57 protein-coding genes (2 of these 57 cut by a window edge) are annotated in these 54,524 nt (G+C 70.1%); 27 read left to right on the plus strand and 30 right to left on the minus strand.

What is annotated here, in order from left to right:
- The 6 genes from ACTIE5_RS28525 to ACTIE5_RS28550 form a co-directional block, all read left to right on the plus strand.
- On the plus strand, positions 1-2,574 hold the 3' portion of the coding sequence (locus ACTIE5_RS28525) for a bifunctional [glutamine synthetase] adenylyltransferase/[glutamine synthetase]-adenylyl-L-tyrosine phosphorylase (RefSeq protein WP_439553134.1). 453 nt of this gene lie to the left of the window's left edge; 2,574 of the gene's 3,027 nt are visible here — the last part of the coding sequence; the start codon falls outside the window, past its left edge; it ends in the stop codon at positions 2,572-2,574.
- Between the two features lie 13 nt (positions 2,575-2,587).
- Positions 2,588-3,079, plus strand: a complete 492-nt coding sequence (gene bcp / locus ACTIE5_RS28530) for a thioredoxin-dependent thiol peroxidase (protein ID WP_439553135.1) — start codon at positions 2,588-2,590, stop codon at positions 3,077-3,079.
- Positions 3,079-4,185, plus strand: coding sequence for a methyltransferase domain-containing protein (locus tag ACTIE5_RS28535; RefSeq protein ID WP_439553136.1), 1,107 nt, complete (start codon positions 3,079-3,081; stop codon positions 4,183-4,185). Before bcp ends, ACTIE5_RS28535 begins: the two co-directional genes overlap by 1 nt.
- Before the next feature lie 132 nt (positions 4,186-4,317).
- Positions 4,318-5,532: an MFS transporter gene (locus ACTIE5_RS28540; RefSeq protein WP_439553137.1), complete on the plus strand. Its 1,215-nt coding sequence runs from the start codon at positions 4,318-4,320 to the stop codon at positions 5,530-5,532.
- A 347-nt stretch (positions 5,533-5,879) separates the two neighbouring features.
- On the plus strand, positions 5,880-6,326 hold the full coding sequence (locus ACTIE5_RS28545) for a hypothetical protein (protein ID WP_439553138.1): 447 nt from the start codon (positions 5,880-5,882) through the stop codon (positions 6,324-6,326).
- Positions 6,327-6,331: 5 nt separating this feature from the next.
- Positions 6,332-6,970: an aspartate/glutamate racemase family protein gene (locus ACTIE5_RS28550; protein WP_439553139.1), complete on the plus strand. Its 639-nt coding sequence runs from the start codon at positions 6,332-6,334 to the stop codon at positions 6,968-6,970.
- A 6-nt stretch (positions 6,971-6,976) separates the two neighbouring features.
- Here the strand turns inward: ACTIE5_RS28550 and ACTIE5_RS28555 are convergent, their stop codons facing one another.
- The 5 genes from ACTIE5_RS28555 to ACTIE5_RS28575 form a co-directional block, all read right to left on the minus strand.
- Positions 6,977-8,320, minus strand: coding sequence for a M48 family metalloprotease (locus ACTIE5_RS28555; RefSeq protein WP_439553140.1), 1,344 nt, complete (start codon positions 8,318-8,320; stop codon positions 6,977-6,979).
- Between the two features lie 167 nt (positions 8,321-8,487).
- Positions 8,488-9,045, minus strand: a complete 558-nt coding sequence (locus tag ACTIE5_RS28560; protein ID WP_439553141.1) for a LemA family protein — start codon at positions 9,043-9,045, stop codon at positions 8,488-8,490.
- A gap of 86 nt (positions 9,046-9,131) precedes the next feature.
- On the minus strand, positions 9,132-9,869 hold the full coding sequence (locus tag ACTIE5_RS28565; RefSeq protein ID WP_439553142.1) for a DsbA family oxidoreductase: 738 nt from the start codon (positions 9,867-9,869) through the stop codon (positions 9,132-9,134).
- 12 nt (positions 9,870-9,881) lie between these two features.
- Positions 9,882-11,045 carry an aminotransferase gene (locus ACTIE5_RS28570; RefSeq protein ID WP_439553143.1) on the minus strand — a complete coding sequence of 388 codons (1,164 nt, stop codon included), beginning with the start codon at positions 11,043-11,045 and terminating at the stop codon, positions 9,882-9,884.
- Positions 11,042-11,752, minus strand: coding sequence for a DNA-3-methyladenine glycosylase family protein (locus tag ACTIE5_RS28575; RefSeq protein WP_439553144.1), 711 nt, complete (start codon positions 11,750-11,752; stop codon positions 11,042-11,044). Before ACTIE5_RS28575 ends, ACTIE5_RS28570 begins: the two co-directional genes overlap by 4 nt.
- A 244-nt stretch (positions 11,753-11,996) precedes the next feature.
- On the opposite strand from ACTIE5_RS28575, the gene ACTIE5_RS28580 reads away from it, so the two are divergent.
- Positions 11,997-12,725, plus strand: coding sequence for a response regulator (locus tag ACTIE5_RS28580; protein WP_439553145.1), 729 nt, complete (start codon positions 11,997-11,999; stop codon positions 12,723-12,725).
- 115 nt (positions 12,726-12,840) lie between these two features.
- Positions 12,841-14,175: an ATP-binding protein gene (locus tag ACTIE5_RS28585; protein ID WP_439553146.1), complete on the plus strand. Its 1,335-nt coding sequence runs from the start codon at positions 12,841-12,843 to the stop codon at positions 14,173-14,175.
- Between the two features lie 3 nt (positions 14,176-14,178).
- Here the strand turns inward: ACTIE5_RS28585 and ACTIE5_RS28590 are convergent, their stop codons facing one another.
- The gene (locus ACTIE5_RS28590) at positions 14,179-14,382 is read right to left on the minus strand and encodes a hypothetical protein (protein WP_092962058.1); all 204 of its coding nucleotides are present in this window, start codon (positions 14,380-14,382) and stop codon (positions 14,179-14,181) included.
- Between the two features lie 378 nt (positions 14,383-14,760).
- On the opposite strand from ACTIE5_RS28590, the gene ACTIE5_RS28595 reads away from it, so the two are divergent.
- Positions 14,761-15,552 (plus strand): hypothetical protein, encoded by a 792-nt coding sequence (locus ACTIE5_RS28595; RefSeq protein ID WP_439553147.1) that lies wholly within the window; start codon positions 14,761-14,763, stop codon positions 15,550-15,552.
- Between the two features lie 45 nt (positions 15,553-15,597).
- On the opposite strand, the gene ACTIE5_RS28600 is transcribed toward ACTIE5_RS28595, so the two are convergent.
- From ACTIE5_RS28600 to ACTIE5_RS28625, 6 genes are all read right to left on the minus strand, one after another.
- Complete coding sequence (locus tag ACTIE5_RS28600) at positions 15,598-17,418, minus strand: DUF6492 family protein (protein ID WP_439553148.1); 1,821 nt, start codon at positions 17,416-17,418, stop codon at positions 15,598-15,600.
- A 61-nt stretch (positions 17,419-17,479) separates the two neighbouring features.
- Entirely contained in the window at positions 17,480-18,526 is a 1,047-nt protein-coding gene (locus ACTIE5_RS28605; protein ID WP_439553149.1) for an ABC transporter ATP-binding protein, read from the minus strand.
- Positions 18,523-19,506: an ABC transporter ATP-binding protein gene (locus ACTIE5_RS28610; RefSeq protein ID WP_439553150.1), complete on the minus strand. Its 984-nt coding sequence runs from the start codon at positions 19,504-19,506 to the stop codon at positions 18,523-18,525. Before ACTIE5_RS28610 ends, ACTIE5_RS28605 begins: the two co-directional genes overlap by 4 nt.
- Positions 19,503-20,426, minus strand: a complete 924-nt coding sequence (locus ACTIE5_RS28615) for an ABC transporter permease (protein ID WP_439553151.1) — start codon at positions 20,424-20,426, stop codon at positions 19,503-19,505. The genes ACTIE5_RS28610 and ACTIE5_RS28615 overlap by 4 nt, the downstream gene beginning before the upstream one ends.
- Position 20,427: 1 nt before the next feature.
- Positions 20,428-21,399 (minus strand): ABC transporter permease, encoded by a 972-nt coding sequence (locus ACTIE5_RS28620; protein WP_439553152.1) that lies wholly within the window; start codon positions 21,397-21,399, stop codon positions 20,428-20,430.
- A gap of 12 nt (positions 21,400-21,411) precedes the next feature.
- Positions 21,412-23,007: an ABC transporter substrate-binding protein gene (locus tag ACTIE5_RS28625; RefSeq protein WP_439553153.1), complete on the minus strand. Its 1,596-nt coding sequence runs from the start codon at positions 23,005-23,007 to the stop codon at positions 21,412-21,414.
- 96 nt (positions 23,008-23,103) lie between these two features.
- Between ACTIE5_RS28625 and ACTIE5_RS28630 the strand changes: the two genes are divergently transcribed.
- Positions 23,104-24,684, plus strand: coding sequence for an ABC transporter substrate-binding protein (locus tag ACTIE5_RS28630; RefSeq protein ID WP_439553154.1), 1,581 nt, complete (start codon positions 23,104-23,106; stop codon positions 24,682-24,684).
- 34 nt (positions 24,685-24,718) lie between these two features.
- On the opposite strand, the gene ACTIE5_RS28635 is transcribed toward ACTIE5_RS28630, so the two are convergent.
- The 5 genes from ACTIE5_RS28635 to thiS form a co-directional block, all read right to left on the minus strand.
- Positions 24,719-25,183 carry an Lrp/AsnC family transcriptional regulator gene (locus ACTIE5_RS28635; RefSeq protein WP_439553155.1) on the minus strand — a complete coding sequence of 155 codons (465 nt, stop codon included), beginning with the start codon at positions 25,181-25,183 and terminating at the stop codon, positions 24,719-24,721.
- Positions 25,184-25,269: 86 nt separating this feature from the next.
- Positions 25,270-26,400 (minus strand): type III PLP-dependent enzyme, encoded by a 1,131-nt coding sequence (locus ACTIE5_RS28640; RefSeq protein ID WP_439553156.1) that lies wholly within the window; start codon positions 26,398-26,400, stop codon positions 25,270-25,272.
- Positions 26,401-27,054: 654 nt separating this feature from the next.
- The gene (locus tag ACTIE5_RS28645; protein WP_439553157.1) at positions 27,055-27,438 is read right to left on the minus strand and encodes a hypothetical protein; all 384 of its coding nucleotides are present in this window, start codon (positions 27,436-27,438) and stop codon (positions 27,055-27,057) included.
- Between the two features lie 87 nt (positions 27,439-27,525).
- Positions 27,526-28,320 carry a thiazole synthase gene (locus ACTIE5_RS28650; protein WP_439553158.1) on the minus strand — a complete coding sequence of 265 codons (795 nt, stop codon included), beginning with the start codon at positions 28,318-28,320 and terminating at the stop codon, positions 27,526-27,528.
- A 1-nt stretch (position 28,321) separates the two neighbouring features.
- A complete protein-coding gene (gene thiS / locus ACTIE5_RS28655) occupies positions 28,322-28,534 on the minus strand; it encodes a sulfur carrier protein ThiS (RefSeq protein WP_439553159.1) in 213 nt (70 codons plus the stop codon).
- Between the two features lie 166 nt (positions 28,535-28,700).
- On the opposite strand from thiS, the gene aroQ reads away from it, so the two are divergent.
- The 4 genes from aroQ (at position 28,701) to aat (ending at position 31,770) form a co-directional block, all read left to right on the plus strand.
- Positions 28,701-29,156 carry a type II 3-dehydroquinate dehydratase gene (gene aroQ, locus ACTIE5_RS28660; protein WP_439553160.1) on the plus strand — a complete coding sequence of 152 codons (456 nt, stop codon included), beginning with the start codon at positions 28,701-28,703 and terminating at the stop codon, positions 29,154-29,156.
- A complete protein-coding gene (accB, locus tag ACTIE5_RS28665) occupies positions 29,157-29,618 on the plus strand; it encodes an acetyl-CoA carboxylase biotin carboxyl carrier protein (protein WP_439553161.1) in 462 nt (153 codons plus the stop codon).
- Between the two features lie 81 nt (positions 29,619-29,699).
- Entirely contained in the window at positions 29,700-31,043 is a 1,344-nt protein-coding gene (gene accC / locus ACTIE5_RS28670) for an acetyl-CoA carboxylase biotin carboxylase subunit (RefSeq protein WP_439553162.1), read from the plus strand.
- Positions 31,044-31,086: 43 nt separating this feature from the next.
- Entirely contained in the window at positions 31,087-31,770 is a 684-nt protein-coding gene (gene aat, locus ACTIE5_RS28675; protein ID WP_439553163.1) for a leucyl/phenylalanyl-tRNA--protein transferase, read from the plus strand.
- Here the strand turns inward: aat and ACTIE5_RS28680 are convergent, their stop codons facing one another.
- From ACTIE5_RS28680 to ACTIE5_RS28700, 5 genes are read right to left on the minus strand one after another with little or no spacing between them, the layout of a single operon-like run.
- Positions 31,771-32,169 (minus strand): DUF805 domain-containing protein, encoded by a 399-nt coding sequence (locus ACTIE5_RS28680; protein WP_439553164.1) that lies wholly within the window; start codon positions 32,167-32,169, stop codon positions 31,771-31,773.
- Between the two features lie 29 nt (positions 32,170-32,198).
- Positions 32,199-32,573 (minus strand): DUF2155 domain-containing protein, encoded by a 375-nt coding sequence (locus tag ACTIE5_RS28685; protein WP_439553165.1) that lies wholly within the window; start codon positions 32,571-32,573, stop codon positions 32,199-32,201.
- Positions 32,570-32,794 carry a hypothetical protein gene (locus ACTIE5_RS28690; RefSeq protein ID WP_439553166.1) on the minus strand — a complete coding sequence of 75 codons (225 nt, stop codon included), beginning with the start codon at positions 32,792-32,794 and terminating at the stop codon, positions 32,570-32,572. The genes ACTIE5_RS28685 and ACTIE5_RS28690 overlap by 4 nt, the downstream gene beginning before the upstream one ends.
- Entirely contained in the window at positions 32,791-33,315 is a 525-nt protein-coding gene (gene mlaD / locus ACTIE5_RS28695) for an outer membrane lipid asymmetry maintenance protein MlaD (RefSeq protein WP_439553167.1), read from the minus strand. Before mlaD ends, ACTIE5_RS28690 begins: the two co-directional genes overlap by 4 nt.
- 28 nt (positions 33,316-33,343) lie before the next feature.
- Positions 33,344-33,700, minus strand: a complete 357-nt coding sequence (locus ACTIE5_RS28700; protein ID WP_439553168.1) for an NADH:ubiquinone oxidoreductase subunit NDUFA12 — start codon at positions 33,698-33,700, stop codon at positions 33,344-33,346.
- A 214-nt stretch (positions 33,701-33,914) separates the two neighbouring features.
- Between ACTIE5_RS28700 and ACTIE5_RS28705 the strand changes: the two genes are divergently transcribed.
- The 12 genes from ACTIE5_RS28705 to ACTIE5_RS28760 are packed head-to-tail and all read left to right on the plus strand — an operon-like array spanning position 33,915 to position 45,855.
- Positions 33,915-35,447 carry a TSCPD domain-containing protein gene (locus ACTIE5_RS28705; RefSeq protein ID WP_439553169.1) on the plus strand — a complete coding sequence of 511 codons (1,533 nt, stop codon included), beginning with the start codon at positions 33,915-33,917 and terminating at the stop codon, positions 35,445-35,447.
- Positions 35,448-35,501: 54 nt separating this feature from the next.
- Positions 35,502-35,969 (plus strand): RidA family protein, encoded by a 468-nt coding sequence (locus ACTIE5_RS28710; protein WP_439553170.1) that lies wholly within the window; start codon positions 35,502-35,504, stop codon positions 35,967-35,969.
- A gap of 42 nt (positions 35,970-36,011) precedes the next feature.
- Complete coding sequence (locus tag ACTIE5_RS28715) at positions 36,012-37,175, plus strand: GNAT family N-acetyltransferase (RefSeq protein WP_439553171.1); 1,164 nt, start codon at positions 36,012-36,014, stop codon at positions 37,173-37,175.
- Between the two features lie 45 nt (positions 37,176-37,220).
- Positions 37,221-38,105 (plus strand): DMT family transporter, encoded by an 885-nt coding sequence (locus tag ACTIE5_RS28720; protein ID WP_439553172.1) that lies wholly within the window; start codon positions 37,221-37,223, stop codon positions 38,103-38,105.
- Positions 38,106-38,150: 45 nt separating this feature from the next.
- Entirely contained in the window at positions 38,151-38,441 is a 291-nt protein-coding gene (locus tag ACTIE5_RS28725) for a hypothetical protein (protein WP_439553173.1), read from the plus strand.
- A gap of 17 nt (positions 38,442-38,458) precedes the next feature.
- Positions 38,459-39,574, plus strand: coding sequence for a glutathionylspermidine synthase family protein (locus tag ACTIE5_RS28730; protein ID WP_439553174.1), 1,116 nt, complete (start codon positions 38,459-38,461; stop codon positions 39,572-39,574).
- Positions 39,571-39,972, plus strand: coding sequence for a DUF350 domain-containing protein (locus tag ACTIE5_RS28735; protein ID WP_439553175.1), 402 nt, complete (start codon positions 39,571-39,573; stop codon positions 39,970-39,972). Before ACTIE5_RS28730 ends, ACTIE5_RS28735 begins: the two co-directional genes overlap by 4 nt.
- A 1-nt stretch (position 39,973) precedes the next feature.
- A complete protein-coding gene (locus ACTIE5_RS28740; RefSeq protein WP_439553176.1) occupies positions 39,974-41,986 on the plus strand; it encodes a DNA/RNA helicase domain-containing protein in 2,013 nt (670 codons plus the stop codon).
- A gap of 8 nt (positions 41,987-41,994) precedes the next feature.
- On the plus strand, positions 41,995-42,864 hold the full coding sequence (locus tag ACTIE5_RS28745) for an endonuclease/exonuclease/phosphatase family protein (protein WP_439553177.1): 870 nt from the start codon (positions 41,995-41,997) through the stop codon (positions 42,862-42,864).
- Between the two features lie 27 nt (positions 42,865-42,891).
- The gene (locus ACTIE5_RS28750) at positions 42,892-44,127 is read left to right on the plus strand and encodes an MFS transporter (protein WP_439553178.1); all 1,236 of its coding nucleotides are present in this window, start codon (positions 42,892-42,894) and stop codon (positions 44,125-44,127) included.
- A gap of 16 nt (positions 44,128-44,143) precedes the next feature.
- On the plus strand, positions 44,144-45,022 hold the full coding sequence (locus ACTIE5_RS28755) for a polyphosphate kinase 2 family protein (RefSeq protein ID WP_439553179.1): 879 nt from the start codon (positions 44,144-44,146) through the stop codon (positions 45,020-45,022).
- A 23-nt stretch (positions 45,023-45,045) separates the two neighbouring features.
- A complete protein-coding gene (locus ACTIE5_RS28760) occupies positions 45,046-45,855 on the plus strand; it encodes an alpha/beta hydrolase (protein WP_439553180.1) in 810 nt (269 codons plus the stop codon).
- On the opposite strand, the gene ACTIE5_RS28765 is transcribed toward ACTIE5_RS28760, so the two are convergent.
- The 6 genes from ACTIE5_RS28765 to ACTIE5_RS28790 form a co-directional block, all read right to left on the minus strand.
- On the minus strand, positions 45,847-46,323 hold the full coding sequence (locus ACTIE5_RS28765) for a hypothetical protein (protein ID WP_439553181.1): 477 nt from the start codon (positions 46,321-46,323) through the stop codon (positions 45,847-45,849). The two genes, ACTIE5_RS28760 and ACTIE5_RS28765, sit on opposite strands and share 9 nt — an antisense overlap.
- Entirely contained in the window at positions 46,316-46,639 is a 324-nt protein-coding gene (locus ACTIE5_RS28770) for a nucleotidyltransferase family protein (RefSeq protein WP_439553182.1), read from the minus strand. Before ACTIE5_RS28770 ends, ACTIE5_RS28765 begins: the two co-directional genes overlap by 8 nt.
- A 27-nt stretch (positions 46,640-46,666) precedes the next feature.
- Entirely contained in the window at positions 46,667-47,008 is a 342-nt protein-coding gene (locus ACTIE5_RS28775; RefSeq protein ID WP_245762222.1) for a carboxymuconolactone decarboxylase family protein, read from the minus strand.
- A gap of 102 nt (positions 47,009-47,110) precedes the next feature.
- Entirely contained in the window at positions 47,111-49,465 is a 2,355-nt protein-coding gene (gene clpA, locus ACTIE5_RS28780; RefSeq protein WP_439553183.1) for an ATP-dependent Clp protease ATP-binding subunit ClpA, read from the minus strand.
- A gap of 159 nt (positions 49,466-49,624) precedes the next feature.
- Positions 49,625-49,966: an ATP-dependent Clp protease adapter ClpS gene (gene clpS / locus ACTIE5_RS28785; protein WP_092962023.1), complete on the minus strand. Its 342-nt coding sequence runs from the start codon at positions 49,964-49,966 to the stop codon at positions 49,625-49,627.
- 321 nt (positions 49,967-50,287) lie between these two features.
- Complete coding sequence (locus ACTIE5_RS28790; RefSeq protein WP_439553184.1) at positions 50,288-50,809, minus strand: phasin family protein; 522 nt, start codon at positions 50,807-50,809, stop codon at positions 50,288-50,290.
- Positions 50,810-51,159: 350 nt separating this feature from the next.
- Between ACTIE5_RS28790 and ACTIE5_RS28795 the strand changes: the two genes are divergently transcribed.
- Complete coding sequence (locus ACTIE5_RS28795; protein WP_439553185.1) at positions 51,160-52,392, plus strand: serine hydrolase; 1,233 nt, start codon at positions 51,160-51,162, stop codon at positions 52,390-52,392.
- Positions 52,393-52,453: 61 nt separating this feature from the next.
- Here ACTIE5_RS28795 and ACTIE5_RS28800 read toward each other — a convergent pair whose 3' ends face one another.
- The gene (locus tag ACTIE5_RS28800; RefSeq protein WP_439553186.1) at positions 52,454-53,563 is read right to left on the minus strand and encodes a DSD1 family PLP-dependent enzyme; all 1,110 of its coding nucleotides are present in this window, start codon (positions 53,561-53,563) and stop codon (positions 52,454-52,456) included.
- A 15-nt stretch (positions 53,564-53,578) separates the two neighbouring features.
- Positions 53,579-54,524 carry the 3' portion of an aminotransferase class V-fold PLP-dependent enzyme gene (locus ACTIE5_RS28805; RefSeq protein WP_439553187.1) on the minus strand. The gene runs 227 nt beyond the window's last position, so the window shows 946 of its 1,173 coding nt (coding positions 228-1,173); its start codon lies off the right edge, out of view; it ends in the stop codon at positions 53,579-53,581.

Here is a 54,524-nt window from a genome sequence, read left to right on the forward strand (position 1 = left end):
GATGCCTGCACGGACTACGCCTGCGCGCATCTGCTGCGGGAAGCGCAGGCGCGCGGCGACCTGAAGCTGGCGGGCGGGGCGGCACGGCATGACCCGCGCGCGACAGGCAAGGGGTCCGGCCTGGTCGTGCTGGGCATGGGCAAGCTCGGCGGGCGCGAGCTGAACTACTCCTCGGATATCGACCTCATGGTGCTCTACGACCCGGAGGCCGCAGCCTACGATGCCGACCGGGCCGGCGCCATCTATGTGCGCCTGGCGCGGGATCTGGTGCGGCTGATGGAGGAGCGGACGGAGGATGGCTACGTCTTCCGCACCGATCTGAGGCTGCGCCCCGATCCCGCCGCGACGCCACTCGCCGTCAGCCTGCCGGCCGCCATCGTCTATTACGAGAGCATGGGCCAGAACTGGGAACGCGCCGCCATGATCAAGGCGCGGCCGGTGGCGGGGGACCGGGCGCTGGGCGAGCATTTCCTGCGGGAGATCCGGCCCTTCGTCTGGCGGCGGCACCTGGATTTCGCGGCCGTCGCCGACATCCATTCCATCAAGCGCCAGATCCATGCCCATAAGGGCCACAAGGGCGCGAATGCCAGCGTGCAGGTGGCCGGGCACGACGTGAAGCTGGGCCGCGGCGGAATCCGGGAGATCGAGTTCACCACCCAGGTGCTGCAGCTGATCTGGGGCGGGCGCGACCCGGTGCTGCGCGACCCGACGACGTTGGGCGCGCTGGCCGCGCTGGCCGCATCCGGCAAGATCGACCGGCGCGCCGCCGCCGATCTGGCCGATGCCTATGGCTTCCTGCGCATGGTGGAGCACCGCCTCCAGATGGTGGCGGACCGGCAGACGCACAGGCTGCCGGAGGATGAGGCGGGGCTCGCGCTCATCGCCTCCTTCCTCGGCTTCGATGGTGCCGCCGCCTTCTCCGCCGCCCTGGTCGGGCATCTGACCAAGGTGGAACGCCGCTATGCCGGGCTGTTCGAGGAAGCGCCCGACCTCTCCGCCGGGGATGGCGCGGAGGGCGACCTGGTCTTCACGGGGGTGGAGGACGACCCCGGAACGCTCGAGACGCTGCGCGGCATGGGCTTCCAGAACCCCTCGGCCATCGCGGGGGTGGTGCGGGGCTGGCACCATGGCCGCACGCGCGCCACGCGCAGCGAACGCGCGCGGGAATTGCTGACGGCGCTGATGCCCGCGCTGCTGGCCGCCTTCGGCCGCCAGCCCCAGCCGGATGCGGCGCTGCTGCGGCTGGACACGGCACTCGGCCGCCTGCCCGCCGGCGTGCAGGTGCTGAGCCTGCTGGCGCGGAACCCCGCGCTTCTGGACCGGCTGGCCTTCGTTCTGGGGGCGGCGCCTCAGCTGGCGGATCATTTCAGTCGCAACGCGGCCGCGCTGGACGGGTTGCTGGCCGGCGCGGGCGGCGTGTTCAACGCCGCCGGCACGGACCCGACCGCCGCCCTGCCCGCCTTGGTGAAGGATGCCCGCTTCCTGGAGGAAGCGCTGGAAGCCGCGCGCCGCCTGGTGACCGAGCGGAAGTTCGAGGTCGATGCCGCGGCCCTCGAAGGCCGGATCGACGTGGATGAGGCGGGGATCGCGCGCAGCACCCTGGCCGATGCCGCGATCGGCGGGCTGCTGCCGCGCATCGCGCAGGATTTCGCCAGGCGCCACGGCAAGGTGGCGGGCGGCAATCTCGGCGTGGTGGCGCTGGGCAAGCTCGGCGGGCGGGACATGCTGCCGGGCTCCGACCTCGATTTGATCCTGGTCTATGACCATGCGGAGGACGCGACGGAAAGCACGGGCGGGCAGAAGGTCCTGGCCGCCAGCCAGTATTTCGGGCGGCTCGCCAACCAGGTGGTGGGGGCGCTGACGGCCCCGGGGGCGGAAGGGCGGCTCTATGAGGTCGACATGCGGCTCCGCCCGTCAGGCTCCAAGGGGCCGGTCGCCGTGTCGCTGCCCGCCTTCGAACGCTACCACGCCGAAAGCGCCTGGACCTGGGAACGCATGGCGCTGACGCGGGCGCGCTTCGTCGCCGGCGCGCCGGGGCTGCGGCGGAAGGTGGAAGCGGCGATCCGCCAGGCGCAGATCCGCCCCGCCGATGCCGCCACGGTGCTGGCCGACGCCACCGCCATGCGCGCGCGCCTGCTGCGGGACCTGCCGGGCGACGGGCCCTGGGATGTGAAGCACCGCGCGGGCGGGCTGATCGAGGTGGAGTTCATCGCCCAGGCCCTGCAGGTGGCCCATGGCGCGCGGCTGCCGGCCATCCTCTCCCCCACCACGCGCCTCGCGCTGGCGGCCCTCGCCAAGGCACGTATCCTGCCGGCGGAGGAGGCGGAGGGGCTGGTGGCGGCGGAACGGCTGTGGCGCGCCATCACCGCGCATCTGCGCCTGACCGTCGGCCAGTGGCGGGAGGAAGCGCTGCCGGAACCCGTGGCCGCCGCGCTGCTGCGCGCCCTGTCCACCGCCATGCCACACTCGCCGGTTGACCAGGCGGCACTCCGCGCACAGATGCGGGACGCCGCCATCCGGGTGCGGGACAGCTTCATCCGGCATGTCGGCGACCCGACGATCCCCCCGGCCTGAGAGAGACCCCGCCATGCCCGACACCGCTGCAGGCCCCAATGGCGGCCCCATTGAGGGCGCCCCCGCCCCCGCCTTCACCATGCCGGCATCCGGCGGCCGCACCGTCGGCAGCGCCGACCTCTCGGGCAAGCCCTACCTGCTGTATTTCTACCCGAAGGCCGATACGCCCGGCTGCACCAAGCAGGCCTGCGGCATCCAGGAAGCCCTGCCCCAGCTTGGGAAGATCGGGATCACCGTCATCGGCGTCTCCCCGGACCCGATGAAGCCGATCGAGAAATTCGCCGCCAAGTACAACCTGACCTTTCCGCTCGCCTCCGATGAGGACCACAAGGTCGCGGAAGCCTTCGGGGTCTGGGTCGAGAAGTCGATGTATGGCAAGACCTATATGGGCATGGAGCGGTCGAGCTTCCTGGTCGGCGCCGATGGCAAGGTCGCCCGCATCTGGCGCAAGGTGAAGCCGGAGGCGCATGCCGCGCAGGTCATGGAAGCCGCGAAGGGATTGTGATGGCAGGGTCGTCGGACGAGGGCGGGACGCGCGTGGCGATGGATCGCTATCACGCGGGCAACGACACGGCGCGGGAAGCCGCGGCCTGGGCCATCCGCCTGTTCTGCGGCCGAGAACCGGCGGATGAGGAGGAGATCGCCCTGCACAGCGTCCACCAGACGCTGGACGGGATGCGCCGCGCCTTCGCGGAGACCTGGGAATTCCGCCAGTTCATCGACAGCTTCGATGGCAGCCGCCGCCGCTTCGGCGTGCCGCCCTTCCTGATGCGTCCGCCCCGCACCGACATCCCCTGGAAGTTCGAACAGCCCACGCTGGATGAGCCGGTCAGCCAGCTCTGCACCGGCAGCCAGTTCAAGGAACCGGTCTACGCCGAGATCGCGGAAGCGCTTTCCGTGCATGCCCACCCGCACCGGCGGACCTGGGAGATGGCCTACATCACCTCCGTCCTCGCCTCCCACGGCCTGATCGGCATCGGGCGGCGGGCGATCGGCTTCGGCTGCGGGCGCGAACGCATCCCCTCCCTCCTCGCCTCCCGCGGGGTGGAAGTGCTGGCGACGGACGAGCCGGCGGGGGAATCCACCGGCCAGGCGCGGTGGCGCGCCGCCAACCAATACGCCAGCGGGCTCGGCGACCTGTTCCACAACCAGATCGTCCACCTCGATGATTTCGAGCGCCTGGTGGAATACGGCGCGGTGGACATGAACGACATCCCGGCCAGCCTGGACGGGCAGTTCGATTGCTGCTGGTCGATGTCCGCGGCCCATCACCTCGGCAGCATCGACAAGGCCATGGCCTTCGTGGAAGCCAGCCTGCGCACGGTGAAGCCCGGCGGCTTCGCGGTGCATACGATGGATTTCAACCTGAGTTCCAACGGCGACACGCTGGACAACGGCATCCACGCGCTGCTGCGGCGGCGCGACCTGGAGGCGCTGTGCGCCCATCTCTCCACCCAGGGCCACCAGGTGCTGCCGCTGAACCTGCACACGGGCCATGACGGGATGGACGACGTGGTGGACCTGCCGCCGCACGGCCTGCCCCACATCAAGCTCTATGTGGACCGCTACATCACCACATCCTTCGGCATCGCCATCCGCAAGGGGGCCTGACACCCAGCGCCTGGCGCCCCGCGCCTGGCGCATGCCCCAATGCGGCAGGGTTGTGCCTGGCGCGGGGTTCCCTGATTGAGAAGCCGGGCCGGGGATGGAACACTGGCGCCAGAACGTCAGGACACCACCCCCATGACCACGCGGACCACCATCTCCGCCGGCCTGCTGATGACCTGCGCGGTCCTCTCGGCCGCCCTCGCCATGGGGCTGCGCAACTCCTTCGGCCTGTTCCTGGCGCCGATGACGGACCAGAACCTCTGGACCGCCTCCGGCTTCTCCTTCGCCATCGCGCTGCAGGTGCTGATGAACGGCATCAGCCAGCCCATCTGCGGCCAGCTCGCGGACCGCTTCGGCGGCCGCGCGGTGGTGATCGGCGGCGCGCTGCTCTACGCCGGCGGCATCCTCGGCATGGCACTCGCCACCCATCTCGGCGTCTTCACGGTCTTCGCGGGCGTCATCATGGGCGTCGCCGTCTCCGCCGCCGGCATGCCCGTCATCATCTCCACCCTCACCCGCCTGCTGCCGGAAAACCAGCGCGGCCGCGCCGCCGGCCTCGGCACCGCCGGATCCTCCTTCGGGCAGTTCCTCGTGGTGCCCATGGCGGGCCTCGGCATCGCCACCATCGGCTGGCAGGCGACCATGATCGGCATGGCCGCGGCCGCCCTGCTGATGATCCCGCTCGCCTTCGTCCTGGCCGAACCGCCACGCACCAAGATCGTCGCCGCATCGGAGGAAAGCGCCACCGACGCCCTGAAGCGCGCCTTCCGCACACCGAGCTTCTGGTTCCTGTTTTTCGGCTTCTTCGTCTGCGGGCTGCACATCTCCTTCCTCACGACCCACCTGCCCGGCTTCGTGCACACCTGCGGCCTGCCCGTCGCCGTCGGCGCGGGCGCCATCAGCCTGATCGGGCTGTTCAACATCGTGGGATCACTCGGCGCCGGTGAACTGACCCAACGCTGGAAACGGCGCGAACTGCTCGTGACGATCTACGCGCTGCGCGGCGTGCTGATGGCGGGCTTCATGCTCGTGGAGAAGAACACGACCACCGTGCTGATCTTCTCCGCCTTCATGGGCATCCTCTACCTCTCCACCGTGCCCCCCACCATCGCCCTCGTCGCCCGCAACTTCGGCACACGCTGGCTGGCCACCATCTTCGGCCTGGTGTTCCTCGGGCACCAGATCGGCGGCTTCACCGGCGCCTGGCTCGGCGGCGTGGTGCTGGACCGCACCGGCAACTACGACGCCATGTGGTGGGCCGGCGTCGCCGCCTCCGCCTTCGCCGCCCTCATCCACCTGCCCGTGAAAGACCCGCCGCCGCAAGCCGTGGCCAAACCCGCGGCGGCGTGACGCCGGGGAGTGTTGCGCTGGCAGCCCGGGGAAAGGGCTCCGCCCCTTCCCCGTACCCCTTCCCCGCCAAGGGCCAGCGGGCCCTTGGAACCCATGTAAGTTGAAAGGTGGTGGGAGGGGCTCAGCGCGCGTGCTTGTCCGAAGCGCCCTCGGTGCCCCTCCCACCACCTTTCAAAACCTCGCGGTCCAGGGGCGCGACGCCCCTGGCGCGGGAGAGGTGCGGAGAGGGGCGCGCAGCCCCTCTCTGCGGCCACCCGCGCAACACCCCGCGCTGTCACGCCCCCGGGGGTGTGCCCTGCCCGCGGGGCGGGTTATCATGGGCCGGGGCTGTGACGGGAGCTGTGGGCATGCGGCGCTGGGTGCTGGTGGTGGCGGCGGCTTTGGCGTTGGGCAGCAGTGCGGATGCCCAGCAGGGTGATCCGCCCCATGCCTGGGTTTTCGGGTCCTGGACGGGCGGTGTGTTTCCGCCGGGGGAGACGAGCGGGCCGCGCTGCACGGGCCAGCCGAGTGTCATCTTCACGCGCGATGTCGTGATGCGGGCTTCGATCTTCGATGTCCCCTATCGGCAGCGGTTGATCGAGACGGTGGCGAGTGGGCCGGATGCGCTGGAGTTCCGCCTGGTGCCCTTGCCGGCGCAGTCGGGGCCGCTCGGGTCCCGCCTGCCGACCGATATCGGCTTCGGTTGTCCGGGCGGGCCCAACAGCCTGCGGGTGGAGCGGCGCGGGCCGAATGAGATCGTCTTCCCGAATTGCGCGGAATTCCCGTCTCCCCTGCTGCGTTGCGTGGGGAATTGAGGGGTATGCGCATCGCGCTGGTCCATGCGCTGCGGCATTCGCCGCCGCCGATCGAGGCCGCCTTCCGGGAGTTCTGGCCGGAGGCGACGCTGATGAACCTGCTGGATGACAGCCTCTCGGCCGATCTGGCGCGGGACGGGGCGCTGACGCCGGCGATGACGGAGCGGTTCCGGACGCTCGGCCGCTATGCCGTGGGCACGGGCGCGCAGGGCATCCTGTTCTCCTGTTCCGCCTTCGGGCCGTGCATCGAGGCTGTGGCCGCGGATGTCGCGCCGGTGCCCGTGCTGAAGCCGAATGAGGCCGCGATCGAGGAGGCCGTCGGGATCGGCCGCCGGATCGGGTTGCTGGCGACCTTCGCGGGCACGCTGGCTTCCATGCCGCCGGAGTTCCCGCCGGGGGTGGAGCTGGTGCCCTGCCTGGCGCCGGGGGCGCTGGCGGCGTTGGATGCGGGGGACCTGGCGGCGCATGATCGCCTGGCGGCGGAGGCCTCGCGCGCGCTGCGGGATTGCGACGTGGTGCTGCTGGGCCAGTTCAGCCTGGCGCGCGCGGCTGATCTGGTGGCGGAGGCCACGGGACGGCCGGTGGTGACGACGCCCGGGAGTGCGGTGCGCAAGCTGCGCCAGGCGATGCTGGCCGCGGCCTGAACGCGGTCAGCGTGGGGGGCGGGGCGGCGGTGGCGCGGCCTCGTCCGGGTTGCGGCCTTCGCGGCGCGCTTCCTCCCGCTTCGCCTGGTTCTTCATGATTCCGGGATCGAGGGTGCGGGCGAAGGCGGCCATGGCGTCCAGCCTTTCCTGATGGTCGGACCGCGGCGGGAGCACGGCTTCCGCCTGGGTGGCCTCCGCGGGCGCGGTCCAGGGGGAGGCGCCGGCGAAGGCGGGGGCGTGTTCGGGCTTCCAGGGCGCCATGGTGGCGTCGGGGTCCGTCGCGGCTTCCGGCGCGGCTTCCGGGGGTGGGGGATCGTCGGCGATTTCCGGCAGCGGGCCGGGGTCGTGGCCGCCGGCGTAGCGGACCAGCGCCTCGATCCGCCGCTCGATCGGCGGATGGGTGGCGAACCAGCCGACATTGGCGCTCAGCGCGCGGTCATGCAGGAACAGCGCGCGGATCTGTTCGGCGACCTCCGGCAGTTGCGGCCGCTGCGCGACCTTGCGGAGCGCGCTGATCATCGCGTCGGCGTCCTGCGTCATCTCCACCGCGCCGGTATCGGCCAGGTATTCGCGGTTCCGCGACAGCGCCATGCGCAGCACGATCGCCAGCACATGCGCCATCACCGCGATGACGATGGCGACGAGGATGAGGACGACGACGACACCCGCGCCGCCGCTGTTGCTGTTGCGGCTGGACGATGAGGAAGACGAGGAGGAGGATCGGCCCCGGCCGCCGAGCCGGACGTGGCGCATGGCCTTCAGGATGTTCCAGACGCCATCGGTGACGAGGGTGATGACGCCGCAGAACACCGTGGCGATGACGCCGATCCGCGCATCCCCATTGCGGATATGCGCGAGTTCATGGGCGATGACGGCGGACAGTTCGCGATCGTCCAGCGCGTCCATCAACCCGCGCGTGACGGCGACCATGGATCGGTCCGGCGTGAGCCCCGCGGCGAAGGCGTTGCGGGCGGGGCTTTCGATGACGGAAAGCCGCGGCAGCGTCATGCCGCGGGCGATGCAGAGTTCCTCCGCCAGGCGCCAGAAGCGCGGTTCGTCGCGCGGATCCGCCACGCGCTTGGCGCCGCTCGCGATTTCCAGGATGCGGAGGTTCGCTTTCCAGGCGATGGCGAACCAGATTGCGGCGACGATGAGGGCCAGCGGGATGATGGTCGGCAGCAGGCGCCAGGCCTGGGCGAAGCCCTTGGCGATGGTGGGCGCGTCCCAGGCCACCAGGAACAGCGCCAGCGCATAGCCCATCGCCACCAGCAGGAAGGGGAAGCCGGCCAGCAGCAGGATGGACCGCAGCGCGGTGTTCCACCCATGGGTGCGAAGGCCGGTGGCCTGCATCGATCAGTGAGCCGCGAAAGGACGGGGCGGGTCGGCTGGGCGGCGCCTTTCCGCGCAGGATGCGTCTGCTGCTTGCCACGATGTCCCCGCATCGTGGCGGCGCGTCATCCTGTCCTGCACGAAAATTCGCTCGCCCATCCTCAACCTCCCCGTCCTTCCGCGGCTCACTAGAACTTCACCGTGGGCGCGGTGTTGACGGCGGCACGCTCATTCTCCGCCAGTTCGAAGAAGCTGCGTGGGGTGAAGCCGAGGCTGCCCGCGAAGAAGACGGCGGGGATGGACTGGATGGCGCTGTTGAATTCCGCCACCGCGCTGTTGAAGAAGCGACGCGCGGCGGCGATCTTGCCTTCCACCGCCGACAATTCCCCTTGCAGGGACAGGAAGTTCTGGTTGGCCTTGAGGTCGGGATAGGCTTCCGACAGGGCAAACAGGCGGCCGAGCGCGCCGGAAAGCTGGCCCTCGGCAGCGGAAGCGGCCTCCGGCCCGTTTGCGGAAACGGCGGCGTTGCGCGCCTTCACCACGGCATCGAGTGTGCCGCGTTCATGCGCGGCATAGCCCTTCACCGCCTCCACCAGGTTGGGGATCAGGTCGTGGCGCTGCTTGAGCTGGACCTCGATATCCGCCCAGGCCTGGCCGGTGGACTGACGCAGCGCCACCAGGCGGTTGTAGACGACGACCAGCCACAGCAGCAGCAGGACGACGATCCCGAGAATGACCCATTCCATCGCGAGGCTCCGCTCAATGGCGGGAGCCTAGCGCGCGATGGGTTGGCAAGGAATTCACGCGGGGCGTGACTTCGTGTCGCGGCGTTTCACGCGGCGCGGGCTGACAGGATCGCATGCGCGCGGCGGAACGCATCCGCCATGTTCGGGCCGGGCATGGCGCCGCTGAACAACAGGTGGCGCTCCATCAGGAAGCTCGGCACGCCATCCAGGCCGGCGCGGCGCGCGGCCATGTCCTCCGCCACCACCTCGGCCGCGCCCTCATCGGACGCCAGCATGGCGGCGACGCCGTCGAGGCCCGCTTCGGCCGCGACCGCCGCCAGGGTGGCGGCATCGCCGATGTCCCGGCCCTCGTTGAAATAGGCGCGGAACAGCGCCTCCACCACGGCGTCCTGGCAGCCCGCGGCCTCCGCCAGGCGGATGACGCGATGGGCGGCCACCGTGTTGGGGGTGCGGATCATGCGGTCGAAGCGGAAATCGAGGCCGACGACCTTCCCCGCTTCCACCAGCCGGGCATCCATCTGGCGGCTGCGCTCCAGCGACCCGAATTTCCGTTCGCGATAGGCGGCGCGCTCCACCCCTTCCACCGGCATGTCGGGATTGAGCTGGTAGGGGCGCCAGCGCACGGCGAAATGCAGGCCCTGGGCGCCGAGTTCGGCGAGGGCGGCTTCCATGTTGCGCTTGCCGATCCAGCACCAGGGGCAGATGGCGTCGGAGATGACGTCGATGGTCCCGGACGGCGCGGGGGTCAGGGCGACGGGCGCATCGGTGGAAGCGGCGGGGCCACAGCAATCGGGGGTGCAGACCTCGGGGGCATGCTCGGTCATGGCAACGGGTTCCTACAGGTTGGCGAGGCGGCCTGGCACCTGGGCCAGCACCTCCAGCCCCGCATTGGCGAAGGCCAGGCGGATATGGCGATCCTGCCCCGGTCCGAAGAAGGGGCCGGGCAGGCCCATCAGCCCCTGCTCGGCGGCCAGCCTTTCGGCGGAGGCCAGGGCATCCGGCGCGCCATCGGGCAGGCGGAGATAGGCGAAATAGGTGCCGATGGCATCCAGCCGCCAGCCCGGCAGCTGGGAGACGCCATCCCGGAAGGCCGCCGCGCGGTCCGCCATCAGCGCGCGGTTGCCGTCGCGCCACTCCCGCAGCGCGGGGATGGCCCAGCTCAGCGCCGTCTGGGCGGGCCTCGGCGGGCAGATCTGGAAGGTATCCAGCGCCTTGTCGAGTTCCGCCCGGAAGGCCGGCCCGCAGGCGATGGCGCCCAGGCGATGCCCGGGGATGCAGTAGGATTTGGAGAAGCTGTAGAGGTGGACCAGCACATCGCCCCAATCCGGGTCCTGGAACAAGGCGTGGGGCGGCGACTGGTCGGGGCGGAGGAAGTCCCGGTAGGTCTCGTCCAGCACCAGCATGGCGCCGCGGCGGCGGCAGAGATCGGCGAAGGCCTGGATGATCTCCGGCGGATAGACGGCGCCGGTCGGGTTGTTGGGGCTGACGAGGACCACCGCCTTCACCGGGCTGGCGGCCATGATGGCCTCCGCCATGCGCGGATTGGGCACGAAGCCGTCCTGCGGGCGGGTGGGCAGGGGCACGGCGCGCACGCCCTGCATGGTCAGCGCCATCTCATGGTTGAAGTACCAGGGGGTGGGGATCAGCACGCCCTCCCCCTCCGCCGCCAGCACGGCCATGGTCATCGCGAAGGCGAGATTGCAGCCGGCGGTGATGGCGACGTCGGCACCGGTGATGGGGGCGCCGTAGAAGCGGGCCATGTCGTCGGCCAGCGCATCGCGCAGCGCCATGTCCCCGGCGATGGGGCCGTAGCCCGCGCAGGCCGCGCTGCCGGCGGCCTCGCCCAGCTTCGCGAGGAGTTCGGGCGGCGGCGGGTAGCCCGGCACGGCCTGCGTCAGGTCCAGCGCCGGGCCGGCCTGGCCGGCATAGCGCGCGGCCCAGGCGCGGGCGGCGGGAATCGGTGGCGCGGCGGTCATGCGGATGCGGGCGGAGAGGCTCATGGCGCGACCGTGCCGCCGGCGGGGGCTAGCGGCAAGCCATCCTCGATCAGCGGCCGCCCCGTCACCTGGCGCCAATGGTGCCAGAGCAGCCGCGCCGCGAGCCCCCGCCATGGCTGCCAGCGGAGAGCATATTCGGCCAGCGCCTTGGGCTTCGGCCGCTCATCGAGCCCCTTCAGATGCACCACGCTGGCGGCCAGCGCGATGTCGCCACTCGGGAAGACATCGCGCCGGTCATGCGCGAACAGCAGGTGCACCTCCGCCGTCCAGCGACCCAGGCCGCGGATGGCGGAAAGGTGGGCGACCGCTTCCTCATCCCCCATGGCGCCGAGCGCATCGAGCCGCAGCGTGCCGTCGGCGCAGGCGGTGGCCAGGGACCGCGCATGGGCGGCCTTGGGGCGGGAGAGGCCGACGATGCCGCAGAGCGTCGCATCGTCCAGGGCCAGCAGCCCGGCGGGGTCCAGCGCGCCGGGGATGGCGGAAAGCCGCCCCCAGATGGCGCCCGCCGCCTGGTTGGAGATCTGCTGGCCGCAGATGGTGCGCAACAGCCCTGGAAACCCCGCGGGGCGGGACCGCCAGGGCAGCGGCCCGGCGGTGGCCTCGATGCGGGCCATGTCGGGGTCGATCGCCGCCAGCGCGGCAAGCCCCTCCCTCGCCCAAGCCGGCGGGTGGGGGAAGGCGGGCGGCGGGGATGGGAGGGAGTGGGCCATCCCCGCCGCCACTACACGACGCCACCCCGGTGAGCGAGGGGGTCGCCGCCGCGGCGGGAAGCCGGGGTGCCGCGGCGGGGGTGGCGTCGGCTGTCCCGAATATGCGCATGGCCAGGTTACGGGCGGAGGGGGCGGAAGGTCAGGAAGTGCAACGCTTCGTTGCGCCTGCCGCCCCCGTCACATACCGCAACATCCGGGCGCGGATGGCGCTTCGGTCGGCGTCCGCACGCGCTATGTTACAGCCATGGACGCCACCGCACCGCATATCCTGATCGTCGATGATGACCGCGAGATCCGGGAGCTTCTGACGAAGTTCCTGGAGAAGCAGTCGCTCCGCGTCACCGCCGCGCGCGATGCGCGGGAGGCGCGGAAGCTCTGGCCGCTCGGCCGGTACCACCTGGTGGTGCTGGACCTGATGATGCCGGGCGAATCGGGCCTCGACCTGGCGCGCTGGCTGCGCAGCCAGTCGGAAGTGCCGATCGTCATGCTGACGGCGATGGGGGAGGAGACGGACCGGATCGTCGGCCTGGAACTCGGCGCCGACGATTACGTCGCCAAGCCCTTCAACCCGCGGGAATTGCTGGCGCGCATCCGCGCCGTGCTGCGGCGCGCGACGGCGGACAGCAGCACGGGGCCTTCGCAGGAACCGCCGGCCAAGGTCATCCGCTTCTCCGGCTGGGTGCTGGAACCCGCGCGGCGGCGCCTGCTGAACCCGCAGGGGGTGGAGGTGCCGCTGACCGGCGGCGAATATGAATTGCTGATGGTGCTGGTGGAACGCCCGAACCGCGTGCTGACGCGGGACATGCTGATGGACCTGCTGCGCGGTCGCCAGGCAGGGCCCTTCGACCGGGCGATCGATGTCGCCGTCTCCCGCCTCCGCCGCAAGCTGGAGGATGACGGGCGCAATCCGCAGGTCATCAAGACCGTCCGCGGCGGGGGCTATGTGCTGGCCTCGACCGTCGAGCGCGGCTGAGAGGTTGTGCATTGATGTCCGACGGAACCGCATGCGCGGAAGGCAGGTCGATGTTCGCCGCGGACATTGATGCTCAACCTCGATCCTTTCGAAAGCACTGAGGGTGTTCCGCTGGATGCGCTGGCTGTGGCCGTGCAGCCTGGCCGGCCGCACTGCCGCGGTGCTGCTGCTGGGCCTGGTCCTGGTGCAGGTGGCCGGCCTGACCATCCATGCGCTGGACCGCGTGGATCTGCAGCGCCTGCAGCAGGGGCGGGAGATCTCCCAGCGCGTCTTCAGCGTCTGGCGCAGCCTGCTGCAATTGCCGCCCGACCGCCGCGCCGGGATGCTGGCGGATCTCGAACTGCCGCCGGGGCTGCGCGCCTCCTATGATTCGGAACCCGTGGCCCGCCACGGCTTCCCGCCCCCGCCCCCACCGCTGATCCGACTGTTCCGGCTGGATTCGATGATGGGCGCGCCGCCGCGCTTCCGGCCGCGGGAGGTCATCGCCTCCTTCGACCCGCGGCCGGACGTGCTGACCGTCAGCTTCCGCTTCCCGGATTATGGCTGGCTGAATCTGAAGCTCGAATTCCCGCCGCCCCGGCCCTGGCACTCCGAGCATTTCCTGCTCGCCTTCGTGCTGATGACGCTGGCGGCGGGGCTGCTGACCCTCTGGGCCGTGCGGCGGCTGACGCGCCCCGTGCGGTCCCTGGCGGAGGCCGCGAACCGACTCGGGCGGGACGTGAACGCGCCACCCCTGCCGGAGGACGGGCCGGCGGAGGTCGCGACCGCGGCCAAGGCCTTCAACACCATGGCGGAGCGCATCCGCCGCTATGTCGGCGACCGCACCCAGATGCTGGCCGCCATCGGGCACGATCTGAAGACGCCGATCACGCGCCTCAAGCTCCGCGCCGAATTCCTGGATGATGACGAGCAGCGGCGGAAGATGCTCGCCGACCTCGATGAGATGGAGGCGATGATCGCCGCCACCCTGGCCTTCGCGCGGGACGAATCGACCGGCGAGCCCTCCGTCCCCGTGGACCTCGCCTCCCTCTGCCGCACCGTGCTGGACGAGACGGCGGATGCGCGGCCGGATTTCACCGATGCCATCACCTATGAGGGGCCGGAACACCTGACCGTGATCGCCAGGCCGGGCGCGCTGAAGCGGGCGCTGGCGAACCTGGTGGGCAATGCCGTCGCCTATGGCGGCGCAGCGCGGCTGACGCTGGTGCCGCCCGCCGCCGGCCTTGTGCGGATCACGGTGGATGATGAAGGGCCGGGCGTGCCCGAATCGGAACTGGAGAACGTCTTCCAGCCCTTCCGCCGCCTGGAGACCAGCCGGAACCGGGAAACCGGCGGCACCGGACTCGGCCTGCCCATCGCGCGCAACATCCTGCGGGCGCATGGCGGGGATGTGGTGCTGAAGAACCGCCCGCGGGGCGGGTTGCAGGCGCTGGCTACCCTGCCTGTCTGACCGTCAGGGGCCGAACAGCCTCAGCGCGACCTCACCGGCCGCCATGCTGGCGGTCAGGCCGATCAGCGACCAGCGCATCGCCTCCCGCCAGGCGGGTTCCCGCACCGCGGGGCGGGCCAGGCGGCGGCCGCGCGGCGGCAGGGGGATGCGGAGATCGGCCGGGACAGCGCCGGCCGAAAGGCGGGGGTCAAGGGCGATGGTGCTCATGCGAGTAGGTGAACATAAAGGGAACATGACCGCAAGCCTGATGTTGGGGTTCTGTTCTTCCAACGTCTCCAGCCCGGCCCCGGCTCCCTGCGGGACCGCACCGGCATCCCTGTCGAGCGCCATGATCACCGCACCCCGCGAGTCGCGCCGAATCCCTTGCTTGGCAGGCGGACCGATCCGCCCTCGCACCCGGCGTCGTCGCGGAATCCTGTGGCCGGATCGTTACGCTGTTGTGTCCGCGCCTCGCCATCGGATTGCAGGCACGGCAAGGTCCGCTGCCCCGCTGCCGCCATGCAGGCACCCCGGAACCGCCATCCGGGAAAGCTCTTGTCCTGGGGCCGCCGGCACCGGAACATGGCCGGGAGGAAGGAGCGCCTGATGTCCGTACCCCCTGGGTCCCCCCTGTTCCGTCGCCTGCTGGTCCTGCGCCTGGCCAGCCTGGGTGGCGCGGCGGCCTTGCCGGGCGTTGCGATGGCGCAGGGCGCCAAATCCGGCGGCGGCGGCAACCCCAATCCCGGTGCCAGCCCGGGCACCCCCAACCAGGGCAGCCCCAATCCGGGGAGTGGCGGCAAGGGTGGCGGTGCCAGCCCGCCGCCCGCCCGCAGCGGCCTGACCGATAGCGACCCCGGCGACGAACCCGGCAATGGCCGTGGCGGCAGTCGCCCCAATGCCGGTGCCTCCGACAGCGATCCCTCGGACCCGCCCGGCCAGGGCCGCGGCGGCAGCCGCCCCAATGCTGGTGCCTCCGACAGCGATCCCTCGGACCCGCCCGGCCAGGGCCGCGGCGGCAGCCGCCCCAATGCCGGTGCCTCCGACAGCGATCCCTCGGACCCGCCCGGCCGGGGCCGCGGCGGCAACCGCCCGCCGACCGGTGCCTCCGACAGCGATCCGTCAGACCCGCCCGGCCAGGGCCGTGGCGGCAACCGTCAGGGCAGCACAGGCGTCACGGACAGCGACCCGAACGACCCGCCCAATGGCGGGCGCGGCGGTGGCAACCGCCCGGCCCAGAAGGGCGCGAGCGGCCCGACCGACACGGACCCGAACGACCCGCCCGGCCGTGGGCGCGGCGGCAGCCGGCCGCCGGCCTCCGGCGTGTCCGACAGCGATCCGTCGGACCCGCCTGGCCGGGGCCGCGGCACCGCGCGGGAGCCGCAGCAGAAGCGGACCTGACGCCGGGCCCTGACGCCGGGAGGGGGGCTGCCCCCCGGCTGTCCGCTACACCCAGATCGTCGCCAGGCGCCGCGCCTCCACCAGCGCGGCCTCTGGGCCCTCCAGCGCCAGCTCGGACAGGCCCGTCGCCATCCTTTCGCGGAATTCCTCCGGCCAGTTGCAGGACGGGATATCCCCATCGAAGCCGCGCTTCGCATCCAGCTTGAAGGGCCACAGCGACGGGTCGGCGAAGGCATCGGCGGGGCGGTCCAGCACGCGCGCCGCCTTCGGCACGAAGGCCACCACGTTAAAGCCGTGCGACAGGAAATGGCCGCGCGTCAGGTCGAAGCCCGCCGCCAGCAGCGCATACATCAGCGCGCCCAGGTTCCAGCCCGGATTGACCTTGCCCGCCGTGATGCGGGACCGCAGCGGCGGCACCACCACCGCGAGCCAGCCATCATCCTTCAGGTGGCGGCGGCAGCGATCCAGGAACAGGCCGGGATTGCGCGCGTTCTGCAGCACATGCGACGCCCAGATGCCGTCCAGCGGCGCATCCGGCTCATACTGCTCATAGGGCAGGTTGAGGGCGCGCATCCCGCGGGGTTCCAGGATCGGCGCCAGGCGGTCGGGCCAGAAGCGCCCCTCGATCAGCGCCTCCACATGCTTGCCGAGCAGCGCCATCACCAGGGTGGACCCGCCGCGATAGCAGCCGAGGTCGAGCACCCGCGGCCCGACCAGCCCGGCGAAGACCTTCAGGATGTCCATCGTCTCCCGCCCCGTGCGGAAGCCGGGCATCAGCAGGGCATCGACGGGATCGACCAGCACGGCGGGCGGGGCGGCGGGAGCGGCCAAGGGCTCGGCGGCGGGCGGGGCGGCGGGCGCCTGCTCCTCGGCCCCATCCTCCCGCCCATCCGGCGCTTCCTCCACCCCCGGCGGCAGGATGCCGTCGGAGAGGATGGCGTTGCCTTCCTCCGTCGTGCCGGTCAGGCCGAAGCCCTGCCAGAGGCCGGTCACGATATCCTTCAGCGCCGGCGTCACATCCCGCGTCTTGCGGTGGATGGCCAGCCAATGGACATGCGGCAGGCCGGTCTGCGCCACCAGGCGCCGCAGCGGGCGATCGGGATCATCGAATTTATGCGGCCAGAGGCCGGTGGCGATGATCGGGGCGTGAAGGTCGTAGAGCCCGTCCAGCCCCTGCGCGACCAGCCAGGCGTGATAGAGCGCGAATTCGAAGAAATCGCCCCGCGTCTCGAACAGCGTGGCCAGGTTCTCGCCCCGCCGGTCCAGTTCCTCCAGCAGCGAAAGGACCTGCGCCGTGACCAGCGGATAGGGGGTGGTGACATTGGCGACATCGGCCGGCCAGGCATCCTCCGCCACCCCGAAATAGCGCAGGCAGGCTTCGGGGACGGACCAGCGCCGCCTGGCCGGCACGATCAGCCGGCCTTCCGGCGTCCGGTACGCCGCCTTGCCGGTGGGGCGGATCAGGTGGTTCTTGCTGTCGATGGAGATGCTGAGGGGCGATTGCACCAGGCGGCAGGCGGCCAGCTTCAGCGCCTGCTGGCGCCGCCAGCCGCGGCGGGATTTCGAGATGCCGGGCAGCAGGTCATCGGCCCGCACCACATCCACCCTCGCCGCCAGATCGCCGTAGAGGGGGCGGATTTCGGCCTCGAACCGCTGGTCGAAGGCGGTACTGTCATTGTCGTTGTTGACGACGATGATGCGGCCGATGTCGCCGGCCTGGTGATACAGGGCGAAGCTGCGCGCCTGTAGGCGGAGCAGCGGCAGGTCGCCCAGGAAGCTGACCACGACATAGTCGATCGGGGCATCGCCCAGCGCGTCGCCGGATGCGTCGCCGGTGGGGGGGAGGATGTCGGCAGGGATGCTCATGCGCCCTTGATCCTCCAACCGCCCCCCTTCACGCAAGCGTCCCGGGGTGCGACGGGATGGTTCAGGCCGCGTCGTTCAGGTGGCAGGCGCTGCGGTGCAGGCTGTCCACCGTCTTCAGCTTCGGCACCTCCACCTTGCAGCGGTCGAAGGCCAGCGGGCAGCGGGGGTGGAAATGGCAGCCGGAGGGCGGGTTGAGGGGGGACGGAATCTCCCCCTTCACCGTCGCGAAGGCGCGCTTGCGGTTGCCGATGCGGGGCACGCTGTCGAGCAGGCTGCGGGTATAGGGGTGGTTGGCCGCAGTGAAGACGCGCTCCGTCGGCGCTTCTTCCACCACGCGGCCGAGATACATGATGACGACGCGGTCGCTGAGGTGTTCCACCACGCCGAGGTCATGGCTGATGAAGAGGTAGGTGAGGTCCAGTTCGCGCCTGAGGCGCATGAACAGGTTCAGGATCTGCGCCTGGATCGAGACATCGAGGGCCGCGACCGCTTCGTCGCAGACGATGAATTCCGGCTGCACGGCCAGCGCGCGGGCGATGCCGATGCGCTGGCGCTGGCCGCCGGAGAACTGGTGCGGGTAGCGGCGCTTGAAGGCGGGATCGAGCCCCGCGCGGCGCATCTGTTCATCGACATACTCGTCGAAGCCGCCGCGCTTGATCAGGCCATGGACCTGCGGGGCCTCCCCAACGATGTCCGCCACCTTCATGCGCGGGTTCAGGCTGGCATAGGGATCCTGGAAGATCATCTGCCGGCGCAGCTTGGCGGTGCGCGCCGCATCGCCCTGCAGGCCCGCGACATCCTGCCCGTTCCAGAAGACCTGGCCCTCCGACTGCGGGAGGATGCCGGCCACGATGCGGCCGAGCGTCGATTTGCCGCAGCCGGATTCGCCGACCAGGCCGACGACCTCCCCCTTGCGGACGCGAAGGTCGACGCCGTCCACGGCGTGGACGATCTCCTCCCGCACATCGGCGCCAAGCTTGCGGGCCAGTTTGGCCGCGATGTCGAGCTTCTTCGAGAAGCGGCGCGAGACGCCCTTCAACTCGATCATCGGCACTTCGGTGTCGGTGAAGGTCCGGGTGGCGTAGATCTGCTCGTCGGTCGCGCTCATGCCGCGGCAGACTCCTCGCGGTGCGGGTGGTGGCAGCGGGCGAAGCGCGCGGGCAGCCATTCGTGCAGTTCGGGCCGCTGCACGCAATCCGCCTGGGCGCGCGGGCAGCGGGCGCGGAAGGAACAGCCTTCCGGCAGGTTGAGCAGCGAGGGCGTCATGCCGGGAATCTGGCGCAGCGGTTCGCCCCGCTTGTTGCGCGACGGCACGGAGCCGATCAGGCCATGGGTGTAGGGATGCAGCGGCGTGTCCAGCACTTCGCCCACATCGCCGTATTCGACGACCTTGCCCGCGTACATCACCGCGATGTCGTCGGCGAGGCCGGCGACGACGGAGAGGTCATGCGTGATCCAGATCATCGCCGTGCCGGTATTGGCGCAGAGCTTCTGCACCTCCGCCAGGATCTGCCCCTGGATGGTGACATCGAGCGCGGTGGTCGGTTCATCCGCCACGATCAAATCGGGGCGGTGCAGCAGGGCGATGGCGATGGCGACGCGCTGGCGCATGCCGCCGGAGAATTGGTGGGGGTAGGATTTCAGCCGTTCATCCGGGGACGGGATGCCGACCATGCCGAGAGCATCGCGGGCGCGGGCACGGGCTTCGTCGTCGCTGACCTTCTCATGCGCCTGCACCGTCTCGATCATCTGCGTATCGATGCGCAGGACCGGGTTCAGCGTCATCATCGGGTCCTGGAAGATCATGGCGATGCGGTTGCCGCGGAGGTGGCGCATCTCCTCCTCCGACAGCGTTGCAAGATCCTTCCCCTGGAACAGGATGCTCCCGGAGACGATGCGCCCGGGCGCATCGACCAGCCCCATGATGGAGAAGCCGGTCACGGTCTTGCCGGACCCGGATTCACCGACCAGCCCCAGCACCTGCCCGCGCCGGACGGTGAAGGAGACGTCGTCCACCGCGCGCACGACGCCGGCGCGGGTGAAGAAGTGGGTGCAGAGGTTCCGGACCTCGAGCGTGGGCGCCGTCATTTCTTCAGCCTCGGGTTCAGCACGTCCCGCAACTGGTCGCCGACCAGGTTGATGGAGACGATGGTCACGAGCAGCGCGATGCCGGGGTAGAAGCTGATCCAATATTTGCCGGACAGCATGTATTCGTACCCGTTCGCGATCAGCAGGCCGAGCGAGGGTTCGGTGATGGGCACGCCGAGGCCGAGGAAGGACAGGGTGGCTTCGAGGGCGATGGCGCGGGCCACCTGCATGGTGCCGATGACGATCAGCGGCGGCAGGCAGTTCGGCAGCAGGTGGCCGAACAGGATGCGACGCTTCGGCAGCGCCAGGCATTCCGCGGCCTCGATGTATTCGCGCCGGCGTTCCACCAGCGCGGTGCCGCGCACGGTGCGGGCGTAATAGGCCCATTCCACCACGACGATCGCGATGACGACGTTGGTGATCGACTTGCCGAGGAAGGCCAGGATCATCAGCGCGACGAGGATGGAGGGGAAGGAAAGCTGCAGGTCGACGACGCGCATGATGGCGCTGTCCGTCTTGCCGCCGGCATAGGCCGCCAGCAGGCCGAGCGAAGCGCCGACCATGCAGGCGATGAAGGCGGAACCGGCGCCCACCGTGAGGGAGATGCGCAGCCCGTACATGATGCCGGACAGCATATCCCGCCCCTGGTCATCCGTGCCCAGGTAGAAGGTCGTCTCGCCGTCGCCGGATTTCGAACCAGGCTCCAGCCGCCCATCCATGATGTCCAGCACCGCCAGGTCATAGGGGTTCTGGGGGGAGATGAAGGGCGCCAGGATCGCGACGACCGCGATGATGGTGAAGACCACCAGCCCGAACATCGCCAGCTTCGATTCCGCGAATTCGGAGACGAAGCGCTGGAAGGGGGTCTCGACCTTATCCTTCGCCGGCGTGACCGGCGGTGTCTCGACAGCCGCACTCATCTCACTTGCCTTCCAGCCGGACGCGCGGATCGAGCACCGAATAGGTGAGGTCCACGATCAGGTTGATGGTGATGAACATCAGCACGATGATCATCAGGTAGGCGACGATCACGGGCCGGTCGAGCACGTTGATGCTGTCGATGATCAGCTTGCCCATGCCGGGCCAGGCGAAGATCGATTCCGTGACGACGGAGAAGGCGATGGTGCTGCCGAATTCCAGCCCCGTCACGGTGACGACCGGGATCAGGATGTTCTTAAAGACGTGCACGAAGGTGACGCGGAAGGGGGAAAGCCCCTTGGCGCGCGCGAACTTCACGTAGTCCATCAGCATCGTCTCCCGCACTCCCGCGCGGGTCAGGCGGATGACGAGGCTGATCTTGAAGAGCGCGAGGTTCAGCGCCGGCATCGCCATATGGGCCAGGCCGTCCAGGGTGAAGAAGGACCAGCGGGTGCCGAGGATCTCGACCGTGTCGCCGCGCCCGGTGGAGGGCAGCCAGCCCAGCTGGACCGCGAAGACCATGATGAGCATCAGCCCGACCCAGAAGGTCGGCAGCGAGAAGCCGAGGATCGACCCCGCCATGATGGCCTTGGAGCCCACGCTGTTCGGCCGCAGCCCGGCATAGAGGCCGAGCGGCAGGCCGATCACGATGGCGCCGATGGTGGCGGCCAGCGCCAGTTCCAGCGTCGCCGGCATGCGCTGCATGATCAGCGTCAGCGCGGGTTCGTTGAACACGAAGGACCGGCCGAGGTCGCCCTGCAGCGCCTTGCCCAGGAAGATCCCGTATTGCTGCCACAGCGGCAGGTCGAGGCCGAGCGCCTTGATGGCGCGTTCCCGCTCCATCTGGTCCGCGTCCGGGCTGATCAGGATCTCGACGGGGTCGCCGATGGCGAAGACGCCGACGAAGACGATCAGCGACATGGCCAGGACGACGCCGACGGCCTGGATCAGCCGGCGGAGGAGATAGACGCTCATGCCCCGCCGTCCCTAGCGGGCGGCTGCCGGGCGCACATCCTGCGCCCGGGTGAGTTCGTCGACGCGCGCGGTATGCGTCAGGCCGCGCCGCATCGCCCAGATGTTGGTCTGGATGTGCAGCGGGATCACGGCCACGTCCTCATGCGCCATGCGCTGCGCGCGGATCAGGATCTGCTCCCGCTTCGGCTCGTCCAGCTCGACCAGCGCCTGGCTCAGCAGGCTGTCCACTTCCGGGTTGGAATAGCGGCCGCGGTTGGAGGCACCCCAGCCGCGTTCGCTGCTGACGGTGGCCATGATGTTGCGCAGCGGATGGCTGCCATCGGGGTTGGAGCCCCAGCCGATGAGGTGCGCGGAGTATTCGGCCCGCGCGGCGCGGTTGACGAAGATGGACCAGGTCTGCGCTTCCACCGTGGTGCGCACGCCGATTCGCGTCCACATCGCGCCGATCGCCTGCGCGATGCGGGCATCGTTGATGTAGCGGTCGTTCGGGCTGTTCAGCTGGATGCGGAAGCCGTTGGGGTAGCCGGCCTCCGCCAGCAGGCGGCGCGCGCCATCGGGATCGAAGGCCGGCGCCGGCACATCGGCCACATGGCTGAAGGTGCCCGGCGGCAGGAACTGGCCGGACGGCGTCGCCGCCCCTTCCATGACGCGGCTCGTGATCGCGCTGCGGTCGATGGCCATCGACAGCGCACGGCGCACGCGCACGTCCTTCAGCGGGTTCCGCCCGAGCGGCCGGCCGTCATTATCCGTGATGTGGGGCGAATTCTCCCCGGCCGCGCGCAGGTGATCGAGGCCGAGGAAGATCAGGCGCAGGCCCACCGTCTCCGACAGCGCCAGGCGCTGGTCGGCGCGCAGCCGCGCCAGATCCGTCGTCGGCACCTGGTCGATGAAGTCGAGGTCGCCCGACAGCAGCGACGCGGTGCGCGACGCGTCATTGGTGATCATGCGGTAGGAGACGCGCTGGAAGCCCGGCGCATTGCCCCAGTAGGTCGCGTTGCGCTCGAACTCGATCCGGTCGCCGCTGCGGTGGGATTGTACGCGGAAGGGGCCGGTGCCGATCGCCATGGTGCCCGCGTTGAACTGCTCCGTCGTCGCCGTCGCATGCGTCTCCGCATCCAGGATGCGGACATTCGTCATGTCGAGCGGCAGCAACGGATAGGGCGATGCGGTGTGGAAGCGGATCGTCAGCGGATCGACGATCTCCATCCGCACGATCGGCCTTGCGTAGGCGGCATAGGAGGACGGGCTGTTCGGCACATTCGGCAGTCGCTGGATCGTGAAGACCACGTCCTCCGCCGTGAAGGGATTGCCGTTGTGGAAGCGCACGCCGGGCCGCAGCTTGAATTCCCAGACCGTCGGGCCGACCGCGCGCCATTCCGTCGCCAGCCCGGGGATGTTCCGCGCGGCGGCATCGGTATCGATCAGCTTCTCGAAGATCATGTCGCTGACGGCGTTGTTCGGCGACAGCTGGTGGTAATGCGGGTCGAGCGACGTGACCGGCGATCCGACGCCGATCGTCAGCGTCTGCGCGGTCGCCCCCACCGCCCCGAACGCGATTGCCGAAACGCCAGCCAACGCGGCTGTCCGGATGCTGTATCGCATCGTCATTCTCCCCGGTCCCAGACTACCCATCTCGTGTAGCAGCGTGCCACAGGTGAGGCTAGGTTGAAGCCCGGAACCTGAATCCGGGAGAAAAAACCTGCCATGAGACACAACCTCCCCCGTCCCGCCGGGCTGGCGACGCTCGCTCTGCTGCTCGCTTCCCCTGCCTTCGCCCAGAACCTCACCATCGGCATCGGCGGGTCGCCGACCTCGCTCGACCCGCATTTCTACAATGCCTCCCCCAATATCAGCCTGACGATGCACCTGTTCGACCGCCTGGTGGAACAGGATGCGCAGGCGCGCATCCAGCCGGCGCTGGCCGAGAGCTGGCGCGCGATTTCCGACACCACCTGGGAATTCAAGCTGCGCCCCGGCGTGAAGTGGCATGACGGCCGCGCCTTCACCGCGGATGACGTGGCCTTCACGATCGGCCGCGCGCCCAACGTGCCGAACAGCCCGGGCGGCTTCGGCGGCTTCGTGCGCGCCATCACGCGGACGGAGGTGGTGGACCCGCTGACCATCCGCTTCCACACCGCGGCCCCGCATCCGCTGCTGCCGACGGAGCTCGCCTCCATCCAGATCATCTCCCGCCATGTCGGAGAGGGCGCAGCGACGGAGGACTACAACAGCGGCCGCGCCGCCATCGGCACCGGCCCCTATCGCATCGGCACCTACCGCCCCGGCGACCGCACCGAATTCACCCGCAACCCGGATTACTGGCGGGGCGCGGAGCCCTGGGGCCGCGTCTCCTACCGCTTCATCGCCAATGACGCGGCGCGCACCGCGGGGATCCTGGCAGGCGACCTCGATGTGATCGACCAGGTGCCAAGTTCCGACATCGCGCGGCTGCGGCAGAACCAGCGCGTCTCGATCTCGGAGATCCAGGGCCTGCGCCTGATCTATCTGATGACCGATTTCTCCCGCACCGATGGCCCGCCGGTCCATGTCTCCGACAATGAGGGCCGGCCCCTGCCCCGCAACCCGATGCTGGATGCCCGGGTGCGCCGCGCGCTGTCCGTTGCCCTCGACCGGGAGGCTCTGTCGGAGCGCGTGATGGAGGGCACGGCGCGCCCCACCGGCCAGTGGCTCCCGCCGGGGTCCTATTCCTACAACCCCGCCGTGGTCGCGCCGCGGCCCGACCCGGAGGGTGCGCGTCGCCTGCTGGCGGAAGCGGGTTTCCCGCAGGGCTTCCGCCTGACGCTGCACACGCCGAATGACCGCTACCCCAATGACGCCCGCACCGCCCAGGCGGTGGCGCAGATGTGGACGCGCATCGGCGTGCGCACCCAGGTCGAATCGCTGCCCTGGGCCGCCTATGCCGCCCGCACCGCGCGGCAGGAACACAATGCCCGCCTGGCCGGCTGGGGCAGCGTGACCGGGGAGGCCAGCTACATGCTGGTCAACATCTTCGGCACCTTCGACCGGGAAAAGCGCACCGGCGCCTCCAACAACTCCCGCTACTCCAACCCGGAGCTGGACGCGCTGACGGCCCGCGCCACCGCGACGCTGGACGATGCGGCGCGCGAACGCCTGCTGCAGGAAGCGGTCGCGATGGTGGACCGGGAGACGGCGATGATCCCGCTGTTCCAGCTCGTGAACTTCTGGGCGACGCGCCGCGGCATCGTCTACGAACCGCGGATGGATGAGCGGACCGTCGCGATGGGCGCGCGGCCGGCAAACTGAGGATGGGTGGCGGGGGGGCTCGCTGCCGCCCCGCCTATTCCTCCTGCGCCGCCGCCACCGGCAGGATCGCCGTCTCCTTCGGGCTGGCCAGGGCCAGGATCGTTTCCGTCCGCTCCACGCCCGGCTGGCCGCGCACTTCCTCCGACACGAAGGCTTCCAGCGCGGCGATGTCTGCCAGGCGCAGCTTCACCAGGTAGCACCAGGCGCCGGTGACGGTGTGGCATTCCAGCACCGCCTCATGCCGCTTCATGGCGCGGAGGAAGGTGGCGTCGTCCTTCCCCGGCCGCATGGCGACGAAGACGAAGGCCAGCAGGGGGCAGCCGGCGGCCACGGGATCCAGGTCGATCCGCCAGCCGCGGATCACTCCCCTCTCCTCCAGCCGCTTCACGCGCTCCGCGGTGGCGGAGACGGACAGGCCGGCGGCCTTGGACAGTTCAGCCAGCCCCGCCGCGCCGTTCTCCTGCAGCGCGACGACCAGGTTGCGATCGATCTCATCCATGGCGGCAGGTTAGCGCGGACGCCCGCAAAAAAGAAACGGCGGCCTTTCGGCCGCCGTTCCGTTACGCGCGCTGGTCGCGCGGGCGTTCAGATGTAGTGTTCCGCCAGCGGCTTGAAGCCGTTGAAGGCCTGGCTGGCATAGGTGGTGACATAGGCGCCGGTGGCGATCAGCTCCACGCGGTCGCCGCAATCCAGCGCCAGCGGCAGGCGGTAGTTGGACTTCTCGTACAGCGTGTCCGTGCTGTCGCAGGTCGGGCCGGCGATCGTCACGGGGCCTTCAGCGCCGCCGTCATGGGGCGTGCGGAAGGCGTAGCGGATGGCCTCGCCCTCCGTCTCCGCCAGGCCGCCGAAGCGCCCGATGTCGAGGTAGACCCAGCGGACCGGATCATCCTCCCCCTTGCGGGAGACGAGGACGACCTCGGAGGACACCACGCCGGCATCGCCCACCATGAAGCGGCCGGGCTCGATCACCATCTCCGGCAGGGCGTTGCCGAAATGCTCGGCCATGGCGCCCATGATGGCGTCGCCGAAGGCGTCGATCTCCGGCACCTCGGCGCGGTAGCGCACGGGGTAGCCGCCGCCGAGGTTGACCATGCGCAGGTTCACGCCGGCCTCGCGCAGGTCGGTGAACAGCATGGCCACGCGGGCGATCGCCGCCTGGTAGGCGCCGGTCTGCGTCTGCTGGGAGCCGACATGGAAGGAGATGCCATAGGGGTCCATGCCCCATGCGGCGGCCTTGACCATGAGGTCCTTCGCCATGCCCATCTCGCACCCGAATTTGCGGGAGAGCGGCCATTCGGCGCCCTTGTTCTCCACGAGGATGCGGCAATAGACGCGGGCGCCCGGGGCGTGCTGGGCGAGCTTCTTCAGCTCCGGCTCGCTGTCGAAGGCGAACATGGTGACGCCGGCCGCATGGGCGGCCTTGATGGCGGAGACCTTCTTGACGGTATTGCCGAAGGAGATGTCGGCCGGGCGCGCACCGGCGGCCAGGCAGGCCTCGATCTCTTCCCAGGAGGCCGCGTCGAAGGAGGAGCCGAGCGAGGTCAGCCGGTCCAGGATCGGGGCGGCCGGGTTCGCCTTCACCGCGTAGTAGACGCGGGCGAGCGGCATGGCGGCCATCAGGCGGCGGAAATTCTGCTCGACGCGGTCCACATCCAGCACGAGGCAGGGGGTGGCGGGCGCGTGGTCGCGCAGGTACTCGGCGATCTTTGGGTTCATCGCGCCCAAACTCCCCAAACGGCGGGGGCGGCCCTGCGGGGCGGCCCCAGATTGACGAAACGGTCGAACGAACCAGCGACCAAGTGGAACCGGCGGGGTGAGCCGCCGGGGTTGCCAGAACGCTTGACGTCGTTGCGTTAACCTTGCGCCGCGGTGACCCTGGATGTGCGACGGCGCCCGTCACCCTTTTGGGGCTTCGGCCGCATCACTCTTCCTGGGTTCCGTGGGCCTGGGGCCTTCGGCACGTGCGTACTGCGTCTGGGGCGGCATATAGGCCCCCCCTCCCCCGCTGGAAAGCGGTTTTTCGCCCCTGGCCGTTTTTTTTCCGCGGGGCCGGTTAAGGCGCCGGAAACACCGCCTGTCCGCCCCCCGGGGGGGCCGGGATGGCTCCTGGAAACCGCTGACTTCCCGCGCGATTCAGCCGGAACGGCGAGTCGCACCCCAGGCAAAGCCTGGGTTTGGCGCCGCCAGCGCCCAGCAAGATCCTGCCGCAAGGCGAAATGTTTCTAATATGTTCTATGCGTCGCCGCGACGGGCGCGACCGTCACCGCACCCATCCACCGGCCCGAAGGCCGGCGGAGGCGCGGGCCGGCCCGCGATGATCGACTGACAATGCCGAACCGGCTCAATCCTGCTGGTGGCTGGAACGCCGCGTCAGCTCGCCTGCAGCCCGCCATTCGTCACGGTGATGCGGCTGGCGCGGCAGACATTCACGCCGCGGATCTCCGCCGTCCGGCCATTCGCCCAGACCACGCGGAAATCATAGTTGCCCGTATTGGCCGCGCGGTAGGACACCTGCCGGCCCGGGGGCAGCACGCTCTGGCCCAGCTGGTCTGCGCCCCAGCCGCCCTGGCTGGAATGGCTGAAATACAGCCGCTCCACCGTCGCACCGGAATTGTTCGCCACGACGAAGCTGGTGTCGCAAGCCTGCGCCAACGGCCGCTGCACCACGACCACCTGCTGGGGCTGCTGGGGCGTGCAGGCGCCGAGCATAAGGGCCGCGCCTGCCAGCAGACCCACTGCGCCACGACGAATCATCAACCACACCTCCCGAGGACATTCCCATCCAACGGGATAAATCTAGATCGTGACGGAACCGTCACACAAGCCGGGCACGAATCGAGTTCAGGCGATGAGCCCGCTGGTGGGGGAGGACGGATCGGCCGCCGGCGACCGCGGCATCCGCCCGGCCAGGAAGGCATCACGCCCCGCCTCCACCGCCGCCTTCATGGCGCGCGCCATGCGGACGGGGTCGCGGGCATGGGCGATGGCGCTGTTCAGCAGCACCGCGTCGCAGCCCAGTTCCATGGCCAGCGCCGCGTCGCTCGCCGTGCCGATGCCGGCATCGACCAGCACCGGCACCTTGGATTGCGCGATGATCGCCCGGATCATGAAGGGGTTCGCCACGCCGAGGCCGGAGCCGATCGGCGCGCCCAGCGGCATGATGGCGACGCAGCCCATCTCCTCCAGCCGCTTCGCGGCCACGGGATCGTCGGCGCAATAGACCATCACCTCGAACCCATCCTTGATGAGGGCCTCGGCGGCTTCGAAGGTGGCGCGCATGTCGGGGTAGAGGAAGGGTGGCGGGCCCAGGACCTCCAGCTTCACCAGGTTCCAGCCCCCGGCCTCCCGCGCCAGGCGCAGCGTGCGGACCGCGTCCTGCGCGGTGAAGCAGCCGGCCGTGTTGGGCAGGTAGGTGTAGCGATCGGGGGGGACGAAATCCTGCAGCATGGGCTGGGATGCGTCGGAGAGGTTCACGCGCCGCACCGCGACCGTCACCATCTCCGCGCCCGATGCCTCGATGGAGGCCGCGGTCTCCTCCAGGCTCTTGTAGCGCCCGGTGCCGACGACGAGTCGCGAGCGGAAGCGCCGGCCGGCGACGGTCCAGCCCTCATCGGTCGCGGGGGTGATGCCGTCCATGTCAGCCGCCTCCGATGAAATGCACGATCTCAAGCCTGTCCCCGGCGCCGAGTCGCGTGGTCGTCCAGGCGGAACGCGGCACGATCTCCAGGTTCCGCTCCACCGCCACCTTGGGGGCGGCGAGGCCGATGAGATGCAGCAGGTCATGCACCGAGGCACCTTCCGGCACCTGGCGCGCTTCGCCGTTCACCTCGATGGATATGGTCGCCGTCATGGGGCGGAACATGGCGGGCGGCGGGGGGCGGGACAAGATGATGCCGGCGCGGGTCAGCCATATGGCGCGCGCCCACAACCCGGGCGCGTGCTTGCCCGGCGCGGAGACACCGTGCTAGGCGCACCCTTCCCTGCGACCCGCTCGCGACAACCGGGACATCCCTCACTTGACCCCGCCGATGATCGCCGTGCTGAACGGTCCGAACCTGAACCTGCTCGGCACCCGCCAGCCGGAGATCTATGGCGCCGAGACGCTGGACGACGTGGAGGCGCTCTGCGCCGAGACGGCGGAGCTGCTCGGCCTCGCCATCGATTTCCGCCAGACCAACGGGGAAGGCGAACTCGTCACCTGGGTGCAGGAATGCCGCGGCCGCGCCGCCGGCATCATCATCAACCCCGCCGCCTACAGCCACACCTCCATCGCCCTGATGGATGCGCTGAAGGCCGTGGACCTTCCCATCGTGGAGGTCCACATCTCCAACATCCACCGCCGGGAGGAATTCCGGCACCTGAGCTACGTGTCCAAGGTGGCCACGGGCGTCATCGCGGGCCTCGGCATCCGAGGCTACGCGCTGGCGCTGCGCGCCATGGCGGATATCGTCGCCGCAGAAGGAGAGCCCTGAATGTCGGGCGTCCAATTCGACCCCTCGGCGATCCGCGAACTCGCGAAGATCCTGCGGGAAACCGACCTGACCGAGATAGAGCTGGTCGAGAAGGACAGCCGCATCCGGGTCGCGCGCCAGATCACTGTGCAGCAGGTCGCGACCGTGGCAGCCGGCCCGGCCGCGGCCCCCGTCGCCGCCGTGGCCGCCCCGGTCGCCGCGCCGGCGCCCATCAGCGATGCCGCGCATCCCGGTGCCGTCACCTCCCCCATGGTCGGTGTCGCCTACCTGGCGCCGGAGCCGGGCGCCGCGCCCTTCATCACGGTCGGTGGCCGCGTGGCGCAGGGCCAGACGGTGCTGCTGATCGAGGCCATGAAGACCTTCAACCAGATTCGCGCGCCCCGTGCCGGCGTCGTGACGCGGATCCTGATCGAGAGCGGGTCGCCGGTCGAATACGGCGAACCCATGCTCATCATCGAGTGAGCCGTCCGATGACTGGAAGGCCGCAGGCCTGGAGGTCTGAATCGGCCGGCCAAACGCCGCGCAGCGGCGGGGAGTAATATCATGTTCGGCAAGGTCCTGATCGCGAACCGGGGCGAGATCGCGCTCCGCGTCCATCGCGCCTGCCAGGAGATGGGCATCCGCACCGTCGCCGTGCATTCCACGGCCGACAGCACGGCCATGCATGTGCGCCTGGCGGATGAGAGCGTCTGCATCGGCCCGCCCTCGGCCCGCGACAGCTACCTGAACATGGCGGCGATCCTGTCGGCCGCCGCCATCACCGGCGCGGACGCCATTCACCCCGGCTACGGCTTCCTGTCCGAGAACGCGAATTTCGCGGAGATGGTGGAGGCCCACGGCCTCGCCTTCATCGGCCCGACGGCCGCGCATATCCGCATGATGGGCGACAAGATCGCGGCCAAGGATGCGATGCGCTCCCTCGGCGTTCCCCTCGTCCCCGGCAGCCTCGGCGCGCTGGAGAGCTTCGAGGAAGCCCGCGCGGTGGCGGATGAGATCAAGTACCCCGTCCTCATCAAGGCCGCTGCCGGTGGTGGTGGGCGCGGCATGAAGGTGGCGCGCAGCGAGGATGAGCTGGAGGAAGCCTGGCGCGTCGCGCGCACGGAATCCAAGGCCGCCTTCGGCGATGACAGCGTCTACATGGAGAAGTACCTCGACCGCCCGCGGCATATCGAGCTGCAGGTGATGGCGGACATGCACGGCAATGTCGTGCATTTCGGGGAGCGTGACTGCTCCCTCCAGCGCCGCCACCAGAAGCTGGTCGAGGAAGCCGGCAGCCCCGTGCTGACGGCGGCGGAACGCGATGCGCTGGGCGCGCAGGTCACGAAGGGCCTGAAGCAGCTGGGCTACCGCAATGCCGGCACGCTGGAATTCCTGTGGCAGGACGGCCAGTTCGCCTTCATCGAGATGAATACCCGCCTGCAGGTCGAGCATCCCGTGACGGAGATGGTCTGCAACGTGGACCTGGTGAAGGAACAGCTGCGCGTCGCCGCCGGCGAACCGCTGGGCTACACGCAGGAGGATATCCGCTTCTCCGGCCACGCCATCGAATGCCGCATCACGGCGGAGGACCCCGAGACCTTCGCCCCCAACCCCGGCCGGGTGGACATGTACCACGCGCCGGGCGGGCTCGGCGTTCGCGTCGATAGCGCGCTCTATTCCGGCTACACCGTGCCGCCGCATTACGACAGCCTGGTCGCCAAGCTGGTCGTGCACGGGCAGACGCGGGCGGAGGCGATCGCGCGGCTCAAGCGGTCGCTGGACGAGATGGTCGTCAGCGGCATCAAGACCACCCTGCCGCTGCACCAGCGCATCGTGGCGGACCCGGAGTTCCAGGCCGGCGACTATACGATCCACTGGCTGGAGAAGTTCGTCAGCCGGGGTCACTGAGACATTCCTCGCCCTGGACGCCCAGGGCGGGTAGGATGGGCCGGTGAGCCGAAGACAGTTCGACATCACCCCTGAACTGATGCTCCGCGCCTATCGCGCGGGGCTGTTCCCGATGGCGGAGACGCGCCGGGGCGACCGGCTCTATTGGCTGGATCCCGAGATGCGCGGCGTGCTGCCGCTGGACCGGTTCCATCTGTCCCGGCGCCTGGCGCGGACGGTGCTGGCGGGCGACTACCTCATCACCTCCAACCGCGATTTCGGCGGCGTCATCGCGGGCTGCGCGGCGCCGGCGGAGGGGCGGGAGGACACCTGGATCAACCCGGAGATCGAGCGCCTGTTCAGCGCCCTGCACCGCATGGGCCACGCCCATTCGGTGGAGGCCTGGGCCCCGGCGGAGGGTGGGCCGAAGCTGGTCGGCGGCCTCTACGGCGTGGCGCTCGGCGGTGCCTTCTTCGGGGAGAGCATGTTCTCCCGCGCGCGGGATGCCTCCAAGGTCGCGCTGGTGCACCTTGTGGCGCGGCTGCGGCTGTTCGGATTCACGCTGCTGGACAGCCAGTTCCAGACCACCCACCTGACGCAGTTCGGCTGCACGGAGATCCCCCGCCAGGCCTATAAGCGCCTGTTGTCGGAAGCGGTGGAGGAACAGGTGCGCTGGGACGACGAACCCGACCCGGCGGCGGTGGAGGCCGAGGTGCGGCGCCTGCGGGACGCCAGCCGCGGCGACTAGCTACCGGTTCACCGGCCAGGGGCGCTGGCCCGGCGGCAGGGCGGTGCCGCCCGCGCGGGGGTCGGGGCCGAAGCGGTTCGGGCCGGTTTCGCCATGCTGACAGTACCAGATCAGCAGGATGATCCAGCCGATCAGCGGCACGAGGAACAGCAGCTGCCACCAGCCGCTGCGGCCATCATCATGCAGCCGCCGCGCGGTGACGGCGATGGAGGGGATCAGCAGGGCCACCGTCAGCACGGCGCCCAGGATGCCGCCCGTCGCGGCATCGTCGATGATGCCGGCGATGACCTGGGCCAGCATGGTGAACAGGACGAAGAACCAGAACTCCGACCGCCGCGCCCGGCCGGCGAAGGTCGCGTAGTTGCGGAACGCGCTGGCGACGGCATCGGGGAAGTTCATGCGCGCTCCATCCTGGCCGGGGGGCCGCCTCAACTCGGGCGGCATTCCATGATGCGGATGTCGTAGACCGGGTGTTCCAGCATGTTCACGCCGGGGGCTTCCGCGAACATCCAGCCGCGGAAGACCGCCGCGCCATTGGCGGGGGCGCGGCTGTCCGTGATCTCCAGCCAGGCGGCGGCGTCCGGCACCTCATCCGGCGGGCGGGCGTTGCAGGACCGCACGGTGATGGTGAGGCTGCCGAAGCGCTCCGGCTGGTTCAGCGTGGCGCGCAGCGTGGTGACGCGCGCCGTCACCTTGTCCAGCGCCTGGAGGACGGCGATGCGCTGCGGCCGCCATTCCTGGGCGGCGGCCGGCATTGCCAGGCCGCAGGCGAACAGAAGGGCCAGCGCCAGGGGCCGGATCATGCCGCGCGCTTCGGGCTGGGCAGGGCGGCGACCATCTCGGCCAGGATGCGCCGCATGGCGGCTTCGTCCACGCCCATCAGCACCGCATCCTCGAAAGCGTCGCGCAGCACCTGCGCGGCTTCCCGGTGGTTCTCCGCCAGCACCTTCAGCTTCTCCCGGCACGACAGCGGGGCGCCATCGGCGCCCGGCCAGGCGGCGGGCGGTTCGAGCGGCGTGGTCATGGCCGGGGCGTGGCGGCGCCTTCCGGTGCCTGTGCCCCAGGGGACTGGGCGCCCGGGGAGGAGGAGGAGCCCTGGGTCATGGAGAAGATGAAGCGGCCCAGCAGGCTTTCCAGGCTGATGGCGGATTGGGTGATGGTGATCTCCCCCCCGTCCCGCAGCATCCGTTCGGACCCGCCCGGCACCAGGGAGACGAAGCGCCCGCCCAGCAGGCCCTCGCTCGCGATCTCCGCCGAGCTGTCGGAGGGGATGCGCAGGCTGCCATCGATGCGCATGGTCAGCACGGCCAGGAAGCTCTGCGGATCGATCCGCTGGCCGGTGATGGAGCCCACCTTCACGCCCGCGATCCGCACATCCGCCCCGGGGGCGAGGCCGTCGATGCGGTCGAACTTGGCGGTCAGCGTCAGCGCCGGGCCGGACATGGTGGTCCGTCCGCTATTGGTGACGGCGAACAGGAGGAAGCCGGCCGAGACCAGCAGCACCACGGCGCCGGCCAGGACCTCGGCGATCGAACGGCCCTTCATGCGAAGGCGCCCTGCATGCGGTCCCGCATCAGGTGCCGGGGGTCCAGGCCTCGTAGTCGCCGGCCGTGACCGCGCGGCGACCGCCGGCATAATCGTGCCCGGCGGGGCGATAGGCATTGGCCGTGCCGGTCTGGTTGGGCTGGTGGTCCAGCATCCAGGCGTGGCGCTTCTCCTCAGGCAGCGGCGCGGGCGAGGTATGGTGCAGCCAGCCATGCCATTCCGGCGGTACCTTGGTGGCTTCCGCCGCACCGGCGAACAGCACCCAGCGGCGCTTGCGGCCATAGCCGCGGTAATCGGCCTTCGATTCGTAATAGGCGTTGCCGAAGCGGTCCGTGCCGATCTTGCGGCCGGACAGGGCGGAAGTGAGGCGCAGCAGCACCGACATCGGGGATCCTCGCAGCGGCCCAAGGGAGGACGGCCAGGGGGAGGCCGGCCCGCCATGTGCGGACGGCCCCAGTTTCGCACAATGGGTGCCGCAGCGCAAAATCCGCGGAGCCGATGCGTGTAACCGATTCTGTCCACAGGATGTTGCGGTTCCGACCCCGCAACACCACCACATACGGCTTCCGTCTCGCCCCGAGGCCCCCTAAGGTGAGGGCATGACAAGCTTGGCCGGGACGATCTGGGACGGAATGGCTCTGTGGCGCATGCGCGCCGCGCCGGACCCGGATTCGAAGCCCCGGGCCATCGCCCTGCCCGTCTCCTGGGATGAGGATGCGGCATCCGCCATCGCCGCCATCGCCCCGGGCCATGCCCCGGTCGCCCTGCCCCGCCTGGCGGAGGGCTGGATCGCGCCCCTCGTCGCGCGCGGCCGGCAGCTCGGCATCCTGGCCGATGCGGCGGAACAGGACCGGCTGGCCCATGCGCTGCGCGCGTTGCTGCTGGCCCGCGCCGCGGCGCCGGGGATCGCCATCTGGCGCGGCGATGCCCGTTCCGCCAGCCGCTTCGTGCTGAACCTGCCGGCCTTCCTGGATGCGGAAGGCGGCTTCGATGCCGGCGCCTATGCCGCCGCCGTCGCGGTGGGGGTGCGGGTGCTGGATATCTGGACGGGGGCGAAATCCCCCCGCCTGTCCATCGGCTTCGCGGACCTTGCGGGGCTGCTGGCCGGGCTGGGCCTCGCCTATGATTCGGCGGAGGCCCGCAGCGTGGGTGCCGCCATCGCCGCCCTGACCCGTGGCGCGGCGGAAGCCGAATCCGGCCGGATCGCGGAACGGCTGGGGGCGCGGGAGCCGGTGGCGCTCATCGCCCCCGCCCCGCCCGAAGCGACTGTCGTGCCGGGCCTGGCGGAAGCGGCGCGCGCCGCGCTGGATGAGGCAGCGGGCAGCCTCGGCCTGCGGCACCAGGCGCTGGTCGCGCTGTCTGCGCCGGATGCGGTGGAACGGCTGCTGGGCGCCGAGATCGGCGGCCTGGCCCCGGCCAGCGGCCCGACGCGCCTGACGCTCGACCGCGAGGGCTGGGTGGCGGAGGTGCCGACGCGCGCCGCGCTCCGCCTCGGCCGGGCGGAGGCCGAGCGGCTTCTGGCGCCCGCCCCCGATTCCGCCTGGATCGCCCTGGCGCAGGCCATCGCGCCCTTCCTCCATGCCGCGCCGCCGATGCCGCTGGCCAGCGCCGCGCCGGCCAGCGCGCCCGCACCCCTGCCCAGCCGTGCCACGGCCCTGCCTACGCGCCCGGGCGGCAGCGTGTGGCGGGTTTCCGTCGGCGGGCACAAGGTCGTGCTCCGCACCACGGAGGATGGCGCCGGCAAGCTGTCCGAGGTCTCGATCGCACTCACCAAGGAAGGTGCCGCCTATCGCAGCCTGATGGATGCGATGCTGCAGACCGTCTCCATCGGCCTGCAGCATGGCGTGGCGCTGGACCATTATGTCGAGGCCCATGCCTATACCCGCTTCGGCCCCGCCGGCGTGGTGGAGGGCGACCCCGCCATCCGCCGCGCGACATCGGTGCTGGACTGGGCCTTCCGCCGCCTGGCGCTGGATTACCTCGGCCGGCGCGACCTGGCCGATCCGTCCGAGGAGGATTGCGCGCCGGATGCCACGGGGCACGCCGCCGAACAGGCGCCGCTGCTGCCGATGGACCTCCCCTCCTCCCCGGCGCCCCGCGCGCGGCGGCGGCAGTTCAAGCTGGTCGGGTAGCGTTTTCGGGCCAGCCGACGCAGTCTCCCGCCCGGCAAGAACGGAGACCGCGCCATGGCTGGGATCATCGAAGGCAACCTCGCGAAGCTCGGCATCACGCTGCCGGTGCCGGCGGCGCCCGTGGCGAACTACATCGCCTACAACATCGCGGGGAATCTGCTGGTCGTCTCCGGCCAGATCCCCTTCGTGGACGGCAAGGTCGCCTTCACGGGCAAGGTCGGCGGGGCCGTTTCCATCGAGCAGGGGCAGGAAGCGGCGCGGGTCTGCTTCATCAACCTGGTGGCGCAGGTGAAGGCCGCCTGCGGGGGGGACCTCGATCGCGTGAAGCGCGTCGTTCGCCTCGGCGGCTTCATCGCGGCGGGGCCGGATTTCACGCAGCATGCGGTGGTGATGAACGGTGCCTCGGACCTCGCGGTCGCGGTGTTCGGGGAAGCCGGGCGCCATGCGCGCAGCACCATCGGCGTGCCGTCGCTTCCCGCCGATGCGGCGGTGGAAGTGGAAGGGATGTTCGAGATCGCCTGAGGCGGGGTTGAGCATCGCCACCCCGCCCCAAACTGGAGTCGCATGCCCGACACGGCGCCATCCCTGAGCCTCTCGCTCCATCCCTCCATCGCGGATATCCCCGCGCTGGACTGGGATGCCTGCGCGGGACTGACGAATCCCTTCGTCAGCCACGCCTTCCTCCTCGCGCTGGAGGAATCGGGCAGCGTGGGGGCCCGCACGGGATGGCTGCCGCAGCATGCGGCGCTGCGGGACGAGAGCGGGCAATTGCTGGCCTGCGCGGCGATGTATGCGAAGACGCACAGCCAGGGCGAATACGTCTTCGACCATGGCTGGGCCGATGCCTTCGAGCGTGCGGGCGGCCGCTACTACCCGAAGCTCCAGGTCGCCGCCCCCTTCAGCCCGGTGCCCGGCCCGCGGCTGCTGGTGCGGGAGGGGTCGGGCATCGGGGTGGAGGCGCTGGCCCAGGGGCTGGTGCAGGCCTGCGGGCAGCTCGACCTCTCGTCCATCCACGTCACCTTCTGCGAGGCGCGGGAGTGGGAGGCACTGGGCGAGGCGGGCTGGCTGCAGCGCATCGGCACGCAGTTCCACTGGACCAATGCCGGCTATGCCAGCTTCGACGATTTCCTGGCCGCGCTGGCGTCCCGCAAGCGCAAGCAGATCAAGCGGGAGCGCCGCGACGCCGAGGCCTCCGGCTTCGTCTGCAAGACGCTGCGCGGGCATGAGATCACGCCCCGGCACTGGGAGGCGTTTCACCGATTCTACGTCTCGACCTCCGACAAGAAATGGGGGCGCAGCGCCTACCTGAAAAAGAGCTTCTGGCCGCTGCTGGGCGAGAGGCTCGGCGACAAGGTCGTGCTGATGGTGGCGGAGCAGGATGGGGAGCCTGTGGCGGGCGCGCTGAACCTGCTGGGGCAGGATGCGCTGTATGGCCGCAACTGGGGCTGCCTGGTGGATGCGCCCTTCCTGCATTTCGAGCTCTGCTATTACCGCGCCATCGATTTCGCGATCGAGCACAAGCTGCCCCGCGTGGAGGCCGGCGCCCAGGGCGAGCACAAGATCCAGCGTGGCTACCTGCCCGTGCCGACCTATTCCGCGCATTGGATCGAGCATCGCGGCTTGCGCCGCGCCGTGGCCGATTTCCTGGCGCAGGAACGCCCCGCGATGATGCGGGAGATCGAGGCGCTCGGGGAAATGTCGCCCTTCAGGAAGGAAGGCGAAGGCTGAGCGGCGGCTTCTAGGAACCCCTCGAACGGGTGTAGTCTCCGCCCCGTGCTTCTCGCCTATTTCCAGCTGGCGCTGTCCATGGCGTTCGTCGGCGCCAATGTGGGCGTGGCGAAGCTGCTGGCGCAGGACCTGCCCATCCCCATGATCGCCGGCCTGCGCTGCGCGCTGGCCGTGCTGGTGCTGTGGCCGCTGGCCAAGGCCATGGAGGGGCTGCCGCGGATCGAGCGCCGGGGCCTGTGGAACCTGGCGCTGCAGGCCCTGTTCGGCACGGTCATCTACAATGCCGGGCTGCTCGCCGGGCTGCGGCTGACCACGGCGCTGGAGGCGGGGCTGGTGCTGGCGACCCTCCCCGCGGTGGTCGCCGTGGGCAGCGCGATCTGGCTGCGGGAGAGGCTGCCGCCGCGGCAATGGGCAGCGGTGGCGCTGGCCGCCTTCGGCATGGCGGCGATCACCCTGGCGCGGCTTGGCGGTGATGGCGGGCAGGGCAGCCTCATCGGCAACCTGCTGGTCTTCGGCGGCGTGTGCGGAGAGGCGATGTATGTGCTGCTGGCGAAGCGCCTGGCGGGCCGGGCGCCGGTCGTCACCGCCAGCCTGTGGATGCAGGTGTTTTCCGCGCTGATGCTGCTGCCCTTCTGCATCCCCGTGGCCGGCGCGGTGGTGGCGCTGGCGGAGCCCGCGACGGCGGGGCTGCTGGTTTTCCATTCTCTGACGGCTTCTGTCCTGTGCCTCCTGCTCTGGTACCAGGGCATCAGGCGCGCACCGGCGGGCATCGCCGGCGTCTTCACGGCCTTCCTGCCCGCGACTTCCGCCCTCGTCGCCATCGGCTTCCTGGGGGAGACCTTCACCGCCACCCATGCCGCGGGTTTTGTTCTGTTGACGGGCAGCATGCTGCTGGCGACCTGGCCTGCCCGGAGGCCGTCACGACGGTAGCGGAAAGGCTTCGCCAGCGGCGCAGGGCGCTGTTACGCTCCCCGCGTGAGACGAACCAAAGCCCTGCGCCTGGTGCTCCTCGGGGGTGGTGTCACCACCCTGCTCGCCGCCTGTGGCGACGATGAGTCGCGCGCCCAGGAATGCGCGCGGGCGCGGGCGGAGATGCGGCCGAACGCGGAGCAGATCTGCCAGCGCAGCACCTCGCGCTCCTCCTCCTATTTTTCCTCCCGCTCCTGGTTCAGTGGCCGGACCGCCTCCACCGCCGACAGCATCAGCAGGGGCGGCTCCTCCTCCCGCAGCGGTTTCGGGGGCTCCTCCTCCTCGGGCGGCGGCTGAGCATGCGGCGCGTCGCGATGACCGCGCGGCCCGACCTGCGGGAACACGCCAGGCGGCTCGGCTTCGCCTTCGCGGAGATCGCGGGCGAAGCCTATTGGGACGAGACCGCCTGCTACCGCTTCGACACCGCGGGCATCGACACGCTGGACGATGCGACGGTGGAGATCGAGGCGCGGTGCCGGGAGGCGGTGGACTACGCCGTGCGGCACGGGATGCATGGGCCGCTCGGCATCCCAGCCGGCGCCTGGCCGCTGGTGGAGAAATCCTGGGAGAAGCGGGAGCCCTCGCTCTACGGGCGGCTCGACCTGCGCTGGGACGGCTCCGGGGCGCCGAAGCTGCTGGAATACAACGCCGACACGCCGACCGCGCTGTTCGAGGCGAGCGTCATCCAGTGGGAATGGCTGCAATGCCTCAGCGAGGGCGATCCGCACCCGGCGGACCAGTTCAATTCGATCCATGAGGCGCTGATCGCCGCCTGGCCGACCCTGAACATGCCGCCCCGGGTGCATTTCGCCTGCGTGCGGGACCATGCGGAGGATCGCGGCACGGTCGACTACCTCCGCGACACCGCCATCCAGGCGGGGATCGAGGCGCCCTTCCTGTTCATGGACGAGATCGGCTGGGGCCGCGGCCGCTTCCGGGACATGGAGGAGCGGGAGATCGCCGCGATCTTCAAGCTCTACCCCTGGGACTGGCTGCTGGCGGAACCCTTCGCCGCCAACATAGCCACCGCGCCGACGCGCTGGATCGAGCCCTGCTGGCGCCTCATCCCCGCCTCCAAGGCGTTTCTTTCGCTGCTCTGGTATCTGTTCCCGGACCACCCGAACCTGCTGCCGGCTTTTCTCGAACCCGGAAAGACGGGCAAGCCGGAACTGTCCAAGCCGATCTGGGGGCGGGAGGGCGCCAATGTCAGCGCCCCGGGGATCGAGACGCCAGGCCCCTACGCCGCGCAGCCGCGGGTCTGGCAGGAATATGCGGAGCTTCCCTGCTTCGATGGCCGCTACCCCGTGATCGGGTCCTGGATCATCGCCGGGCGCGCCTGCGGGATCGGCATCCGGGAGGATGCGACGCCCATCACGCGGGACAGCAGCCGCTTCGTGCCGCACCTCTTCGAGGGAGTGACCCCATCGTGACCAGCCTCGCCACCCTGCCCGGCTTCCTGATCTACTTCATCGTCGGCATCGCGCTGCTGTCGGGGGCGATGGCGGTCTATCTGCGCGTCACGCCCCATGCCGAGCTGGCGCTGATCCGCGCGGGGAATGAGGGCGCGGCCATCGGCTTCGCCGGCGCGATGATCGGCTTCGCCCTGCCCATCGCCAGCGCCTTCGCGCATAGCGTGAACATCCTGGATGCCGCGGTCTGGGCGCTGGTGGCGCTGGTGGTGCAGACGCTGGCCTTCTTCGCCGCGGTCAGGCTGCTGGGCAGCGGCTGGCGCGAGTCGATGGAAAAGGGGGGGCGTGCCGGGTCCGTGCTGAAGGCGGCGGTGGCCATCGCGGTCGGGATGCTGAACGCGGCGTGTTTGAGCACGTAGCTTGAGGGCCTGGTTCGCCTGCACCGGGGCGGAGCTTCTGGCGCGCGACCCGCGCGACACGATCGGGCGCCTGGCCGCCGCCCAACAATCCCGCGGCTACGCCGGCAGCGTGGACCAGGACTACGCCTGGCAGCAGCAGATCCATGCCCTGGCGGTGGCGATCGCGGAGGCGGGCGGCCAAGCCTGGACCATCGCGCTGGAATACGACCTGCTGCGGCTGGAAAAGCGCATCGACGCCGTGGTGCTGACCGACCGCGCGATCATAGCGATGGAGTTCAAGACCGCCGCCGCGTCGAACGCGACCCTGGCAGAGGCCGAGGATTACGCGCTGGATCTGCGCGACTTCCACGCCGGCAGTCGCAAGCATCCCATCGTGCCGCTGCTGGTGGCGGGCACCGGCGGCTTCGCCCCGCCCGTCCAGCCACCGCTGATCTGGCACGGCGTGACGCAGCCCATCGCCTGCGGCAGCGCGGGGCTCGGCGCGCTTCTGCGATGGGTGCAGTCCGCTGCACCGGAAGCCACGACACCCCTGGATGGGGCGGCATGGCTCGACGCCCCCTATCGCCCCGTGCCGACCATCGTGGAGGCCGCGACGCTGCTCTATGCCCGCAATGGGGTGCGGGAGATCGCCACGGCGCGGGCGGACGCCGCCAACCTGACGCGCACCGCGCAGGCGATCCGCGACGCGGTGGCGCTGGCGCAGCGGGATGCCGCGAAGATCGTCGTCTTCGTCACCGGCATCCCCGGCGCGGGCAAGACGCTCTGCGGCCTCAACGCCATCTTCGGCGAGGCGCGGATGGATGGCGCCGCCTTCCTGACCGGCAATGCGCCGCTGGTCACGGTGCTGCGCGCCGCCCTGGCGCGGGATGCGGTGGCGCGTGGCGACTGCAAGCGGCCGGAAGCCGAGCGCCGCGTGAAGGCCGCGCTGCAGAACGTGCACCGTTTCCTGGAGGATAATGCCCGGCCCGGACTGGTGGCGCCGCCACCCGAGCGCCTGATCGTCTTCGACGAGGCGCAGCGCGCCTGGAACGAAGCCAAGGCCGTGCTGGGCACGCGCAACAAGCCATCCACCCTGACGATGAGCGAGCCCGCCCACACGCTGGACATCATGGGTCGCCATGCCGGCTGGGCCGTGATCGTCGCGCTGATCGGCAATGGGCAGGAGATCAATACCGGGGAGGCAGGGTTGGCGGAGTGGGGTCGCGTGATCGCCGCCGATCCACGCTGGTGGGCCGTGGCGGCGCCGCGTGCCGTGCAGGCGGCGGAACCGGCGCAACGCCTCGGCGCGGCGGACGCTCCCTGGCTGCGGATCGATCCCGCGCTCGACCTGGCGACACCGATCCGCAGCGTACGGGAAAGCGCCGGCGCCGCATGGGTGGATGCGGTGCTGCGCGGCGCGGTGGCGGAGGCGCGGGACATCGCCGCGGGCTGCGCCGCCCTGCCCTTTCTCCTCACGCGGGACCTGGATGCGATGCGGGGCGAACTGCGCCGCCTGGCGCGCGGGCAGCGCCGCGCGGGGCTTCTCGCCGCCGCCGGTGCCAAGCGGCTTCGGGCGGAGGGACTCGGCGTGCAGGTGGAGGATGTGGCGGATTGGTTCCTCCGCCGCTGGCCGGACATCCGCGCCTCCGACGCGCTGGAGACGATCGCGACGGAGTATGATTGCCAGGGGCTGGAACTGGATGTGGCGGGGCTCGCCTGGGGTGGCGACTTCATCCGGGGGGATGCTGGCTGGCAGGCCAGGCGCTTCATTGGCGTGGCCTGGCAGCGGGACCTCAAGGAATTCGACTTCGTCCGCAACACCTACCGCGTGCTGCTGACCCGCGCGCGGTACGAGACGGTGATCTGGGTGCCCCGCGGCAGCGTGGCCGCCACGCCCTTCCACGACCCGACGCGCGATGCCGCGACCTATGACGCCATCGCCGCTTTCCTCGAAGCCTGCGGCGCGCGACCGCTGGCCCACCCCCTGGCCGCCCACGCCACCCAGCAGGACGAAGCGCCCACCCTGCTGCTATAGCCGCCGGCATGCGCGCATTCCTCCTCGCCCTCCTCCTCCTCGCCACCCCCGCCGCGGCGCAGACGGAGATCAAGCTCGCCACCTGGAACATCGCCTGGCTGACGCTGAAGCCCGCCGGGCATGCCGACCTGCCGCGCGACCTGCGCGCGCGGGAGCCCGGGGACTGGACCCTGCTGCGCGGCTACGCCCAGCGCCTGGCGGCCGATGTGATCGCGCTTCAGGAGATCGATGGCGAACAGGCCGCCGCGCGGGTCTTCGACCCCGCCACCTACGCGATCCATCTGACGGATGAGGATGACGTCCAGCGCCCGGGCTTCGCGGTGCGCCGCACGCTACGCGTGATCCCGCAGCGCGACCTGGCGGCGCTCGACCTCCGCGCCGGGGCGCGGCGCAGCCTGCGGCGCGGCGCGGACATCATCGTGGAGGCGCCGAACGGCGCGCGCATCCGCCTGCTGTCCGTCCATCTCGATGCCGGATGCCGGGAGGATCCCTTCGGCGCCGGCGCCTCCCGCGATTGCCAGGGGCTGCAGCGCCAGGCCGAGATCATCGCCCAATGGGCGGAGGCACGGCGGCGGGAGGGCATGGCCTTCGCCATCCTCGGCGACTTCAACCGGCGCATGGGCGCGGGCGACGACTTCCTCCGCATCATCGAGGAAGCGGCGCCGGTGACGCGGCCGACCGAGGGCCTCTCCTCCCCCTGCTGGGCGGATTCGAGGGGCGGGCGGCCCTTCATCAGCCATCTCCTGCTGGGCGGCGCCGCGCGGGAATGGGCGGTGCCGCGCAGCCTGTCGGTCCTGACCTATGCCGAGCGCGACCGCAGCTATCGCGACCGCCTGTCCGATCATTGCCCCGTTTCGGTGCGCATGCGGCTGCCGTAGCGGCGAAAGCCGTGCCACCATCGCGGTATGCGCCAGTTTGCCCGGCTTACCCTCCCGCTCGCCGGGCTCAACTTCGTCAACCAGGCCTCGCGGACCATGATCGCGGTGGTCGGGCCGCTGCTGGCGCTGGAATTCGGCCTGAGTGCCAGTGAACTCGGCCTGCTGGCCGCGGTGTTCTTCGCGGGATACGGCCTGGCGCAATTGCCGGTGGGGCTGGCGATCGACCTCTGGGGATCGCGGCGCGTTCAGACGGTGCTGGGCATCATCGCGGCGCTGGGCTTCGTGATCTGCGCGGTGGCGCCGGGCCCGGCCTGGCTGGCGGTGGGGCGGGCAGTGACGGGGCTTGGCGTCTCGGCCGGGCTGATCGCCATGCTGAAGATCAACACGCAATGGTACCCGAAGGACCGGGTGGCGGGGATGACGGGGCTCGGCATCTTCGTCGGCTCCTGCGGCAGCGTCGCCGCCACCGTGCCGGTCGCGCTGCTGGTGCCGGAGATCGGCTGGCGCGGCGTCTTCGTGGTGCTGTCGCTGCTGACAGTGGTGGTCGCGGGGTGGATCTGGACCAGCGTGCCGGATGGGGGGCCCGATCGGGGCCCCGGCGCCGCGCCGCCGCCGCGCCGGTCCTTTGGGCGGGAGATCGGGGAGTTCGGGAAGATCTTCGCCCATCCCGCCTTCCTGCGCTTCGCTCCCGCCATCGCGCTGCTGTCGGCGCTGAACTTCACCTATCAGGGCCTGTGGGCCGGGCCCTGGCTGCGGGACGTGGCGCTGATGGATGACGGCGCGCGGGCGCTGCTGCTGCTGGCCTATTCGGCGGGGCTGATGGTGGGCAGTGCGGGCACCGGCCAGGCGGCATCCTTCCTGCAACGCCGCGGCGCCGGGCCGATGCTGGTGCCGCTGGTGGCGATGGGCATCATCGCGGCGGTGCAGCTGCTGCTGATCTTCCTGCCCTGGCGCGATCCCGTGACGCTGGGGGTACTGTGGTTCACCTTCGCGCTCGCGGCCTCCGCCGGCCCTTCCGGCTATGCCGCCATCGGGCAGCGCTTCGGGCCGGAACTGGCGGGGCGGGTGGCCACCGCGATCAATGCGTCGATGCTTGGCCTGGTCTTCCTGTTGCAGAATGCCATCGGATGGATCCTGGACCTGTGGCCGCGCGTTGCGACCGGCGGCTGGGACCCCGCCGGCTACGGCTGGGCGCTCGGCATGACGGTGGCGCTGCAGGTGCTGACGATGCTGTGGATGCTGACGCCCGGGCGACGCGGCTGAGACGGGAGACACGCGATTGGAAAAGCGGATCGAGAAGCTGCTGTCCCGCTACCGGGTCGAAGGCGGCAAGTTCCGCCTGAAGGATTTCGACCCCGCCGATACCGGCGGCCTCGACCTGAAGAAAGAGGAAGCCTCCGCGCTGCTGAAGGAGGGCGTGGATGCGCTCTCCGCCCACCAGGACATGCTCTACGCGCAGGATCGCTGGTCCGTGCTGTGCATCTTCCAGGCGATGGATGCCGCGGGGAAGGATGGCGCGATCAAGCACGTCTTTTCCGGCGTGAACCCGCAGGGATGCCATGTCGTCTCCTTCAAGGCGCCGACCTCGACGGAGCTCGACCACGATTTTCTCTGGCGGCATTCCACCGCCCTGCCCTCCCGCGGCCAGATCGGCATCCACAATCGCAGTTGGTACGAGGAAGTGCTGGTGGCGCGGGTCCATCCCACCATCCTGGAACACCAGAAGCTGCCGCCACGCCTGGTCGGCAAGAATATCTGGGATGAGCGGCTGGAGGATATCGCGGCCTATGAACGCTACCTCGGCCGGCAGGGGACGGTGGTGCTGAAGTTCTTCCTGCACATCAGCCCGGAGGAGCAGAAGCGCCGCTTCCTGTCCCGCATCGAGGAGCCGGAGAAGAACTGGAAATTCAGCGCGGCCGATGTGCAGGAACGCCAGCATTGGGACGCCTACCAGGACGCCTATGAGCGCGCGATCCGCGCCACCGCGACGAAGGAGGCGCCGTGGTATGTGGTGCCGGCGGACCGGAAGTGGTTCACACGCCTGGTCGTCGTCGCCGCCATCGGGCGGGCGATGGAGGGCCTCGGCCTGCACTACCCCGTGGTGACGGAGGCGCAGCGCGCGGCGCTGGCCAAGGCGCAGGAGGACCTCGGCCCCTGAGGCGCGCCCTGCTTCTCCTGCCATTGCTGGCGGCCGCCTGTTCGCCGGCGCGGATCGCGGGGGCGCTGACGCCGCGTGGTGGGACCGAGACGCGGGCCGGCCTGGCCTACGGCCCCCTGCCCCACCAGCGCCTGGACCTGGTGCTGCCGGAGCAGGTGACGGCGCGAACACCGCTGGTGGTGTTCTTCTACGGTGGCGGCTGGGCCAGCGGCGGGCGGGCCGACTATGCCTTCCTGGCGCGGACGCTGGCGGCCCAGGGTATCGCGGTGGCCGTGCCGGATTACCTTCTATGGCCCGCGGGGCGCTGGCCGGACTTCGTCGAGGATGGCGCGCGGGCCGTCGCCTGGCTGCAAGCCGAGATGCCGGACAGGCCGCTGTTCACCATGGGCCATTCCGCCGGCGGCTTCATCGCGGCGGCTTTGGCGCTGGACCCGCGCTGGCTGGAGGCGGCCGGTTCATCCCGCGCCGTGCTGGCCGGCGGCGTGCTGCTGGCCGCGCCCATCGCCTGGCAGCCGGATGAGGAACCGACGATCAGCATTTTCGCGAATGCCCCCGGCGGCCGGATCGCGGCCGTGGCGCGGCCAGCGGATCTGGCCGGCGCGCCGCCGATGCTGCTGCTGCATGGGGCGGATGACAGGGTGGTGGGGCCGTTCCATTCCGTGGATCTGGCGCGCGACCTGCGTGCGGCGGGAAGGCCGGTGACGCTGCTTGTCTATCCGGGCGTCGAGCATGTGGGCGTGCTGTCGGCCATGGCCGCGCCGGTGCGGGCGCTGGGCCTGGCGAAGGCGCCGGTGTTCGAGGCGGTGGTGGGGTTTCTCCAGCCGTCAGGCTGAGGGTGGCAGCAGGCCGAACTCTCGCCCGAAGGCTTCGAAAGCCGCGGGCAGTTCGGCGAGGAGGCGGCGGGCCGCATCCACCGAAGGGGCGGCGCGGTCCATGTCGAACTCGGCGTAGGAATGCATGGCCCGGTGGCGGAACAGCCGCAATTCGCGCAGTGGGCCGGCGAGCCCCGGGGCAAAGGCCGGTCGATGGTCGCTCGCCCGGCGGATCATCTGGAGCAGGTGGTCATGCCAATGTTCGCCGGTTGGCCGGGGTTCCGCCGCGAGACCCAGGATGTAGATGGCGGCCTGTTCGAAGGTCGAATAGGCGTCCTGCAGGCTCTTCTGGAATGCCTTCTGCTGGACGAGGGCGGCGCGACCTGGCGCCATGCGGGCGTGAGTCTCCCAGGTCTCGATAGCCAGGTCGAGATCGGCCAGAATCATGTCGCAATAGGCTTCCAGCGGGAACCAGCGGGAGTCAGCCACAGCGGACCCCCTCTGCCTCTGCCGCTTTGCGAATGAAGTTGGCCAGATCCTCCCACAGCATCACATCCCCCCGCAGCCGCAACGCCCGGCAGGCTTCGTAGGCCGCGCTCTCGGCCTCCGCCCAGTCCCGCCCGGCGCCCACGATGGCGATGTCCGCGTCACTCCCCCGCCGCGCTGTACCGCGGGCCAGCGAGCCGAACAGGATGTAGTGCCAGGGCTTCCCCTGCGCCGCCGCCGTCAGCGCCGCGATCAGCGGCACGCGGGCGGCGGCGAGGTGGGCGGCCTCGGCACGGTCAATGTCCTGGATGGTCGGCATGGCGGGGCCACCCTATCACATCGGCGGTCAGCCCTGCCCGGCGCCGTCCATCGCATCCAGCACATGCAGCGAATAGGTCAGCGCGGCGCCGGCGTTCAGCGCGACGGCGACGCCCAGCGCCTCCGCGATCTCCTCCTTCGTCGCGCCGAGTGCCTTGGCCTTGCGGACATGGGCATCGATGCAGCCCTGGCAGCGCGTGGTGACGGCGACGGCGAGGGCGATGAATTCCCGCGTCTTGGCGTCGATATGCTTGGTGGAGGAGGCACCGCGGCTCAGCGCGCCGAACCCTTTCATGAGCTCGGGATGGATCTGGCCGAGTTCCTTGCCGCGCTCGCGCAGCGCGCCGCTGTATTCGTCCCAATCGGTCACGCGGGTATCGGTGGTCATGGCTCTCTCTCCCAGACAGGCAAAAGGCGCCTCCGGTCAACCGGAGACGCCTTCGCATCTTAGACCGCGACAGCCGAGAAAAGGCTATTCGGCGGTTTCGGGTTCCTTCTCGGCCTCGCCGTCGCCGCTATCCTCGGGCTTCGGCAAGGCGGGCGGCGCGGCCTCGACATAGTCGAAGACCAGCACGCCATCCTTCAGGTTGACCTTCACCGAGCCGCCCTTCACCAGGCGGCCGAAGAGCAGTTCCTCCGCCAGGGGCTTCTTGATGACTTCCTGGATGACGCGGGCCAGCGGCCGCGCGCCATAGAGAGGCTCATAGCCACGTTCCGCCAGCCATTCGCGGGCGGCGCTGGACAGTTCGATCGTCACGTTGCGGTCGGCGAGCTGCGCCTCCAGCTGCATGACGAACTTGTCCACCACCCGGCCCACGATCTCCGGCGACAGCCCCGCGAAGGGGATGACGGCGTCGAGGCGGTTGCGGAATTCCGGCGTGAACATGCGCTTGATGGCGTCCTCATCCTCGCCGAGGCGCACCGTGCGCTCGAACCCGATGGTGGGCTTGGCCATGTCGGCGGCGCCGGCATTGGTGGTCATGATGAGGATGACGTTGCGGAAATCGACGGTCTTGCCGTTGTGGTCCGTCAGCTTCCCGTGGTCCATCACCTGCAGCAGGATGTTGTAGAGGTCCTGGTGCGCCTTCTCGATCTCATCGAGCAGCAGCACGCAATGCGGGTGCTGGTCGATGCCGTCCGTCAGCAGGCCGCCCTGGTCGAAGCCCACATAGCCAGGCGGCGCGCCGATGAGGCGGGAGACGCTGTGGCGCTCCATGTATTCGGACATGTCGAAGCGGATCAGCTCGATGCCCAAGGTCTTGGACAGTTGCTTCGCCACTTCCGTCTTGCCGACGCCGGTCGGGCCGCTGAACAGGTAGTTGCCGATCGGCTTCTCCGCATCCCGCAGCCCGGCGCGGGACAGCTTGATGGCGGCGGAGAGCGCGTCGATCGCCTTGTCCTGGCCGAAGACCATCGACTTCAGGTCGCGCTCCAGCGTGCGGAGCGTTTCCTTGTCGTCGTTGGAGACGGTCTTGGGGGGGATGCGGGCGATCTTGGCGACAATCTCCTCCACATCCTTCAGCGTGACCGTCTTCCGGCGCTTGTTCTCCGGCAGCAGCATGCGCGAGGCACCGACTTCGTCGATCACGTCGATCGCCTTGTCCGGCAGCTTCCGGTCATGGATGTACTTGGCCGAAAGCTCCACCGCCGCGCGGATGGCTTCCGGCGTGTAGCGGACCTTGTGGTGCTTCTCGTAGTTGGTCTTGAGGCCCTGGAGGATCTTGATCGCGTCCTCCAGCGTCGGCTCGTTCACGTCGATCTTCTGGAAGCGCCGCACCAAGGCGCGGTCCTTCTCGAAGTGCTGGCGGTATTCCTTGTAGGTGGTGCTGCCGATGCAGCGCAGCGTGCCCTGGGCAAGCGCGGGCTTGAGCAGGTTGGAGGCATCCATCGCGCCGCCGCTGGTGGCGCCGGCGCCGATCACCGTGTGGATCTCGTCGATGAACAGGATGCTGCCGGGCTGCTGTTCGAGTTCGTTGACGACGGCCTTCAGCCGTTCCTCGAAATCGCCGCGGTAGCGGGTGCCGGCCAGCAAGGACCCCATGTCCAACGCGAAGATGGTGGATTTGGCCAGCACCTCGGGCACGTCGCCCTCGATGATGCGCTTGGCCAGGCCTTCCGCGATGGCGGTCTTGCCCACGCCAGGGTCGCCCACATACAGCGGGTTGTTCTTGGTGCGGCGGCAGAGGATCTGGATCGTGCGCTCGATTTCCGAGTCGCGGCCGATCAGCGGGTCGATCTTCCCGGCCTGGGCCTTCTTGTTCAGGTTCACGCAGTAGTTGGTCAGCGCGTCCTGGCCACGGGGCGCACCGCCGCGCTGGGGCTTCTCCTCCTTCTCCGGGGTTTCCTCCGGGGTCTGGGGGGTGCCCTGCACGGGGCGGCTGGCGCTGCGGCCCGGGGCCTTGGCGATGCCGTGGCTGATGAAGTTCACGGCATCCAGGCGGGTCATGTCCTGCAGTTGCAGGAAATACACCGCATGGCTCTCCCGTTCGGAGAACAGGGCGACGAGGACATTGGCCCCCGTCACCTCATCCCGTCCGGAGGATTGCACATGGATCGCGGCGCGCTGCACGACGCGCTGGAAGCCCGCGGTCGGCTTCGCATCGCCGGCGCGGTCGGAGACGAGGCCGGCGAGGTCCTTGTCGAGGAACTCCGCCAGGTCGCGCTTCAGCTTGTCATTGTCGACGCCACAGGCGCGCAGCACGGTGGCGGCGTCCGTATCATCGGCAAGGGCGAGGAGAAGGTGTTCGAGAGTCGCGTATTCGTGCCGGCGGTCATTGGCGAGGCCGAGGGCGCGGTGGAGCGTCTGCTCGAGGTTGCGGGACAGCATGGTCTGACGCTCCCTATCGGGTGGCCTGGGCGTTCAACGGAACGCCGCGGCGCGGGTTGCCCTCAATGTGGTCGCTCCCTCCTGCTTCGGACAGTCCCCCGCAGGCCGTTTTGCCCGGCCTTCCTTCCATCCGCCGCCTGAGCGAAGGCGGCGCCACGATCATTCTTTTTCGATCGTGCACTGGAGCGGGTGCTGATTCTGCCGCGCGAGATCCATGACCTGGGTGACCTTCGTCTCGGCCACCTCATAGGTATAGACGCCGCAGACGCCGACGCCGCGGCGGTGGACGTGCAGCATGATGCGCGTCGCCTCCTCCCGGCTTTTCTGGAAGAAGCGTTCGAGGACATGCACGACGAATTCCATCGGCGTGTAGTCGTCGTTCAGCATCAGCACCTTGTACATGGAGGGCTTGCGGGTTCGCGGCCGTGCCTTGACCACCACCCCGGTGGTCGGCCCGTCTGCCCCGTTGCCCTGTCCTGGGCGCTTGTCGCTGTCGCTCATGCCTGCCTTGGTTGCCTGCCGGGGAGTGAACGCCCGGTCATCGTCCCGCGTCGTCGTCCTGCATAGGATATCGGAGCGAGGGGCCGGGAGTGAAGGGCTTGACGAAATTCTCCCGCAGAAGAACCCCGCCGGGGTTTACCGCCCGTTAGCCCGGGCCGGATTCCCTCGCTGCCGTGAGCTTAGGCCGGATTTTTCCGGCCCGAAACGCAAAAGGCCCGCCGCGGTGCCCGCCCGCCCCCGGAAAGGGGTTGGTCGCAGGCACCGGGCGGGCCAATTGGCGCGAGGGAGGGGGGGCTTGTCCACCCCCCGCCACCCCGGGTCTCAGGCCGCGAGCGGCTTGGCCATCTTCTCGACGGCCAGCGTCATGCGCGCGGCGAGCGGCGCGGAAGCCTGCTCGGCCAGGCGATAGGCGGCTTCCTGCAGCTTCGTCGCCTCGCTCATCGTGCGCTCCATGGACGCCTTGGCGAAGGCGGCCTGGATGTCGGCGGCTTCCTTGAGGGACTTCACGGCGGCGAGCGCCTTGGCGCTTTCCAGCGCATGGTCCGTCAGGGCCTGGGAGACGGCGAAATACTGCTTGCCGAGGTCCTGGAAGCCGACCGTCAGGGTCTGCGTGGCCTTGGTGAAGGCCTCCAGATTGCCGCGGCCGAACTCAGCGGCCTCCTCGGCGGCCTTGAAGAAACCCTCGGCCGACTTCGTCGCCTGTTCCATGCCCTTCTCCATTGCAGCGCGCGCCTGGGTGGCGCCATTGTCGATGATCTTCTTGGTCTGCGCGGCGCCCTGCGTCGCGGCATTCTCGACCAGCGCGATGTTGCGCTTGGCTTCGGTCTTCGGCTCATTGGCCATGGGGGTCATCCTCAAGCTTGGTTCGCCGGCGCCCGGCGCGGCGGGAGCCCGCTACCCGGCCCCAAGGGGTTTTGCTGCGATGCAGCACGAACCCTATGTGCCCATGCTCGCATTCCGATGCAAGCAGAATTTTGCAGTGCAGCAATTTCGGTGAGTGGAAATCGACCAAGCCCATCATCGGCCCGCCGGTACAACCGCGCGGGCGGATGCGGATCCGCTGCAAGGCAAGGCGTTAAGCCATTGCTGTTACGCCATGTTCCACAAACGCCCCCGTGGACAGAAGCGGTCTTTCTTCCTTAGGTTGCTGCGGGTGGTGGTGCACGGGGGGTGTGCCACCAGGGGGACTATGCATGCGTTTTCGGCTCGGGACCTGCGCGGGACTCGTCGGCCTTGCCCTGTCCGTCCTGGGCCCTGCCCCGGCGGCCCAGGCACAGATCGGCAGCGACCGCTATTCCGCCATCGTGGTCGACAACCGCACCGGCGCCATGCTGGTCGGCGCCAGTCCGGATGAGACGCGGCACCCCGCGTCGCTCACCAAGATGATGACCCTCTACATGGTGTTCGAGGCGCTGGGCGAAGGGCGCCTGACCCTGACCTCCGCCGTGCCGATCTCGGAGGAAGCGGCCTCCCGCCCCCCCTCCAAGCTCGGCTTCCCGCCGGGGCAGAGCCTGACGGTAGAGCAGGCCATCATGGCGCTGGTCACCAAATCGGCGAATGACGTGGCGGCGGCGGTGGGCGAAAGGCTCGGCGGTTCCGAGGAACGCTTCGCCCAGATGATGACCATGCGCGCCCGGTCGCTCGGCATGGCGCGCACCACCTTCCGCAACGCCTCCGGCCTGCCGGACCGCGACCAGGTGACGACGGCGCGGGACATGGCGACGCTCGGCCGCCGGCTGATCCAGGATTTCCCGGACCGCTACCATTATTTCGGCATGCAGCACGCCCAGTTCCGCGGCCTGCGCCTGCGCAACCACAACCGCATGCTCGGCGAGTATGAGGGCGTGGACGGCATCAAGACCGGCTATATCCGCGACAGCGGCTTCAACATCGTCACCAGCGCCAGCCGCGGCGGCCAGCGCGTGGTGGGCGCCGTCTTCGGCGGCAATTCCTGGGTGGAGCGGGACCAGCACATGGCCGCGCTGCTCGACCAGTCCTTCACCAGCATGGGCGTCACGCCCCGCCCGGTGATGGTGCGGGCGACGACGGGCGTGGTGCGCAGCGCGGATGCCGCGCCGGCACCCCGCCCCCGCCCCCAGGCGGCGCAGACGGCATCCCGCCAGCAACCCGCGGCCCGGAACACGACAGCCGCCCAGGCCCAGCGCACCCCGCCGCGGCCCAATGCGGCGCCGCGCGCCGCCACCACGGCCCGCGCCACCACACCGCCGCGGGCAACGACCCCGGTTCGGGCAACCACTCCAGTTCGGGCAGCCACCCCGGCACGGGCAACCCCGGCCGCCACCACCCGCCAGGCGCCAAGCCCGGCGGCGGCGACGCCGACGCGCAGCACCACCAACCGCAGCGTGCCCATCCCGAATTCGCCGCCCCAGCCCGCGCCCCGCATCCGTACGGCCGAGGCGCGCTGAAGCACCATCCCCCGGGCCGCGGCGATCACGCCCGCGGCCCGGTCCACGCCCGAAGCGGCGGCTAAGCCATCCCGCCCCGCGCCGCGATGGGCCAGAGGCATTCGACCCGCCCCTTCCGCACGCCGACATACCAGTCGTAGCGATCGACCGTCGGGTCGCAATGCCCGGGGACCAGGCGCAGCTTCTCCCCCAGCTTCGGCGCCAGCGCCGGATCGGTCGCGGTGATGTTGCCGTGTTCGTCGGAGGCGCCGGTATAGGCCAGCCCCGGCCGCCCATGGACCAGCGGCAGCCCTGAATCCACCGCGACCGCCTTGTGCCCGGCATCCAGCACGGCGAAGCCAGGCCGCGGCGCGCTCATCACCTCCGCCAGCACGAACAGGGAGTGGCGGAAGGGCGGCGGGTCCTCGTTCCGGCCGTAGTCGGCATCCATGAAGGCGTAGGAGCCCGCCTGGATCTCGTTCCAGATGCCCGATGCCGCTTCGTGCTGGAAGGTGCCGGTACCGGCGCCGCCCACGATGGCGCATTCCAGGCCCCGCTGGCGCAGTTGCTCGACCGTGCGGCGCGTGCCCTCCGCGGCGGAAGCGATGGCGTCGCGGCGCTGTTCGGGCGTGCGGCGGTGCTGGGCGTTGCCGTGGTAGGATTGCAGGCCGCCGAAAATCAGGTGTGGGCTGGCGGCGATCCGCTCCGCCAGCGCCACCGCTTCCGGCCCCGGCTGCACGCCGCAGCGGCCGGCGCCGCAATCGATCTCCACCAGCACGGTCATGCGGAGGCCGGCGTGTTCCGCCGCGGCCTCGATGGCGGCGATACCCGCCAAGTCATCGGCGCAGACGGCGACCTTCGCGATGCCGGACAGCGCGGCCAGGCGCGCCAGCTTGCGGGGTGCGATGACCTCGTTGCTCACCAGGATGTCGGGCACGCCGCCCCAGGCCAGGGCCTCGGCCTCCGCCACCTTCTGCACGCACTGGCCGACGGCGCCGCGCCGCATCTGCTGCAACGCGACGATGGGGGATTTGTGCGTCTTGGCGTGGGCGCGCAGCCGGGTGCCGGTGGGGGCCAGAAGTGCCGCCATGGTGTCGAGGTTGTGTTCGAAGGCGTCGAGGTCGAGCACCAGCGCGGGGGTGTCGATATCCTCCTCGCGCATGCCGGGCTCGGCGGGGGGGTGCTGCAGCATGGTGTTTCCTATTCTTCAGGCAGGGATGGAGGCGGTCAGCGCGTCCATGATGGGGTCGAGTTCGCGGTCGTCGTTGTAGCCGTGGAAGCTGATGCGGATGCGACCGCGGCCATTCCAGGCCAGCACGCCGCGCGTGGCCATCGCCTCCACGATCGCGCCCGCGCGGTCATGCGCGATGCAGACGCTGGCGCCGTGGTGCAGCGGGTCGGGCGGGGTGATGGAGGCGATGCCGGCCGCATCGAGGCGGGCGAGCAGCCCCACGGTCAGCCGCTGCACATGCCGCTGCACCACGCCCTGCGGAATGGCTTCGAGGAAATCGAGCGCGGCGTGCAGCGCATAGGCTGGCGCGTGCGCCGGGTTGCCGCGCGTGAAGCGCCCGCCATCGGGGCGCAGCGCGATGGGCGCAGCGTAGTCTGGCCTCGGCCCCGTGACGATGGAATACCACCCCGCCGTCGCCGGCGCCCAGCCCGGCTGCCGCGCCCGGTTCCAATAGGCCACGGCCAGTCCCGTCAGCCCCAGCATCCATTTGTAGCAGGCGGAGAAGGCGAAATCGGCGACCGAGGCCTCGATCGGCATCCAGCCATTGGCCTGGGTGAAATCCACCACCAGCATCGCGCCCGACGCATCCGCCACCCGGCGCAGCGCCACCAGATCATGCCGCCGCGCATCGAGGTAGGAGACGGCGGACACCGCGATCATCCGCACGCGCCCTGTCGCCGCCGCTTCCACCGCATCCGGGTCCGCCATCGGCACGAAGCGCAGTTCCACGCCCTTCCGCATGGCGAGTGGCACAACCACGCTCGCGTATTCGTTGCGGTCGACCAGCACGACATCGCCGGGTTGCCAGTCCAGGCTCTCCACCAGCATGGACATGCCCTCGGCGACGGAGGAAACGAGGCCGATGCCCTCGGCCTCCACCTTCCACCAGGCGCCGAGGCGCGCGCGCAGGCGCTCCACCTCC

Source organism: Falsiroseomonas sp., from assembly GCF_051859025.1.
Classification (GTDB): Bacteria; Pseudomonadota; Alphaproteobacteria; order Acetobacterales; family Acetobacteraceae; genus Falsiroseomonas.

Excerpts from the sequence above, each read along its gene's own strand:
- bcp (WP_439553135.1), top strand. The coding sequence starts at position 2,588 with ATGCCCGACACCGCTGCAGGCCCCAATGGCGGCCCCATTGAGGGCGCC.
- ACTIE5_RS28535 (WP_439553136.1), top strand. The coding sequence starts at position 3,079 with ATGGCAGGGTCGTCGGACGAGGGCGGGACGCGCGTGGCGATGGATCGC.
- ACTIE5_RS28540 (WP_439553137.1), top strand. The coding sequence starts at position 4,318 with ATGACCACGCGGACCACCATCTCCGCCGGCCTGCTGATGACCTGCGCG.
- ACTIE5_RS28545 (WP_439553138.1), top strand. The coding sequence starts at position 5,880 with ATGCGGCGCTGGGTGCTGGTGGTGGCGGCGGCTTTGGCGTTGGGCAGC.
- ACTIE5_RS28550 (WP_439553139.1), top strand. The coding sequence starts at position 6,332 with ATGCGCATCGCGCTGGTCCATGCGCTGCGGCATTCGCCGCCGCCGATC.
- ACTIE5_RS28555 (WP_439553140.1), bottom strand. The coding sequence starts at position 8,320 with ATGCAGGCCACCGGCCTTCGCACCCATGGGTGGAACACCGCGCTGCGG.
- ACTIE5_RS28560 (WP_439553141.1), bottom strand. The coding sequence starts at position 9,045 with ATGGAATGGGTCATTCTCGGGATCGTCGTCCTGCTGCTGCTGTGGCTG.
- ACTIE5_RS28565 (WP_439553142.1), bottom strand. The coding sequence starts at position 9,869 with ATGACCGAGCATGCCCCCGAGGTCTGCACCCCCGATTGCTGTGGCCCC.
- ACTIE5_RS28570 (WP_439553143.1), bottom strand. The coding sequence starts at position 11,045 with ATGAGCCTCTCCGCCCGCATCCGCATGACCGCCGCGCCACCGATTCCC.
- ACTIE5_RS28575 (WP_439553144.1), bottom strand. The coding sequence starts at position 11,752 with ATGGCCCACTCCCTCCCATCCCCGCCGCCCGCCTTCCCCCACCCGCCG.
- ACTIE5_RS28580 (WP_439553145.1), top strand. The coding sequence starts at position 11,997 with ATGGACGCCACCGCACCGCATATCCTGATCGTCGATGATGACCGCGAG.
- ACTIE5_RS28585 (WP_439553146.1), top strand. The coding sequence starts at position 12,841 with ATGCGCTGGCTGTGGCCGTGCAGCCTGGCCGGCCGCACTGCCGCGGTG.
- ACTIE5_RS28590 (WP_092962058.1), bottom strand. The coding sequence starts at position 14,382 with ATGAGCACCATCGCCCTTGACCCCCGCCTTTCGGCCGGCGCTGTCCCG.
- ACTIE5_RS28595 (WP_439553147.1), top strand. The coding sequence starts at position 14,761 with ATGTCCGTACCCCCTGGGTCCCCCCTGTTCCGTCGCCTGCTGGTCCTG.
- ACTIE5_RS28600 (WP_439553148.1), bottom strand. The coding sequence starts at position 17,418 with ATGAGCATCCCTGCCGACATCCTCCCCCCCACCGGCGACGCATCCGGC.
- ACTIE5_RS28605 (WP_439553149.1), bottom strand. The coding sequence starts at position 18,526 with ATGAGCGCGACCGACGAGCAGATCTACGCCACCCGGACCTTCACCGAC.
- ACTIE5_RS28610 (WP_439553150.1), bottom strand. The coding sequence starts at position 19,506 with ATGACGGCGCCCACGCTCGAGGTCCGGAACCTCTGCACCCACTTCTTC.
- ACTIE5_RS28615 (WP_439553151.1), bottom strand. The coding sequence starts at position 20,426 with ATGAGTGCGGCTGTCGAGACACCGCCGGTCACGCCGGCGAAGGATAAG.
- ACTIE5_RS28620 (WP_439553152.1), bottom strand. The coding sequence starts at position 21,399 with ATGAGCGTCTATCTCCTCCGCCGGCTGATCCAGGCCGTCGGCGTCGTC.
- ACTIE5_RS28625 (WP_439553153.1), bottom strand. The coding sequence starts at position 23,007 with ATGACGATGCGATACAGCATCCGGACAGCCGCGTTGGCTGGCGTTTCG.
- ACTIE5_RS28630 (WP_439553154.1), top strand. The coding sequence starts at position 23,104 with ATGAGACACAACCTCCCCCGTCCCGCCGGGCTGGCGACGCTCGCTCTG.
- ACTIE5_RS28635 (WP_439553155.1), bottom strand. The coding sequence starts at position 25,183 with ATGGATGAGATCGATCGCAACCTGGTCGTCGCGCTGCAGGAGAACGGC.
- ACTIE5_RS28640 (WP_439553156.1), bottom strand. The coding sequence starts at position 26,400 with ATGAACCCAAAGATCGCCGAGTACCTGCGCGACCACGCGCCCGCCACC.
- ACTIE5_RS28645 (WP_439553157.1), bottom strand. The coding sequence starts at position 27,438 with ATGATTCGTCGTGGCGCAGTGGGTCTGCTGGCAGGCGCGGCCCTTATG.
- ACTIE5_RS28650 (WP_439553158.1), bottom strand. The coding sequence starts at position 28,320 with ATGGACGGCATCACCCCCGCGACCGATGAGGGCTGGACCGTCGCCGGC.
- thiS (WP_439553159.1), bottom strand. The coding sequence starts at position 28,534 with ATGACGGCGACCATATCCATCGAGGTGAACGGCGAAGCGCGCCAGGTG.
- accB (WP_439553161.1), top strand. The coding sequence starts at position 29,157 with ATGTCGGGCGTCCAATTCGACCCCTCGGCGATCCGCGAACTCGCGAAG.
- accC (WP_439553162.1), top strand. The coding sequence starts at position 29,700 with ATGTTCGGCAAGGTCCTGATCGCGAACCGGGGCGAGATCGCGCTCCGC.
- ACTIE5_RS28680 (WP_439553164.1), bottom strand. The coding sequence starts at position 32,169 with ATGAACTTCCCCGATGCCGTCGCCAGCGCGTTCCGCAACTACGCGACC.
- ACTIE5_RS28685 (WP_439553165.1), bottom strand. The coding sequence starts at position 32,573 with ATGATCCGGCCCCTGGCGCTGGCCCTTCTGTTCGCCTGCGGCCTGGCA.
- ACTIE5_RS28690 (WP_439553166.1), bottom strand. The coding sequence starts at position 32,794 with ATGACCACGCCGCTCGAACCGCCCGCCGCCTGGCCGGGCGCCGATGGC.
- mlaD (WP_439553167.1), bottom strand. The coding sequence starts at position 33,315 with ATGAAGGGCCGTTCGATCGCCGAGGTCCTGGCCGGCGCCGTGGTGCTG.
- ACTIE5_RS28700 (WP_439553168.1), bottom strand. The coding sequence starts at position 33,700 with ATGTCGGTGCTGCTGCGCCTCACTTCCGCCCTGTCCGGCCGCAAGATC.
- ACTIE5_RS28705 (WP_439553169.1), top strand. The coding sequence starts at position 33,915 with ATGACAAGCTTGGCCGGGACGATCTGGGACGGAATGGCTCTGTGGCGC.
- ACTIE5_RS28710 (WP_439553170.1), top strand. The coding sequence starts at position 35,502 with ATGGCTGGGATCATCGAAGGCAACCTCGCGAAGCTCGGCATCACGCTG.
- ACTIE5_RS28715 (WP_439553171.1), top strand. The coding sequence starts at position 36,012 with ATGCCCGACACGGCGCCATCCCTGAGCCTCTCGCTCCATCCCTCCATC.
- ACTIE5_RS28730 (WP_439553174.1), top strand. The coding sequence starts at position 38,459 with ATGACCGCGCGGCCCGACCTGCGGGAACACGCCAGGCGGCTCGGCTTC.
- ACTIE5_RS28745 (WP_439553177.1), top strand. The coding sequence starts at position 41,995 with ATGCGCGCATTCCTCCTCGCCCTCCTCCTCCTCGCCACCCCCGCCGCG.
- ACTIE5_RS28750 (WP_439553178.1), top strand. The coding sequence starts at position 42,892 with ATGCGCCAGTTTGCCCGGCTTACCCTCCCGCTCGCCGGGCTCAACTTC.
- ACTIE5_RS28770 (WP_439553182.1), bottom strand. The coding sequence starts at position 46,639 with ATGCCGACCATCCAGGACATTGACCGTGCCGAGGCCGCCCACCTCGCC.
- clpA (WP_439553183.1), bottom strand. The coding sequence starts at position 49,465 with ATGCTGTCCCGCAACCTCGAGCAGACGCTCCACCGCGCCCTCGGCCTC.
- clpS (WP_092962023.1), bottom strand. The coding sequence starts at position 49,966 with ATGAGCGACAGCGACAAGCGCCCAGGACAGGGCAACGGGGCAGACGGG.
- ACTIE5_RS28790 (WP_439553184.1), bottom strand. The coding sequence starts at position 50,809 with ATGGCCAATGAGCCGAAGACCGAAGCCAAGCGCAACATCGCGCTGGTC.
- ACTIE5_RS28795 (WP_439553185.1), top strand. The coding sequence starts at position 51,160 with ATGCGTTTTCGGCTCGGGACCTGCGCGGGACTCGTCGGCCTTGCCCTG.
- ACTIE5_RS28800 (WP_439553186.1), bottom strand. The coding sequence starts at position 53,563 with ATGCTGCAGCACCCCCCCGCCGAGCCCGGCATGCGCGAGGAGGATATC.